Genomic DNA, 57,671 nt, shown 5'->3' with positions numbered 1-57,671 from the left:
GTGCACCTCGCCCTGCTCTACGGAGTCGCGATCACCGCGTACGCCTCGGCCTTCTGGATCATGGTGGCCAACTCCTGGTTGCAGAACCCGGTCGGCTACGAGGTACGCGACGGCGTCGCCCACCTGACCGACTTCTCGGCGCTGCTGACCAACCCGGCCCTGTGGACCGCGCTCGGGCACGTGGTGTCGGCCGCCCTGCTCACCGGTGGCCTGCTGATGGCGGCGATCAGTGCCTGGCACCTCAGCCGCCGTACCCCTGACTTCGCGCTGTTCCGCAGCTCGCTGCGGATCGGTGTGGTCACCGCCGCAGTGGCGATCAGCCTCGTGCAAGGGTTCGGCTTCGCCCAGTTCGGGCCGGTGGGCGGCGCGCAACCCACCAAGTTCGGCGGCACCAGTCCGCAGGCCGAGGCGTTGATCGCCGACTGGACCGCCCGCTTCGGTCCCGGCGACTACCTGCCGCCCACGCTGTCCAGCGTCGGCCTCGGCTTCATGATCCTCATCGGCTTCACCCTCGGCCTGCTCTGGCTGTTCGTCCCGCTGCTCTGGCGGGACTGGATCATCCGCCTCCGGTTTCCGCTCTGGCTGCTGATCCTCGCCCTGCCGCTGCCCTTCGTGGCGCTGATCCTCGGCTGGATCGCTCGCGAGGTCGGCCGCCAGCCCTGGGTCGCGTACGGGCTACTGCCGGTGGATCAGGCGGTTTCGCCGATCAGCCCCTGGTTGATGGGGACCTCGCTGGTCGGATTCACCCTGCTGCTCGGCGCGCTCGCCGTCACCAACTGGGTGCTGCTCGCCCGGCACGCCGCCCGAGGTGCCGCCGACCCCGCCCTCGGTCGGCCGCCGGCCCAACCGCCGGCCGACGACCCACGCCCCGAACCCGCTTTCGCCTGAGGAGCCGGAGATGGAACTCGCCTGGTACGCCCTGCTCGGCCTCTTCTTCGCCGGCTACCTGGTGCTCGGCGGTTACGACTACGGCGTCGGCCTGCTGCTCGCCCGGGGTGTCGACGCGTCGCGCCGACGCGCCGCCCTCAACGCGGTCGGGCCGTTCTTCCTCGGCAACGAGGTGTGGCTGGTGGCTGCCGTCGGCATCCTGTTCGGCGCGTTCCCGGTGCTGGAGGGGGAACTGCTCGCCGGCAGCTACCCGGCGGTGCTCGCCGCGCTTGTCGGGGTGATCCTGGTGACCGCCGGCGTGCAGCTACGCAGTCGCCCGGAGGGCGAACGGGCCCGTGGCGCATGGGACCGGGTGATCGTCATCGGCAGCCTGCTCGCCGCGCTCGGCTGGGGCGTGATGCTCGCCGGGCTGCTCCAGGGCGTACCGCTGCGAGCCGACGGACACGTCGCCGGGGTGACGCACCTGTTCACCCCGTTCGCCGCCGCCACCGGGCTGGCCGTGCTGGCACTCACCGTGGCACACGGTGCGACCTTTCTCACGCTCCGGATGCCCGTCGCCGAGAGTGACCAGCTCCGGCCCTTGGCTCGCCGCCTGCTCGTCACCGCGGCCGTCGCGGTCAGCGCAGCCGCCGTCGTCGGGCTGTCCGCCGACCGGGTACGCGCCACCGCACAGCGTCCTGCGGTCGGCGTGCTACTAGCGGTGTTGCTGGTGGCGGCCCTGCTGGCGGCACGGGTGGCGCTCGGGCGTCGACGACCAGGTGTCGCCTTCGTCGCCACCGCGACGGCACTCGCACTGCCGGTGCTGCTGGTCGGTGCGACCCTCTGGCCGTACGTGCTGGTGTCGACCCTGGAACCGAACGCGTCGCTGACGGTGACCGACGCGGCCGCGAGCGGGCCGACCCTGCGTCTGCTGGGCTGGCTGGCGGTGCCGCTACTGCCGGCCCTACTAGGCTTCCAGGCGATGTGTTGGTGGATTTTTCGGGGACGGACCGACGGCAGGGCACCGGTGTACTGGTGAACCGCCGCCCCTTCGACCCGCGGCTGGTGCGTCGGGTTCCTGCGGCCCGACGCGACCTCGTCCTGCTCACGCTGCTCGGGGTGCTCGCCGCCGGGCTGGTCGTGGCGCAGGCCACCGCCTTGGCCGGGCTGCTGGCCACGGCCTTCACCGGGCGGCTGGACCGGGCCGCGTTGACCGGCCTGCTGGTCGCCGTCGCGGCTCGCTCGCTGGTGGTCTGGGCACAGGGCGCGGTGTCCGCGCGGTTGGCCGCCACGGTCAAGGCGGCGCTGCGGGCCGACCTGCTGGGTGCGGTCGCCCGGCACGGGCCCGGCTGGGTCGCCGGCCAGCGGGCCGGGCAGTTGGCCACGCTCGCCGGTCGGGGTCTGGACGCGCTCGACGCGTACTTCACCGGATACCTGCCGCAGCTCGTGCTCAGCATCACCGTGCCGGTCGCGGTGCTGGGTCGGGTCCTCTTCGCCGACTGGAGTTCGGCGGTGATCATCGCGTTGACGCTGCCGCTCATCCCGATCTTCGGGGCGCTGCTCGGTTGGCAGGCCCAGGCCGCCACCGAACGCCAGTGGCGGCGCTTGTCCCTCCTCGGCGGGCATTTCCTGGACATGGTTGCCGGCCTGCCCACGCTGCGCGCGTTCGGTCGGGCCCGGGCGCAGACCGACGCGGTACGACGGATGGCCGACGGTCACCGGATCGCCACCATGAAGACGCTGCGGATCGCCTTCCTCTCCGCGCTGGTGCTGGAACTCGTCGCCACCCTGTCGGTCGCGCTGGTCGCCGTCCCGGTCGGCATCCGGCTGCTCGACGGCGGGCTGGCGTTGCAGACCGCGCTGCTGGTGCTGTTGCTGACGCCGGAGGCGTACCTGCCGTTGCGGGCGGCCGGCAGCCGGTTCCACGCCAGCATGGAAGGACTCACCGCGCTGGACGAGGCGCTCACCCTCTCCGGCTCGGCACCCCCGGCACCGACGGGTCATGCGGGCGCGCGACCGGACGGGCGCGCTGAGATCCGCTTCGAGTCGGTGACGGTTGAGTACGAGCGCACCACCGCGCTGCGGGACGTGTCGCTGACCATCCGACCCGGCGAACGCATCGCCATCATCGGGCCCAGTGGCGCCGGGAAGAGCACCCTGCTCAACCTGCTCCTCGGCCTCGTGAGCCCGACCGAGGGCCGGGTCACCGTCGGCGGTGTCGACCTGGCCGACGCCGACCTGGAATCCTGGCGACGTCAGGTGGCGTGGGTGCCACAGCGGGCCCACCTGTTCGCCGCGTCGCTGGCCGACAACATCCGGCTCGGCGCTCCCGACACCCCACCTCCCGCTCTCGCTGCCGCCGTCCACGCCGCCGCGCTGGACGAGGTGGTCGACGCCCTGCCCGACGGCCTGGACACTCTGCTCGGCGAGCGGGGGCACGGCCTGTCCAGCGGGCAACGGCAGCGAGTGGCGCTGGCCCGGGCGTTCCTGCGGGACGCGCCGGTGGTCCTGCTCGACGAGCCGACCGCGCGTCTCGACGCCGCCGCCGAGGCGGCGGTGCTGTCGGCCACCCGGCAACTGGTCGCCGACCGTACCGCGCTGCTGGTGGCGCACCGGCCCGCACTGCTGGCCGACGTCGACCGCATCCTGCGGGTCGAGGACGGGCGGGTCACCGAACTGGCTCCGGTACCCGTCGGGGAGCGCCGATGAGGGCACCCGAGTTGGTCGTGTTGCGGTTGGCTCGGCCGTACCTGACCCGCCTGATCGGTGCCGGTCTGCTCGCCTCGGCCACCGAGTTCGCCGGGCTGGCCCTGATGGCGACCGCGACCTGGCTGCTGATGACCGCCGCCGGTCAGCCCCCGCTGGACCGGCTCACCGTGGCGATCGTGGCGGTACGGGCGTTGGCGGTGGGCCGGGGCGTGCTGCGTTACACCGAACGCCTGGCCGGGCACGACGCCGTGCTGCGCCTGGTCACCGACGTTCGGGCCCGGGTCTTCGACACCCTGGCGGCTCGACGCGGCAACCCGCCACGCAGCGGGGACGCGCTGAGCCGACTGGTCTCCGATGTGGAGGCGGTACAGGATCTGCTGCTGCGGGTGGTCGTGCCGGCGGCAGCGGCCGGGCTGGTCAGCGTACTTGCCGTCGGGCTGACCGTGCTGGTCTCGCTGCCGGCCGCGCTCGCGCTCGCCGTCGGGCTGCTGGTGGCCGCCGTGGCCCTGCCGGCGCTGGCGATCGCGCTGACCCGACGGGCCGGCGCGGAGGTGGCACCACTGCGCGGTGCGTTCGCCGCCGACGCGATCGATCTCACTCATGGCGCGGCCGACCTGACCGCCTTCGGTGCCGCCTCGGACGCGCTGGCCGCCGCCGGTCGGCGGGCCCGCCGGCTGGCCCGGCTGGAGCGGCGACTCGCGGCACTCGGCTTCGCGGTGGACGCGGCCGGAGTGCTGGTGGCCGGCCTCACCGCCGGCACGGTGGTGTTCGTGGCCCTCCGCGCCGGGGTGGACGGGGTGCTGATCGGTGTCCTGGCCGTCGGCACACTGGCCGCCGTGGAGATCGCGCTCGCGCTGGTGGGGGCCGCCCGGCAATGGACCGGTCTGCGGTCCGGCCTGACGCGGGTCGCCCAGCTCCTGGCACCCGACGACGTCGGCTCCGAGACCGCCCGGGCCGCCGCCGACGCTGACACCGCCGGCCCGACCGGGACGGCACCGACGGTCCGGTTCGAGGGGGTGACCGTTCGGTACCGGATCGGTGTGCCCGCCGCGCTCGACGGGTTCGACCTTGAGCTGCCGCCCGGACGTCGGGTCGCCGTCGTCGGCCCGAGCGGCGCGGGCAAGAGCTCCTTGGCCGCCGTCCTGACCGGCGCGGTGGCGCCCACCGCCGGCCGGGTCACCCTGGACGGGCGGGACGTGTCGGCGTACCCGCCCCAGGAACTGCCCCGGCTGGTCGGCGGGCTGCTCGCCGAGGCGTACGTCTTCCACGCCACCGTCCGGGACAACATGCTGCTCGGCCGTCCGGGGGCGGACGAGGACGCGCTGTTCACCGCCGCCACCGCAGCCGGGTTGGCCGACTGGGTCCGGGCTCAGCCGGACGGCTGGGACACGGTCGTCGGCGAGGAGGGCGGACAGCTCTCCGGCGGTCAACGGCAGCGACTCGCTCTGGCCCGCGCCCTGCTGGCCGCGCCGGGCGTACTGGTGCTCGACGAGCCCACCGAGGGTCTCGACCCGGTCGCCGCCGACCAGGTACTGACCAGCGCGCTGGCCGCGACCCGGGCCGGGCACTCGGTGCTGCTGATCACCCACCGGCTCAACGGCCTTGCCGAAGTCGACGAGATCGTGGTGTTGGACGCCGGCCGGGTCGTGCAGCGGGGCGGGCACGCGGCGCTCGTGGCGACGCCCGGCTGGTACCGGGATCAGTGGATGGTGCAGCAGGCCGCCGAGCACGGCTACCTGGCGGTGTCGGGCTGAAGCCTCGGGGGCGTCTCCGGGATGCCCCGGAGGCCGGGAACCGAGCCGGCATGGCAGGGTTGGGGCCATGCCGGTCAGGGACGACGTGTTGGTCGAGGAGCACCTGCGGCAGCTCGCCGATCGACTCCGTGGGCCGCGCCGGCTGCGGGACGATCTGATGACCGAGGCGCGGCACGGGCTGCTCGACGCTGTCGAGGCGTACCGGGACAGTGGCCTGTCGTCGGGTGAGGCGTCGCGGCAGGCGGTCGCCGAATTCGGTACGCCGGATGAGCTGGCCCCGGCCTACCAGGCCGAACTCGCGGTGGCCGCGCTGCGCGGGCTGTCCCTGCGGGTGGTCGCCTTCGCCACGATCGCCGCGATCGCCGGTGACCTGACCTGGCACGGTTCGAGCTGGAGCACCGGCCCGCGACCGCCCTCCGGCTACCTGCTGCTGTCCCAGTCGGTGGAGTGGCTCTGGGTCGGGGCGTTCCTGCTCGGCCTGGCCGGCCTCGTGCTGGTCACGGCCACCGCCCGCTCGGCGTACCCCACCCTGACCACCCTGGCGCGTGGCGTTGGTGTCGCGCTGACCGGGACCGCCCTGCTGGGCGCGGTGGCCGGGGTCGGATTGTTCTCCTGGTCGATCCTGCTGTGGGACGCGGCCCTGACCTGGCCGCCGATGATCATCGGGATGGTCGTCGGCGCCACCGCCCATGTCTGGCTCGGCAGCGCCGCCCGCACCTGGCTGCTGGCCACCCGATGACGGTCAGCCCGCCGTGACGGTCGTGGTGCCCGGATCCAGGAAGCGGCCGACCGTCGACCTGAACTCACGCCACCCCGACCGCTGGTCGGCCAGCGCCCGCCGACCGGCGTCGGTGAGCTCGTAGGTCCGCCGCTCCCGCCCGTTGACGGTGCTCCACGCGCTGACCACGTGGCCGGCCCGCTCCAGTCGCCGCAGCGCCGGATAGACGGTTCCGGTGGGTAGGTCGAGGCGACCGTCGCTGCGTACCCGCAGGGCCTCGATGATGGCGTAGCCGTGCAGGGCCCCCCGCTCCAGCACCGCCAGGAGCAGGGCGTCGAGGTGTCCGTGCAGCGCCTGGGCGTTCATGCGTAGACACGCTACTGGTTATCCGCGTGGTGGGCCACCGGGGTGCGGCCAGCGGTTACCCAGCGCAGCCAACTAGGGTATGTGCCCAGAGTCACTCACCGGCATCAGCGCCGTGGGTGGTAGCCCGACGCACACGGAGGTCACCGTGGCCCGCCAGTCGCCCCAACGGCCGGACGCCGACGAGCCCGAGCTCGATGACACGACCGGCACCAGCGAGCCGGACGTCGCCGAGCCGGCCGACTCCGCGCCCGACGTCGCCGCGGTGGAGACCGCGAACCGCGAGCTCTGGGACAAGCTGCGGATCGACCCGGTGGAAATCGCGCTGCCGTCCGGCACCGGCTTCACCCTGCGGGCGTACCGGCCGGCCCGGGAACTGACCCCGACCGACGTGGCCGAGCGCGACGCGGACGACCCCTTCCTCGCCCGCCGGCAGGCCGACACGGTCGGGGACGGCGACGACGACGAGGACGACGTGGTCATCCTCGACGAGGACGTCGCCCGGGAGTTCGCCGAGAGCGAGGACGAGGAAAAGCGGGCTCAGCGCGGCGACGCCACCGGGGACGGGGACGCCACCGAGGACGGGAAGGACGAGGCCGAGGAGCCCGCCGTCGACGAGGCGGGCGACGAGGAGGTGCCGATCTTCCTGACCCACCGGGGGCGACTGCTGCTGTTCAAGACGCCGGAGTCCCTGGTCAGCTTCGTCCGTTCCGGGGCGCCCAACGACCTGTCTCAGCTGGACAGTTGGAATGCACTGTCCGAACGGGTGGAACCCGCCGACATCGCGCCGCTGGAGGATGACGTCTACGAGCTCGACCTCGTCGTGGAGAACCTCCGCGGCGGGCATGACACCTGGGACCCGACGCTGCTCATCGAGGCCGGCGAGGTGGCCCGCGACCTGGCGTACGCCCTGCGGTTGCCGGCGGTGCTGCACATGCTCTCCGCAGGCTCCAGTCTCGACGACCTTGACGAGGCGCTCCGTGCGTCGATCGGCGGCGGCATCGGCGCCTTCATGGGACGGCGTAGGCTGAAGAAAATTGGGGCACAAACCGCAAGTCTGGGTTGGCGGACCATTGTCGGGAAGATCTCTGCGGTCGTGGACTGGCGCGACTGACCCGCACCAGGGAGCATCAGTCTCTGGCAGAGAAAGCCCTGTGTCCCGGGAGGAGGACGACGCCGTGGCGCTCGTGCGCGTGTACTGCGGTCTGACCTCGGCGGACCCGGCCGACCGACCGGTCTCGGCCGGATCGGCGCTGACGTCCGCTGTGGTCGACGACGCAGGCCGTCTGCTGCATGTCTGCGAGATCGGCGACGATCCGACGGGCTACGCCCGGCTGGTCACGCTGCTCGTGGAACGCTCAGGCGGGCCGAGCGGTGCGGCGATAGCCGCCGACAGCGACGACCACACCATCACCTCCCTGCTCAGCGCCGCCGGTCGTCCGCTGGCGATCGCCGACGACGACTCGGTTGACGACTTCGCCGAACGGTTCGCTGACGACGACTCGCTGGAGGAGATGCAGTCACCGCCGGCTGTGCGGCGCGCGATCGGTCTGGCCCGGTCGCTGCAGGCCGGCGCCCTGTCGGCGGTGACCCTGCCCGCCCCCCGTGACCTCGCCGGTTACAAGCAGATTCTCGCCGCACACGCCGCGCTGGCCAGCGGCCGGCATTCCGCCGCGGTCGCGCTGCGCGAGGTGCTCCGGGAGCTCTACCCGGCCGCGTTGCGCGCCTATCCCGACCCCGCCGAGCCGATCCCGCTGGCCGTGCTGGACGCACTTCCCGAGCCGGGCATGCTGACCGACGCGGCCAGCCGTGCCCGCGACGCCGCAGTCACCGCCGACGCCGTGACCGCCCAACTCGCCGCCGAGGGGGCCGGTGACGCTGAGGCGATCGACGAGGCGGTCACCGCGCTGCGCGTGGCCATCTCCGAGACACCCCGGCGGGCCACGGTCAACCGGGCCCTCACCTCCGCCGCCGCGGAGACCATCCGGCAGGCGGTGGCCTCGGTGCGAGCCTGTGACGCCGGCTGCGACGCGCTCGTCGGCGCCCTGCGTGCCCGCACCGCCGGGCCGGTGCAGGCGACCGGTCGGCGAGCCGCCGCACGACGCGGCGAACAGGTCGGCGAACTGTCGGCGAGCACCCCCAACACCGCATCCGGCCTGCGGTCGGTGCGCCCCAACGGACCCGAGCCGGCCGGGGGTGGCCGCCGCAGCCGGCCGGAGCCGGTGCCGGGCACTGCCCAGCCGCCTTCGCCGCGCCCGCTCGGGCCACCACCGGTGGCGCCCGCGCCGGTCGCTCCGCCGCCGGTCGCGCCCGCGCCGGTGACTCCGGCCGCCGTTGCCGGCCCACCCGCCCTGCCGTCCCGGACCGGGTCACCCTCCCGTGGGGAGGGTCCGAGCAACCGACCGATCTCCTCGCCGCCACCGCCGCCGCCCGGGATCACCCCGATCGCACCGACGCAGCGCGGGAACATCCCGCCCGCCGAGGCCGGTGAGCCGTTCCGGCCGACCCTGACCACCGCGGCGATCAACAACGCGCGAGCGGAGCGCCAACGCACCGTCATCCCGCCCCGGCCGAAAACCAACGGTGGACCATCGGCGCCGACCGGCGGTTTCAGCGCCACCGACCTCAGCGTCCCGGTACCGGCCTCCCGCCCCGAGGATGAGAAGACCGCTCCCCCGGGCTCCCGCTCGAACTGGCCGTTGGTCAACAACCCGGAGAACCCGGCGGACAGCTCGGCCCGTAATCCCGTCGTCGGCTCGTACGACGACCGGGGTCGGCGCAGCGCACCCGAGACGCCCACCGACCACAGCGCCGAACGCCGGGTCACCCCGCCGTGGCTCGCTGACGATCTGCCGCCGGAGCCGCCCGTGCTGCGGCTGGTCGAGCCGCCACCGCTGGCCGACCGGGCGCTACGCCACGGGGCTGCGCCGCCACCGGAGACACCGCCGCTACGGCTCGTCGATCGGGACAGCCCGGAACGCGGTAACCGGGGATCCGAGCGCTTGGAGCTTTCGCCGGCCCGCCGTGCACCCGAGCCGCCGATCGAGCACCGGCCACCGCCGGTCTCCGACGAGGGCGACGGCGATCTGCTGATCTTCGCGCAGGCCCGCTCCGCCTGGTTCGTGGGACACGGCGAAGAGGCTGACCTGGACTGGTCCACCACGGCCGACAGCGGATGGCAGGCCGCCGAGCAGGCGGCCCGTCCCGCGGTGGGCGACGAAACCAACGCCGGGCTACCCAAGCGCGTACCGCAGGCCAACCTGGTGCCTGGTTCGCCGTTGCGCGAGGAGCGCCCGCTGCGGATCGTGCGAGACGCGGCCAGCCTGGCCGAGAACACCACCGGTTACTTCCGCGGCTGGCGTCGCGGGCAGGAGATCGGCGGTTTCGCGGTCGGCGGGCGGCCCGGACGGGAGTCCGCCGGAGGCTGGGACTTCACCCGCGACACCGGCGACCGCGACGACGATCGGGAGTACGAGTACCGCTCCGCCGGCTACCGCTCCTGACCTGAGAGGCACCGTCGGCAGAGCGACCTTGCCGACGGTCTCATCGGGCCTTTCACCTGCGTGTTTCTGCCCACACCCGGATAATTTGACGCCGGGTCGGCAGGGCCGGGAGCATACCCGCGGAACATCCGGCGGCAGGTCGCCGGGCGGGAAGGCGACTCATGGCGACACCGGTAACCGGCCCATCCGTGATCACTCGACGCGGCGTACTGGCCGCAGCGGCGGGCTCGCTTCTGCTGAGCGCCTGCGGGCGTGACCGCGAGCGGGAGAACGCCGTCGCCCGACCCACCCCCGGTCACGAGCTGGTCGTCGGTGCCACGCTGGAGCTGAGTGGCCCCGGCGCGGCACTGGGAGTGCTCCAGGAGCGGGCGCTGGCCATCAGCGTGGCCGCCCTCAACGAGAAGGGCGTGGCGGTCGGCAACCTGCGCCGCACGGTACGGGTGGAGGTGCTGGACAACCGCAGCGATCCCCGGCTGGCCGCCCGGCAGGCGACCGAACTGGGCCAGCGGGACGACGTGCACGCCCTGCTCGGGGCCACCCTGGCGGAAACCTCGATGTCGGTCATCGGGGTGGCGCAGAAGCTTCGGGTGCCGTTCGTGTCGCTGGCGTTCGGTGACCCCATCGCCGTGCCGCTGGCCCAGCGGGCCTTCATCTACAAGGTCACCCCGGACGCTGGAGACGTGGCCCGGCGGCTCGCCCAGCTGATCAGAGGCGAAGGGCTGCGCCGGGTGGTGCTGCTGGCCGAAGACGGGCTGCACGGCGACTCGGGCGTACGGGCCATGCGGGGCGCGTTGCGCACCGCGGACGTGGGTCTGGCCCGCACCCTACGGCTACCCGCCGACAAGGCTGGCGTCTCCCGCGCCGCTGAACAGGCCGTCGCGGCCCGCGCGGACGGTGTGGTGGTCTGGGCCACCGCACCCAACTCCGGTGCCGCTGCGCGGGCGCTACGCGCTGCCGGACATGACGGTGAGTTGTTCTTCGACGCCGGAGCGGTGGCCGACGAGACCCTCGACGGCCGCAACCTCCCCGCCGTCGAGGGTTCCTTCGCGGTCCACCCGTCCTCACTGGGCGGCTCCACGATCGCCAACAGCAGCGCCGCCGGCCGTGCCTACCGCGACCTCGTCTCGGCGTACATTCGCGCGCACGGCACCTACCGTGGCTTCGCCCCGTACGCCTCGGACGCGCTGCTGCTGATCAGCACGGCGGCCCGGTTGGCCGACAGTGTGGACCGCGGACGGCTTCGGGCGTACCTGCAGAACCAGGTCACCGATGGGCTGGCCGGGATGTACTCGTTCACGCCCATCCGGCACAGCGGGATGGACCGCCACTCCCTCGGGGTGTACCGGGTCGACGGCGGTGCCTGGAACCGGCTCAGCTGACGGCGGTGGACGCCCGGCACCGCCCACCAGGTCTGCTCAGGGCACCAACCAGCGCCCGGTGACGGCGGTGGCCGCCACCGGGCGCTGGTGCCGATCGTCAGGCGGGTGCGACGGCCCGGGAGCGACGCATCGTGAGCACGTACTCGACCAGCGAGATCAGCACGTGCTTCGTCGACTCCCGGTTCCGGGCGTCGCAGGCCACCACCGGCACGTCGCTGGAAATCGCGAGCGCCTCCCGAACGTCCTGCGGGTCGTGGTACTGCATCCCGTCGAAGCAGTTGATGGCAACCAGGTACGGCAGCCGCCGGTGCTCGAAGAAGTCGATCGCCGCGAAGCAGTCGGCCAGCCGGCGGGTATCCACCAGCACGACCGCGCCGATCGCGCCCCGCACCAGCTCATCCCACATGAACCAGAAACGGGTCTGACCCGGCGTACCGAACAGGTACAGGATCAGGTCGCGATCTATCGAGATACGGCCGAAGTCCATGGCCACCGTGGTCGTCGTCTTGCCCGGCACCTGCCGGGTGTCGTCGACGCCGACTCCGGCGGAGGTCATGATGGCCTCGGTGGTCAGCGGCGTGATCTCCGAGACCGAGCCGACCAGCGTCGTCTTGCCGACGCCGAATCCACCGGCGATAACGATCTTCGCCGACGTCACGCGCCCGCTCGGGGCCGGCGGCCGGTGCGACATGTCAGAGCCTGCGAAGTCCACTCAGCACCCTCTCCAGCAGTTCAGTGCCCACCGCGTCGTCCGAGTCGTCCAGGATGGTCGGCTCGTGGACCGCGACCAGGCCGTCCGTCGCCATGTCGGCGATGAGCACCCGGGCCACGCCGAGCGGAAGCTGCATCCGCGCCGCGATCTCCGCGAGCGACTGCACGCGTCCGTCACACAGCGCGGCGATGTACTGGTGCTCACGGCCTTGACCACCATTGCCAGTGGCAGCGGCCCGACCGCGCACCGTCGTCTCGACGAGCGCCTCAAGGGCGATGTCGAGGCGGGGACGGGTACGACCGCGGGTCACGGCGTATGGACGTACCAGCGCACCGGTCGGCTCGTCACGATCAACCATATTGCCGCTCACCTCCTTCGCACCCAACACCGGCTCGCACCGGCATTACCCGTCGTATGCAATGTTGCCGTCCCGCCTGCCCCCACCGGCTGGCGCGACGATCAGCCCATCATCCCCACAGCCGTGCGCGGCTGTGGGGTAAGGGCATCGCCCACCCGGTCAACGAGCAGGGCCATTTCGTAACCGACCTGTCCCACGTCGCAACTACGTGCGGCGAGTACCGCGAACGACGAGCCGTCGGAAATCGACATCAGGAACAGGAAGCCATTGTCCATCTCGACCACGGTTTGCAGCACGGCGCCTCCTTCGAAGCAACGGGCCGCGCCCTGGGTCAGGCTGACCAGGCCGGAGGCGATCGCCGCCAGCTGGTCCGCCCGGTCCCGCGGAAGGTCTCGTGACGACGCCAGGAGCAGGCCGTCCGCGGAGACGGCGACCGCGTGTGCGACACCGGGTACCCGATCGGCGAAGTTGGCCAGCAGCCAACCGAGATCCTGCGTACTAGTCATCCTTCTTGCTCCTTCTGCCCGCTCCCGGCCACCGGGCCAGAGCCAGACTGCGAGGATTGCTGCCCGCCCGGAGTTCCCTCCGAGCCGGTCGGGTTGCTGTCCGAGGGGTGACTACGTCCCCGCTGGACACCCCGGTGGTAGGCGGAGAGCAGACCGCGTACCGATTCCGGGTTTCGGCGCTGCACGGAGGTGGTGGGCTTCTCCACCGCCCCCGGCACGAGCTGTGCCATCGGCGTACGCTTCGGCAGCCCGGTCTCGGTGGTGCCCGCCGCCGGCGCCTGGCTGGCGGCGCTGGCCGCCCGCCAACCGTCGTCGGCCGCAGTCCGCCAGATGCTCTCCTGTGGTGTCGGGCGGTGCGTGGGCGCGCTGTCGGCAGCGCCGGGACGGGGCCCGCCGCTCGCTGCCGCGCCGTTCCCGCCGGACGCGCCCGCCCCCGTCGGAGTCTGTGCCATTGGTGCGTTACCTGTCGTCCCGGTCGGGGTCTGCTGGGCCTGCCGCTCACCGACGTCGACCGTGGAGAGCTGCTGGGTCGTCGCAGCGGCCGTAGCCGGCTGACGCGCACCGGCCGACTCCTCCGGGCCAGGACGACGGGTACGGAACCACGCCGACTCCAGCTCCCGGAAGATCGGCAGCTCCATCGTCTCATCGGCGTACCGCTGCCGGTTCTGGGCCTGCGGCGTCGTGGGTGCAGCCGGCTGTCGCTGCGCCGGTGCCGGCCTGGCGGCCGGGGTCTGGTGCTGCACCCGAGGCAGTTCGGTGGTCATGTCCAGGGCGGCGGCCAGCCGCTCGGGCACGGGCGGGGCTGCGGGCTCCCCGGCCACCGGCGGCCATGCCGGAGGTGCCGAGGCCGCGGCGGCACTGGGTGCCGCCGAGACGGGCCGCTGCGGCAGCGGTCCGCCGGGCGGCGTCGAGACGGGCGAGGCCGACACGGGGTGACCGGAGACCGGGGCCGCCGAGACCGGCGGAGCCGAGTACGGCGTACCGGAGACCGGGGGCGACGACACCGGAGGCACCGGCGGAGCCGACACTGCCGGCGGGGCGTACGGCCCGGCCTCGGGGCTGCTCGGCAGCTGACGCGGGATGGCCGGCGGCTGGCCGCCCGACTCGTCGGTGGAGCGGCGGTGCGGCAGCGGGTCGATCGGGTGACCGTTCGAGGTGAGCGGCGCGAAGCCGTTGCCATTGCCGTTACCACCGGTGGCGCCGCTGGCACCGGTCAGGTCCGACCAGGCGGGCAGGTTACCTCCGCTGCCCACGGTGGACGGCGTGCCGGCACCGTTGCGGCTGGCCGGGTCGAAGGGCCGACCGCCAAGGGTCACCTGGTTGCCCGAACCGCCCGGGGTGTGCGCGGCGGGATGGGCCGGCGGGTGTGCGCCGTTGCCGAGCGCGGCCAGCGCACCGAACGCCGGGGTCGGCCCGGACGGAGGGTTGGCTGCCGGCGGCAGTGCGGCGGGCTGCTGCCCGCGACCGGAGAGCGCCCGAGGCACCAGCACGGTGGGCGGCAACGTGACCTCGGCGACGGTGCCCCGATCGCTGCCGGGCCGCAGCTCGACCTTGACGGCGTGCCGGGAGGCCAGGCGGGCGACCACGACGAGACCCATCATCCGGGAGACGGCGACGTCCACCTGCGGTGGCGTGGCAAGCCGCTCGTTCAGCTCGGCCAGTTGCTCACCGCTGATGCCGATGCCGCGGTCCTCCACGTACAGCGAGGCACGATCGCCGACCCGGCGGGCTTCGACCAGCACCTGCGAGTCCGGCGGCGAGAAGGCGGTCGCGTTGTCGAACAGCTCGGCGACGAGGTGGACGAGGTCGTTGACCGCGTGCGCGGCGACCTCGATGTCCCGGTCGATCACCCCGAACTCGATCCGGGTGTAGTGCTCGACCTCGGACTGGGCGGCCCGCAGCACGTCGATGAGTGCGGCCGGCTCGCGCTGCACGCGGGTCGAGTCGGCACCGGCGAGAACCAGCAGGTTTTCGTCGTTGCGGCGCATCCGGGTGGCGAGGTGGTCCAGCTGGAACAGCTCCGCCAGCCGGTCCGGGTCCTCCTCGCCTCGCTCCAGCCGGTCCAGGTGGCCGATCAACCGGTCGACCAGGATCTGGGACCGGCGGGCCAGGTTGACGAACATCGTCGCGACCGACGACCGCAGCGCGGCCTGCTCGGCAGCGGTGCGGACCGCTTCCAGGTGGACCGCGTTGAACGCCTCGGTCACCTGACCGAACTCGTCCTTGCTGCGTACCGGCAGTGGCTCGGCGATCTGGTTGGCGAGTTGCACCGGCGAGAGCTGCCCGGTGACCTGCGGGTCACGCAGTCGAGCCACGGCCTGGGGCAGCCCGTACTGGGCGATGGAGAGCGCACCCTGACGCAGCTCACGCAGCGAGCGGGCCATCGAACGGGCCACCAGGAACGCCAGCAGGATGGCCAGCAGCAGCATGGTGAGCAGCAGGCCGGTCTCCAGGAACACCGTGCGCTGCACCTCGGAGCGGAGTTCGCCGGCCTGGTCCGCCACGTCGGAGTCGAACTTCGTCTCGACCGAGCGGATCAGCTTGCCGTTGGCGACCAGCGCGTCGTCCCACTGTTGCGGGGTGAACGAGATGCCGGCGAGGTTCTGGGAGTTGTCGGCGTTGACCTGACTGATGTAGATCGTCGCCTGCCGACGGTCACCGCCGCCGATGGTCTGGGCGTGGAACTCCGCCTCCGCCTCGGTCGCCACCGCGTCGAAGCTCTGCTGCGCCTGTTGCTGACCGGTCTCGCTGGAGATGTAGTCGGTCCGCAGAGTCGAGCTCATGCCGCCCGAGATCAACGCCCGGTGCACGACCACCCGGCGGACGGAGAGCCATTCCTTCTCCCGGGCCACTGCGGCGGCGGCCCGCATGCGGTCGCTCAGATCGTTGTCACCGGCCAGCTGGCTGGCCGAGTCCCGGATGGTGAGGAGCTGGTTGATCAGCTCGTCGTAGGACTGGAGCGCGTCGGTGATCCGGAACTTTCCGTTGAGCACCTGACTGCGGGCACCCGGCAGGTCGGCGAGGCGCTCGTCGATCTGGGCGAGCAGGCTCTGCAGGCTGACGGGCAGGTCGGTGAGGTCCGACCGTTGCCGCGAGTAAGGGGCCTTGGCCTGGTCGACGCCGGACGAGACCTCGTTGTAGCGGGTGGAGGCGGTTTCCTTCTGCTCGGCGCTGCTCCGCTGCGGATCCAGACCGAGCAGCAGCACGGCGGCGGTCCGCTCGTCCTGAAGCCCATCGACCAGCGCACCGGAGTGACCAATGAGTTCCGCGAGGTCGCCGGCCCGGTTGGCGTCGTTGAGCTCGTCCAGGTGGTCGACCAGACCGCTGGTACCCACGACGACCGTGGCGATGGTCGGCACGATCATGATGAGACCGAGCTTGGACCAGATCGGCATGTCGCGGAGCCGACCTGCCGGCCGGCGTAGACGCGACAGGAAGGAACCCGCCGTCTTCGGCCGTTTGCTCACGTCACCGCCCTCGTGATTGCAGGGTCTGCGTTGCCCCCGGACAACGCCCAGCAGCCGACCCGGCGGGTCGGACCATCCGAGATTCCATCACGCCGCCACGGAAAGAGAAAGCCCAGGTTGGCCCCAGCCGGAGGTGTGATGAGATGTTGATGCAATTTGATCGCGGTCCGTCTGTTCGGAGTTACTCGAAGTAATGATTCCCCCGCACCGAGTCGTCCTCTTGGCCGGCCCCTCCGGCTCCGGAAAGTCGTACATAGCGCGGCAAACCGGGCTGCCAGTGCTCTGTTTGGACGATTTCTATAAGGACGGCGATGACCCAACGTTACCGAGACGGAACGGTCAGATCGATTGGGAGTCGCCCGATTCGTGGGACGCCGAGGCAGCGGTGGAGGTGATTGACCAATTGGTCAGACACGGCCGGGCGGAGGTGCCGGTGTATGCCATCAACAAGGATCGACGGGTAGCCACTCGGCGCTTCGAGCTGGCCAGTTCGCCACTCTTCGTGGCCGAAGGGATCTTTGCCGCCGAGATCGTCGAGGAGTGCCGGCGTCGGGGGCTCCTCGCCGGGGCGTACGCCCTGCGTCGGCCGCGTAGTGCCACCTTCCTCCGCCGGCTGGTCCGGGACCTCGCCGAGCAACGCAAGGCTCCACGGGTGCTGCTGCGACGGAGCATGGCACTGCTGCGCGCCGAGCCGGCCGTGCTGCGTCGGCAGACCGGGCTCGGCGCGGAGGCCGCCCGTGGTCGGGACGTGCTGCGCCGGGTGGCCGGTCTGCTCGCCGCCGGCCATCCGCCGAGGACCGGTTGACCGCCGGCCGCGCGTCGCTCAGCCCAGCAGCTTCGCGTACGCCGGCTTGATGACCTCGTCGATGATCCTCAGCCGCTCGTCGAACGGGATGAAGGCGGACTTCATCGCGTTGATCGTGAACCACTGGAGTTCCCGCCAGCCGTAGCCGAAGGCGTCGACCAGCAGGGCCATCTCGCGGGACATCGAGGTGCCGCTCATCAACCGGTTGTCGGTGTTGACGGTCACCCGGAAGCGCAGGTCCCGCAGCAGCCCGATCGGATGCTCCGCGATGGACGGGGCGGCCCCGGTCTGCACGTTCGAGGACGGGCACAGCTCAAGCGGGATCCGCTTGTCCCGCACGTACGCGGCCAGCCGGCCGAGCTGCGGCTGCGGGCCGGGGGTGATGTCGTCGACGATGCGGACGCCGTGACCGAGACGGTCGGCCCCGCACCACTGAATCGCCTGCCAGATGGAGGGCAGCCCGAACGCCTCACCCGCGTGGATGGTGAAGTGGAAGTTCTCCCGCTGGAGGTACTCGAAGGCGTCCAGGTGGCGGGTGGGCGGGAAACCCGCCTCCGCACCGGCGATGTCGAAGCCCACCACGCCATGGTCGCGGTGGCGTACGGACAGCTCGGCGATCTCCTGCGAACGAGCCGCGTGCCGCATCGCGGTCAGCAGCGTGCCTACCCGGATCGGCGTACCGGCCTCGGCCGCGAGCGTGCTGCCCTCGACGAAGCCGGCCAGCACCGCCTCGACCACCTCGTCGAGAGTGAGGTTCTTCTCCAGGTGCTGTTCCGGGGCGAACCGCACCTCGGCGTAGACCACCCCGTCGGCGGCCAGGTCGAGGGCACATTCCCGGGCCACCCGGCGCAACGCGGAACCGGTCTGCATCACGGCCACGGTGTGCGCGAAGGTCTCCAGGTAGCGCTCCAGGGAACCCGAGTCGGCCGCCGCCACGAACCAGCGCCCCAACTCCGCCGGGTCAGTGGTGGGCAGTTCGTGACCGACCTCCGCCGCCAGGTCGACGATCGTCGCGGGGCGCAGGCCGCCGTCCAGGTGATCGTGCAACAACGCCTTCGGCGCCCTGACGATGTCCTCGTACCCGATATCAGTGCTCATCGCCGCTCGCCCCGCTCACAACCCATGCTCCCGACCCTAGTCCGCTCCTGCGTCCGGGCACCCACGCAGGGCGTGTGTCGAAGCCCTCCACCGGTCAGCCGGCTCCGACACACGCCCTAGACTCGACCCGTGAGGCGGCCGTGATGGATTCCTGCGTCGTGGCCCGGCTGCGCTGCCCCGTCTGCCACGCGCCGCTCGCCGAGGTCGTCTCCGGTGGTTCCCGGGCGTTGCGGTGCCCACGCCGGCACAGCTTCGACATCGCCCGGCAGGGCTACGTCAACCTGCTCAGCGGCCGTGCCCCGCACAGCGGGGACACCGCCGAGATGGTCGCCGCCCGGGCGGATTTCCTGTCCGCCGGTCACTACCACGTCATCTCCCGCGCCCTGGCCGCCGCCGCCGACGCCGCCCTCGGGGACAGCCCCGGCACGCCTGGCGCGTACCACCTGGTGGTGGACGCGGGGGCCGGCACCGGCCAGCACCTCGCCGCGGTGCTGGCGGAGGTGCCCGCGGCCGTCGGTCTCGCGCTGGACATCTCCAAACCCGCGCTCCGTCGGGCCGCTCGCGCCCACCCGCGGGTCACCGCCGCGCTGGCCGACACCTGGCAGCGACTACCGCTGGCGGACGCCTCGGCGACGCTGGTGCTGAACGTCTTCGCGCCCCGGAACGGCGTCGAGTTCCGCCGGGTTCTCGCCCCGACCGGGCGGCTGGTGGTGGTGACCCCGGCCCCGGAGCACCTCGCCGAACTGGTCGCCGCACTCGGCTTGCTCCGGGTCGACCCGGCCAAGCAGGACCGGGTGTCGGCCAGCCTGGCCGGCCACTTCACCGAGGATGCGACGACCGTGCACCGGCAGGAGCTGACGCTGTCCGGCGCGGAGGTAGCCACCCTGGTCGGCATGGGCCCGAGTGCCTGGCACACCGACCCGGCGGGATTGGCCGCCCGGATCGACGCCCTCGGCGAGCCGGTCCGGGTGACCGTGGCGGTGCGGCTCGGGATCTACCGACCCCAGGGCCCGCGTCCCTAGGTGGAGAGGTCGACCTCTTCCCAGCCAGGGGGTTCGTCATGGTACGGCCCGCGCAGGATCACCGCCCACTCCAACGCCCACCGCCGCTGACCGATCGCGTTGGCGTCCACCAGGCCCGGCAGGGTTCGGCCGGCGCGACTCACCGCCAGATACGACCAGTCCAGGCAGTAGTGCAGGTCGAGCAGGGCGGCCGCGTCCGCCGGGTGTTGCGGCGCGGCCAGGATCCGGGACCGCCACTGCCGGAAGGTCTCCCCCTCGGGGATGTGCGGCAGCCGCTCGACCAGCCGGTCGTCGGTCGGCATGGTGGGGTCCAGTTGCTTGGTCAGGCCGAGCACCCAGGCCAGCGAAAACAGCGCATCGTGGTGCAGCACGAAGGAGCGGTGGTCGCCCTTGGCTCCGGTGACGAACTGGAACTCCGGCGGGGTGACCATCTCCACCAGGTGCGAGGCGAGCAGCCAGCTCATCGCGGCCTGGGGCGGCATGCCGAAGCATCGGGCCAGGATCAGGTGCAGCACCGCGATCCGCGCCTCGATCTCCGCCGTCGGGCGCAGCTCGATGTCGTCGCCCGGCTCCCAGACCAGCGGAAACTGCGGCGGTGGCAACGGCAGCCGCAACCGGGCCAGCTCTTCCAGGCTCGCCTCACGCACCTCGCGGGGGTCAGGGGCAGGCACGATCACGGCAACATCCTGTCCGATCATGATGTCTCGGCGCCGACGGTCCCCCCTGGCCTGCGAGAATAGCGGCCCTCACGCTCCGACACCATGGCTGGACCCGGGTATTCGTCACTCGACGCGTTCGATCACCAGCGGTGCCACGGCCGGGGGTCGTGCGGCGATGGTCACCGCGCGAGCCGCCTCCGCCAACGCCGCCGGGATCAGCTCCGCACGCTCGGCCCGCAGCTCGTAGAGAGGCTCCCCGGCGCGCACCGGGTCACCGGGACGCTTGTGCAGCAGCACGCCGGCCGGCACGCTGACCGGATCCTCCTTGCGCGCCCGTCCCGCGCCGAGCCGCCACGCCGCCACGCCCATGGCGTACGCGTCGACCGCCGCGACGTGACCGTCCGCGTCGGCACGGACCACCTCGATTTCCGCTGCCTCGGGCATCGGCGCGTCCGGGTCGCCACCCTGCGCCCGGATCATCGACCGCCAGACGTCCATCGCGCGCCCGTCACGCAGCGCGGCGGCGGGATCGGCGTCGGGCAGCCCGGCCGCGTCGAGCATCTCCCGGGCCAGCGCCAGGGTCAGTTCCACCACGTCGGCCGGCCCGCCACCGGCGAGCACCTCCACCGACTCGGTCACCTCGATGCCGTTGCCGATGGCCCGGCCGAGCGGGGTGGACATGTCGGTGAGCAGGGCGACGGTCTTCACGCCGTGCGCGCCACCCAACTCCACCATGGTCCGGGCCAGTTCCCGGGCGTCGTCGACGGACTTCATGAACGCGCCGGAGCCCACCTTCACGTCCAGCACCAGCGCGCCGGTCCCCTCGGCGATCTTCTTGCTCATGATGGAGCTGGCGATCAGCGGGATGGCCTCGACGGTGCCGGTGACGTCACGCAGCGCGTACAGCTTGCGGTCGGCCGGGGCTAGCCCTGAGCCGGCGGCGCAGATGACCGCGCCGACGTCGCGCAGTTGGGCAGTGAACTCCTCGTTGCTCAGCGCCGCCCGCCAGCCCGGGATGGACTCCAGCTTGTCCAGCGTGCCGCCGGTGTGCCCGAGCCCGCGCCCGGACAGTTGCGGAACCGCGCCCCCGCAGGCCGCGACGAGCGGGGTGAGCGGCAGGGTGATCTTGTCACCGACCCCGCCGGTGGAGTGCTTGTCGACGGTCGGCCGGGTCACGGCAGACAGGTCGAGCCGCTCGCCGCTGGCGATCATCGCGGCCGTCCAGCGGGCGATCTCCGGCCCGGTCATGCCGTTCAGCAGGATCGCCATGGCCAGCGCCGACATCTGTTCGTCGGCCACCACCCCCCGGGTGTACGCATCCACCACCCAGTCGATCTGCCGGTCCGACAACACCCCCCCGTCCCGCTTGGTCCGGATGACATCAACCGCCGCAAACCCACTCATCAGTCAGATCTTCCCTCGTCGTTTGGCGATACCGGTTCGCGCACCGCGCCACACCGGGAGACAACGCGTGTCGTGACCATCGGGCGGCCGGCGACCACGACGGGCCGGGGGCCTGCCGTGCCCGGCGGAGGGATCAAGCCTGACCGCCCGGAGCCGGGTACGGCAGGCCCCCGGCCCCACCGCAACCCGGGATGGCCGGCCCATTCCCCAGCTCAACCCCAGCGAACCGGGATCTCCGCCGGCGGCTCCCCCTCACCGGCCCAGAAGATCGTGCCGGACTCGTCGACCACCACCACCCGGGGCGTACGGGCCAACCCCCAGGCGATCGCCTCCGCCGGGTCGCCCCAGCTCGGCCCCTCCTCCAGTACCCCGGTCTCGGCACCAGCGTCGTCACCGGCCGAGCGTTCCCAGTAGGCCGTCCAGACCTGCTGTCCCGCCGACAGGTCGGGATGCACGAAGACGGTGCCTCGCCCACGCCAGGCGGCGAGCCGACCGGGCACCACCGGTACCGGCTGCTCACCGGTGACCGCTTCGAGGTCGGCAACGTCGAAGGCGTGTGGCAGCAGTTCGGCCATCCGCAGCGGGCCGCCCTTGGCTTCGATGAGGCAGTCCGGCCCGCCCTGCTCCCAGAGCAACTGCCGGCAGCGCCCGCAGGGCATCAGCGGCTCACCCGTGGCGTCGACGCAGGAGAGCGCCACGATCCGGCCGCCGCCGGTGGCGTGCAACGAGGAGACCACCCCGCACTCGGCGCAGAGCACCACACCGTACGCGGCGTTCTCGACGTTGCAGCCGACCACGACCCGGCCGTCGTCGACCAGCGCCGCCGCACCCACCGGGAACTTCGAGTACGGCACGTACGCGTGCCGCATCACTTCGGTGGCGGCGGCTCGCAGCCGCTCCCAGTCAATCTCGCTCACTCCGACATTCTGCCGTAGCCTGCTCACCAGCTCAGACGCGGCGTCACAACTACAACCCGGATCCTCGGCACAGCTATCAGGGGCGCCGCATCACACCGCTCGCTCAGCTGTGCCGCCGGCCACCCGCGTGGCGCGGCCCGCCACCGTCGAGAGTTCGCCGACCATCGGTCGAGGCGCGACGATTGCGCCGACGGGTGGACCGCCGAGCCGGTGCAGGCTCCCCGGCGAGGTGAGCAGCTCGGCGACGAACCTCAGTTGTTCAAGCGCGGAGAGCAGCAAGTTCAGCGCCTCGGCGGCTACGATCAGCTCGCCCGAATGCGAGCCGACGCCCTCATGGGAGTCGAGCAATCCACGATGCACCTTCTTCACGAACGCACCCGTCTCAATGCCCAGCTCCGTGCGAAGCCGCGACTGGAGGCCCTGCAATACATCCAGGGCCTCCGCAGTGCGACCCATGTGATGCATCGCGAGGGCGAGCTGGCCGTGCAGAATTTCATGGTACGGATGTCGCGTGACCCATCCGGAAAGCTCCACCACCACGCCTGCATTATTGCCACGAGCGAGCTCGATTTGGCTGTATTCCTCGACCAGCCCAATCCGCAGTTCCTCAAGGCGTGTCACCGCAGGCGCAAGGGCGTCCGATCCGACGTCCTCCAGTGCCTCCCCGGACCACAGATCAAGCGCTCGCCTCGCCGTCTGCGATGCCTCTTTCAGATCCCCTCGTCGGGCGCACGCTCGGACGTCCGTGCACAGCTGCCTGAACCGCACCGCGTCGATCTGTTCGACGGACAGCTCCAGGAAGTAGCTTGAGGAAATCCGGGTCAGCTCCGCTTCGACCGCCGTCTCTGACAAATATCTACGGAGCGCTCCTACGCAGTTCTGCACCTGCTGAACAGCAGTTAATGGCGGTTCTTCCCCCCAGAGCACTTCCACGAGTTGCGAGGTGGAAACAGGACGGTTGGGATCGACCAGCATGGCCGCCAGTATTTTTCGCTGGCGATGTGCGGAGATCGAACGGAATCTGCCGTTGGAGCGCACAGACACTGGTCCCAAGATTTTGAAATCCATACACTCCCCCGTGAGCGAGACCTCGTCACCATCCTGCGCGAGCGCCGATGTCGCGTCAAGACCGCAGTCCGCACCAGCAGGTTCCGGAAGGCCAGCGACCACGAGCGGTAGCTGGGAGAGCAATCACAGAGAGCCATTCGCGGCAACGAATGCAGTACTTGTCCGGCTCGCGTCACAGCGTTCCGCCACGGTCCGACGGCCCGAAGGGCAGGACAACCTCTACGGATTGCTGAGTTCGGCGAGGCGACGCGGAGTCACAGCTGTGAGTGTCGTCGCCGCCGTCGCCAACTCCCCGGACCGCACGTCGGGTCCGGGACTGATAGTCACGAGCGCTCCGTCGCGTCGTACCACGTGAACCTCCCGCCCCGACTCGGTACGGATCCAATGGTCACCATCTACTCGCCGACAACCGGACGCAGTGGATGCTGGTCCACCCGGGCCACTCGGCAGGATGTCGCTCACGACCGGACCACACTGGCGAGGCGGGGCGAAGTCGTCCGGAACGTCGGTGACGTACACCGATATCCAGCCACGTTCCCGCACCAGCGTCATGAGCAGCACTCGATCAGCCGGGTACGCAAGCGCCGGCCCGAGTTCGTACCCCGGAACCCGCGGCACCAGCAGCGGTAACCCGAGCCCGGCAAAGGCCTCCCGATCATCCACACGCCGGGCCTGCTGCCGCAGGGTCGGAAACGCGGCCAACGGGGCCAACAGTACGAGTACCAGCGCCACGCGGACAACGGGTGGCAGGGTGGCAGTCACGACAAATACGCCGACCGCAAAACCGATCATTGCCAGCACCACCACCAGCCACACCGGCGGCAGCGTCCATCGGGGATGGCGCGCCTGCTCGAGCAGGATCAAACCACCACTTGCCAGGGCACCGACCAACGTAGCCCAACGGGCCGGCTCGACACCGAAGGTCCGCAGCGTCAGCCACACCGCCACCATCACGACCAACGGGCCGACCAACAGTGTCGGGAAGCCAAGATCGAGGCAGCCGCCGATCGTGTCCGACTCGCAGTCGGCCACCGAACGCGCCTGCTGCTGCCATAGGGCGGCGAGAGCACCAGATCCCACGGCGCCGGGCACCGCCGCTGCAGTCATGCGGGCCAGCACATTCATCGACGGCTCCCAGGGGCCGGGGGCTTGGCCGGCAGTCCGACCAAGCCCCCGAATCGTACTCACCAGTGATAGTTGTACAGGGCCATGTAGTCGTTGAGGATGCTCGCGTAGGCCAGATTGCCGGGTCTGTTCGGGTGGAAGGACTCCATGCTCAGCAACTGCTTCGGGTCACCGTCGTCGTCGGCAAACAGGTCACCGGCTACGACGCCGTTCAGGTAGAAGTCCCTGCCGCAGATCGCGTGGCCCGCGAACGTGCTACGGGCATCCATGCCGTGGATCCGGTTCGCCGCGTCGGATGGTAACGCCTGAGTGACCAGCCAGTCCGACATCTGATTGAGGAAGATCGTCTCATCCCACGAGAAGCCGACGGTGATTCCCGGCAGGACGGCTCCATACTCGCAGTTTGTCTCAAACAGGTGCGGATACCCCATCACGAAGATCCGCGCGTTCGGCGCGCGTACCCGGATCTGCCGCACCACCTCCTGAATTCCCTGTTTGACTTCGCCCTGAATGAGTTCCTCCTGAGCCTGCCTCAAAGGCTTGCTGTCCCCTTCCATGCGGTAGTCAGGCGCGCTGCAGTCGATGCCGGTCGCGCAGGAGGTGGCCACCTTGGTGAACCGGGCATCGTTGCCGCCGATGGAGAGCATCACAGCGGTGGTGTTCGGGGTCAGCGAACCCTGGTCGATCTGGCTGATCTCTCCGTACTGTCCTTCCGCCGTCCGGCCTTTCCACTGCCCGTTGCTCACCATACTCGGACTCATGACATTGTGCGTACGGGCGCCGCTGCAGGCCACGAACTGCGCGTCGATATCCGGGTGGTGCTGCTCGGAAAGCGTGGCGATGTTGCTCGATGCGCCGGGAATGACAGCTCGCTGCGACCACGCGTGCGAACTTCGCCGGCAGGAGTTCCTGGTAGTGGCACCCTCGTCGCCGTACTGGTCGCTGACCCGGGTGTAGTCGCCGGTGCCTTCGCCGGAGGAGAACGAGTCGCCGAGCGCCACTACAAAGTGCCGCGGCTTGCGGGGCAGCGGCTGGAACGCGAGGGCGTCCCACGCGATGTCCTGCACGCCGGTGCCATCCAGGGTGAAGTTGCTTAATTCCACCTTCGGTGTGCCCGTGCCGGTGAAATCGAAGACGCCAAGGTTCACCCAGCGGTTCGACTCCCACTGGGTTGGGATGATTCGCTCCTCGGTGGCGCCATTTGGCCGGCGAATGATGTACTTCGCCTGCCGGGTATGGGCGCCGTGATCAGGTAGGTGTACCCACACCCGGGTCCACGCGTTGGTAGGATTGATGTTCCAGGTGCCGGTGATCCGATAGGACTGTCGCTGCTCCTGCTTATAGGTGTGACCGAACCAGAAGTGCCCGCCGAACCCTGCGCCGATTTGATGTAGATCCACCTTGCCCGGTGTCACGACATCACCGCCCGGCTGGGTGACAGTGGCAAAGTTCAGCGCGAACCTGCCTCCCTTGCTGAACATCGGCGTGCAACCCTCCGCGCCCAGCGCCACCGCAGTGGAGATGTCATCGATGATCTGTGCGCCGGCGGGCAGCCCGGACACCTTGCAAGACCCGTCGGAGTTGACGGGGGTTGGGTGGATATTGTCACCGGGCTGCGTGTAGGGCCTGGGCTCGACGGTCGTGTACCGCCGCGCTTCGAGTCCACAATGAATGGAGCAGTCGGTCCAGGTGACAGGCCCGTTCCACCAGCACTTCAGGTCGTCGCGTTGGCACGCGCCGGCCTTTGTCGCGGGGTAGTCGGCGGGAATTTTGGGCGGCAGCGTCTGGTCGCACTGATTGACGTTCGGCGCGCAGAAGGTGTACCGCCCGGCCTGCGCGATGTCCGGCTGACGTGCCTGCGCCGTCGCGTACGTCGGCGTCCATGCCTGGGCCTTGTAGTTGTAGCGGATCAGCGAGGTGTAGGCGAAGCCCGTCACCCGCTCCGGGTACGACCAGTGGTTCGGGTGCTTGGCATTGTCGTAGCCGATCTGGTCGTCTATCGGCGGGTTGGCGTCCGGCACATCAAGCGGTGCGGTCAGGAACCGCTTCCGGTCGGCCGGGTAGTCGGTGTTCGCCGGGTTGTTGGCCCAGCCGACTCCCCACGGCGCAGATGGGTTCTGCGCGTTGCGCGGATAGAAGCCAGTGTTGTACGCCCAGATGGCGAACCACCAGTTCTCGATGTACTGCGGGTCGCCGTTATTCGCGATCAGGCCGGCATTGCGGGTGATGTTCCACTTATCCTGAAGGATCCGCAGCCCGGCGGCGACGTTCGTCGCGTAGTCCAGTGCCACCGCCTTCTGTTTGGTGTAGTCCCAGGTTACGCCGGCAATTACCTGGTTGGTGTCGGAGCGCTTCATTCCGGAGGTGACCTGCCCCGCGCCGTATCCGCAGTCGGTGTGCGCCCAGTTGATCTTGTCAAAGTTGGGATTTCCCAGATCCAGGCCGTAGTAGCCGAGGCTGGTCAACGGGTTACCTACCGAAGCATCGACGGCGTGATAGCTCGCCTGCCACAGATTCGACTCTTGGGCGAGAATGCCGAGGTAGACCTGGGCGGGTACGTAGCCACCACCGGAAAGAGCCATCGATGGGAACATCCCTTGCGGGGAGTACGCCGACATGCCGTTGTTGTTCCAGTTGGCAGCGCGTTGGAAGGTGAGCTGGCCCCGCACGGCTAGATCCGCCGCCCACTCCATCTGCGCCACCGTCGGTTGATAGACCTGGATGGTCGGATCGTTGCGCGACACCGCGCAGCTGCGGTCCGGGTCGTCGGACACGCTCGGATCCCCGGTCGAGGCGGCGGTGCGGGCGCCGGCTGACTCGCCAGCCGCGCCGGTCGTACCAGCCAGCGTCGGCGAGATGGCCCGGCCGGCCCCCTTGACCTGCGGCTCGACCGAGAAGTCGAAGCGACTCTCGTCCGCCGTCCGGCTGGCCACGATCTCCACCCGTTCCGGCCGACCGTTGTTCGGCCGGTCCGTGAGCCGCCCGGCCGCCTCCCGGCCGGTGGTCGCCCGGAGCACGACCAGCGCCCCGGTGGTGGAGACATCGCTGTCGGGAAGCCCGTCAATCGCCCGCCAGGTACGCGGTAGACGGCTGCCGACCCGGGCTTCGGCCTTTCCGCCGACGGCGAAGACCCGGCCGCTTGCGCCCGGCCGCAGCTTCACCTCGCCGACCGGGACCGAACCGTGCGCCGTGACCTTGCCGTCGGCGAAACGCTTGAACTCGGTTCGGCCGCCCCGCACGACCTGAAAGGCCACGCCGTCACTGCCGTCAGCCAGCAGCCGGAACGGCGTGCCACTGGCGGACGCCAGCGGGGCAACTCCGCCCCTGGCCTCAACCTGCACCAGGCTGCGCCCCTTCACACCGATCAGCCGCCTACCGACTGGCAGCAGCGAGCTAACCTGACCGGGCGCACGCACGACGCGGACGGCACCCGGGCGGCGGGTGTCCACCGTGCCCACCCAGGTACGCGCCACGTCCCCGGCGCGAACCGGCATCTCCAACCGGGAGAGCACCGCCTCCTCTCCCGCCCCACAGCCTGGGTTGTGATAAGCGAGCGAGACGCGCTCCGCCAGCTTCGTCACCGAACCGGTCCTCAGGTCAACGACAGCCGCGAAACCGCCCCGCTGCATCAGAACGTCGCGGTTGGAGAAGGCCCGTGGGGCGTACACCACCACGGCGCGGCGACCGGACCCGGTGACGCAGGCCTGCCCGATCCATTGGTCGGTCTCGAACCCGGGTTCCGCCAGCGTCGCAACCGTCCGCCAGGCGTATGCCTGTGCCTCGTCGGCGACGAGCAGGTGCAAACCCGTGGCATCGCCAGAGGTCGTCACCGCGCGATCGGACGACTGACGCCAGGCTCGGCCCAGGCGGGAGTCGGGATTCAGCACCCGGTCCGGCTTTGCCGCCGGGCGGGACTTGGCCGTCTCGGACGGTTGCTGGTCGGCGTGCTCTGCCGTGGTGCCGGGACCGGGAGGTCTCGCGTGCGCCGCCGGCGCTGAGATGAGTGTGGCGGCGCACAGCAGCACCGCCACGGGGGCCAGGGTCCGTTTCATTGATACACCTCACGCGGAAGCGGTCGATTGCGTGAAGCGTCGAGGTCATTATCACTGTCGAGCCATCGGCGGCCCATCGCTCCCGGCGGGCCGGAGACGCGACGTCACCGGCCCGCGGTGGGCGCGACAGACGACATCGGACGGTTTACCGACCGACGGTGCGCCGGTCAGCCCTTGATGTACGGCTTGCCGTCGGCGGCCGGTGCCCGCACCCGACCGACCAGCCCGGCCACCGCCAGGATCGTCGCCAGGTACGGCAGCATGGCCAGGAACTGGCCGGGGATCACACTGTTGATCGCGCCCAGGTAGGTGGCCAGCTGGTCGGCGAAGCCGAAGAAGAGCGCGGCGAGCAGCGCGCCGGTCGGGCTCCACCGGCCGAAGATCAGTGCGGCCAGGGCGATGAAGCCCTTGCCACCGATCATGTTCTTGGTGAAGGAGAAGAGCGCCAGCGTGTAGGAGGCGCCACCGATGCCAGCCACGGCACCGGCCATGATCACGTTGCGGTAGCGCAGGCCGAGCACCTTCACACCCAGGGTGTCCGCCGCCGTCGGGTGCTCACCGACCGACCGGGTCCGCAGCCCCCACCGGGTACGGAACAGCGCGATGTGGATCACGAGCACCAGCAGCAGGGCGAGGTAGAGAAAGATGTTGCCCCGGAACAGCGCCGGCCCGAGCACCGGGATCTCCGACAGCAGCGGGATCTCCCAGTTGCTGAAGCGCGGGGCGCTGTTGTAGCGGGCGGCGTCGGTCTGCATCAACCGCTCGTAGAGGAAGCCGGTGATGCCGACCGCCAGCAGGTTCAGCACGATGCCCATGACCACCTGGTCGACCAGGTAGCGGATGCTGAACACGGCCAGCAGCAGCGAGATGAACGACCCGCCGATGGCGGCGGCGATCAGTCCGACCCAGACGCTGCCGGAGATGCTGCCGAACAACGCGCCGCTGAACGCGCCCATCAGCAGCTGTCCCTCGATGGCGACGTTCACCACGCCCGACCGCTCACAGAGCACGCCGGCGAGCGAGCCGAAGATCAGCGGCAGGGCGAGCAGGAAGGTGCCCCGCACGATGTTGACCAACGGCATGAAGTTCTGCCCGGTCGGCGCGGCGGAGACCTGCCAGCACAGGAAGGAGAACACGAAGGCGACCAGGCCGACGGCGAGCACCGGAATGAACCAACGTTTCGGCAGGCCGGCGAGCATCGCCGCACCGGCGGCGAGCGTGATCAGGCCGAAGACGATCGCTCCGACAGTGCCGTTGACCTCCAACGCGGCGCCGGCGGCGTCCTCACTGAGCGTGAAGCGCGCCTGCTCGCCGGTGGCCAACGCGCCGAACAGCACGGTGGCCAGCAACCCGAGCGCCACCAGCACCAGGCCAACCTTGCGGGTACGGGTCCAGAAGCCCTCGTTGACCGCCGCGACCGCGACGTCGGGAACAGCCGTGGTGGACATGCCTCACCAGCCCTTCGCGAGGCTCGTCTGCAACCGGGCGGCCCGCGCGGCCCGGAGCTGGAAGATCGCCTTCACCAGTGCCGGCGCGGCGATGAAGATGACGATCAGGGCCTGGAGCACGGTGACCAGCTCCAGCGAGATCCCCGAGTACGACTGCATCCGGTTGCCGCCGGCCTGCAGGGCACCGAACAGCAGTGCGGCCAGCGCCACGCCCCACGGTTTTACCCGGCCGAGCAGGGCGACCAGGATGCCGTCGAAGCCGATCTGGGCCACCACCAAGGGGGTCAGCGCGGCGGCGGTGGTGCCGAGCACCATCTGCGAGCCACCGAGACCGGCCAGCGCCCCGGCGATAACCATGATCAACACGTACGTGCGGGTGACGCTCATGCCGGCGGTGCGGGCGGCGTCCGGGTTGGCGCCCACCGCCCGCAGCTCGAAGCCGACCGTGGAGCGGTTGAGCAGCCAGGCGACCGCCCAGGTGGCCAGGACGGCCAGGACGATGCCGGTGTGCGCCCGCAGCGGCTCACCGAAGACCCGAGGAAATTGAGCGGAGCTGTCCACGGCCCGGCTGATCGCGTCGGTGCGGTTCGGGTCCTGCACCCCGTTCTGCACGATCAGCCAGGTGAGGAAGTAGACCGCGATGTAGTTGAGCATGATCGTGTTGATCACCTCGTGGGCGCCGGTGCGCGCCTTGAGGATGCCCGGGATGAAGCCCCAGATGGCCCCGCCGAGCGCACCGGCCAGGACGGCGACCAGCAGGTGCAGTCCGGGCGGCAGCGGCAACAGGAAGCCGGCCAGCGCGGCCAGGATGACGCCCATCGTCGCCTGCCCCTGCGCGCCGATGTTGAACAGGCCGCCACGGAAGGCCAGCGCCACCGACAGGCCGGTGAAGACCAGCGGCGCGGTGTAGGTGAGGGTCTCCGAGATCGGGCTGAGTGCCGCGTCGGCGTTGGTCGCGGCCGGGTCGAAGATCGAGCCCTTGAACAGGTTCGCGTACGCCTCGCTGACCAGCGTCCAACTCGCGTTGAGCGCATCCGACGGGCGGGCGGTGATGTAGCTGTAGGTGGCCAGCACCTCCCGGTCGGAGATGATCATCAGGATGGCACCGACGATCATCGCGAGCACCAGCGAGAGCAGGGTCACCGTGAAGGTGTTGGCGGCCCACAGGTTCTCCAGGAAGAGCCGTCCCAACGTGGGGCGCGGCCCAGACTCGCCTGGTGTGGTGGCTGCCTCGGCCCGTTCGGTGTTGCCGAGCGCGGTCCGGGCGGCCTGGTCCTCACTCGCCGGTTCCTTGTCCGGGGAACCCGGCTGGGCGTTGAGGTCACTCATGCCGGCAACTCCGCTCCGCTCCGTGCCGCCGCAGGGCCGCCGTGCCTGATGGTTCGCTCGCTCATCGATCCTTCTCGTCTTCGCTGCCCGGCCTGTCGGCCGACACCACGCCGTCGGTGGTGGCCGTGACGTTCCGGGCGGTGGTCGCCGGGGTGCCGGCGTCGGACGCGACGTCCGCGTCGGTGGTGGCCGCCACGTCCGGGTCGGTGGTCGCCGTCGGTGCGGTCCCGTCGTCCGGCGAGCCGCCCGGGGCGTCCGGGATGATGCCCGCCATCAGCAGGCCGATCTCCTCGCGGGGCGTGTCCGGGCCGACCACGCCGATGATCCGCCCGCGATACATCACCGCGATCCGGTCGGCCAGCCCGATCACCTCGTCGAGTTCACTGGAGACCACCAGCACGGCGGTGCCGATGTCGCGCTCGTGGATGACCCGGCTGTGGATGAACTCGATCGAGCCGACATCCACCCCCCGGGTCGGTTGGGCGGCGATGAAGAGCTTCAGTGGCCGGGACAGCTCCCGAGCCACGATCACCTTCTGCTGGTTGCCGCCGGAGAGGGTGCCGACCGGCGCATCGGCCGACGAGGTCCGGACGTCGAACTGCTCGATCCGCTCCGCCGCCGACCTGTCGATCTCGTCCGGCCGCAATGACAGGCCCCGGCCGAACGGCGGCCGGTCGTAAATGTCCAGCACCAGGTTCTCCGCGACGGTGAACTCCTTGACCAGGCCGTCGACGCTGCGGTCCTCCGGCACGTAGCCGACGCCCGCCCGGAGCACCTTCTTGGTCGACCAGCCGTCGATCCGCTGCCCGTCGAGGGCGACCGTGCCGGCGAGCACCGGACGAAGCCCCATGATCGATTCGATCAGCTCGGTCTGCCCGTTACCCTGCACGCCGGCGACGCCGAGCACCTCACCCGCGCGTACGGTCAGGTCGACGCCGTCCACCGCGCGGACCTGACGGTCGTCGTCGACGACCAGGCCGGACACCTCCAGGACGGGCTGGCCCGGGGTGGCCGGGGTCTTGTCCACGGTGAGCCGGACGGTGCGACCGACCATCAGCGCGGCCAACTCGTCGCGGCTCGCCTCCGGTGAGGCGGTGCCGACGGTCTTCCCGCGCCGGATGACGGTGATCCGGTCGGCGATGGCCTTGACCTCGCCGAGCTTGTGGGTGATGAAGACGATCGACTTGCCGGCGGCCTTGAGCGACCGCATCACGGCGAGCAGTTCCTCGGTCTCCTGCGGGGTGAGCACCGCGGTGGGCTCGTCCAGGATGAGCAGGTCGACGTCGCGGGTGAGCGCCTTGACGATCTCCACCCGCTGCTGGACACCGACCGGCAGGTCCTCGATCACCGCGTCCGGGTCGACCTGCAGGTTGTACCGCTCGGAGACCTCGGCGACCTCGCGCCGGGCGCGACGCCGGTCCAGGAACCCGGCGATGCCGCCGCGCACCTGCTCGGCGCCGAGCATGATGTTCTCGGTGACAGTGAAGACGGGCACCAGCATGAAGTGCTGATGCACCATGCCGATGCCGGCCGCGATCGCGTCGGAGGGGCCGCGCAGCTTCAGCGGCTTGCCGTCGATCAGAATCTCGCCCTCGTCGGGCTGGTAGAGCCCGTAGAGCACGTTCATCAGGGTCGACTTGCCGGCGCCGTTCTCGCCGAGCAGGGCATGGATCTCTCCAGGCTCCACCGTGAGGTCGATGTGGTCGTTGGCGACCAGATCACCGAACCGCTTGGTGATGCCGCGCAGTTCGAGTCTCAGCGCAACCTCCTGGAGTGCGAAGCGATGGTGCAGCGTAGCTGCTGGCGAGCGGGCACGGCGTCGGCCGGACCGGTGGCGCGGATCGGCCGCTGCGGCATGGCGGGCTCACCCCGCGCCCCAGCGGCCGGATCAGGTGTGGCTCTTGCTCGCCGGCCGCCCCCGGTGATCGTCTCACCGGGGACGGCCGGCGACGGGTCACTTCGGCTGGGCGGCCGAGGTGACCGTGACGGTGCCGGCGGCGATGTCCGCCTTCAGCTTGTCGACCTCGGCCTTCAGCTCGGCCGGGACCTTGCTGTCGAACTCGTGGTACGGGGCGAGCGAGACGCCGTCGTTGGCCAGGGTGCCGACGAAGCCCTCCTCGGCGTTGAGCTTCTCGCCACCGGCAGCCTTGAGCACGGCATCCTTGACCGCACCCGGAATGTTCTTCACCACGGTGGTGATGATCGCCGAGCAGTCCGGCGTGCTCTCGCAGCCGTCGACGTCCACCCAGATGGTGTTGTACTTGCCACCGGAGGCCTTGGCCGCACCCGTGGTGCCGAGGCCGGCGCCACCGGCCACCGGCATGATGATGTCCGCACCCTGGGCGACCAGCGCGTCGCTGACCTTCTTGCCCTCGTCCTGCTTGATGAAGTCGTTGGTGAAGGAGCCGTTCTGGGTCTCCTTGTTCCAACCGAGGGCCTGGACGTTGGCGCTCTTGGCCTGGTTGTAGTGGGCCACACCGTCGACGAAGCCGTCCATGAAGATGGTCACCGGCGGGATCTTCATGCCGCCGTAGGTGCCCACCTTGCCGCTCTCGCTCATCCCGGCGGCGACGTACCCGGCCAGGAAGCCGGCCTGGGCGGTGTCGAACTCCATCGGGTAGACGTTGGCCACGCCCGGGTTGGCGTCGACGATGCCGAACTGCTGGTCCGGGTTCGCCTCGGCGATCTTCTTGGTGGCGTCGCTCATCAGGCCGCCGACGGCCAGGATGAAGTCGCAGTCCTGGTTGACGTACTGGGTGAGGTTCGGCTCGTAGTCCGCCTCAGCCTTGGACGCGACGTACTTGATGTTGACGTTGTCGTTCTGCGCCTTCGCCTCTTCCAGGCCCTTCCAGGCGGAGGCGTTGAACGACTTGTCGTCGATGCCGCCGACGTCGGTGACCATACAGGCGGTGTACTGCTCGCCGCCCGAACCGGCGTTGTTGTCCTCATCCGGGGCCTCGCCACAGGCGGCGGCGCTCAGTACGAGCCCACCTGCCGCGATGATCGAGGCGATCCGCATCCCACGCACCGAGCGCAAGACGACTCCTTCCCATTGCACACCGCGGGGTACGCGGTGGCAGCCCTTGAACCGGCCTGCGCCTTGCCGCCGGCGTCCCACGTTACGGGAGCAGAGCGTACGCCCGCGCCCACCTGCCGACCGACAATCGTGCAGGACTGTTGGAGGCCTGTTACCCGTACGTAATGCTCGGGTGGGCCACATCACTCAGGGTGCCGGCAGGCGGGCGCGCGCGTGTCAGGAAAGCCGTTTTCTCCGTTGGCCGGGCGTCCGGCGGGCTACCGCCAGAAGACCGCCACGGCCGCGTTGACCAGGGTCAATCCCACGATGGCAAGGAAGTGCCCCCGGTTGACGTCGGCGCGCTTGCGGGAGAAGAAAACCATGACGAAGATCAGCAGAGCGATCACCAGCTTCGTCACAAGCTTCGCCGGAGCTGGCTCATCGCCGTCGCGCAGCGGCGCGCTCAGGCCGATGCCGGTCAACAGTTGGATCACGGCACCCCAGAGCATGGCGGCGTTGATCCGGAACGTGCCGGTGAGGTATTGGGCGATCGCACCACCGAGCAGCAGCGCGAACCCGATCAGATGGACGTAGAGGAGGATGAGTCGAAGTGCTTCCACCCGACCCATCCTGCCCTACCAACGACGGTTTGTAGTAGAGGCATCCCCGGCCGAGCCGGCACGCCCACCAGCACCAGCACGACGTAGCCGGCCGGTCAGCCCTTCGTGCCGCCGGCGGTCAACCCGGAGACCAGGTGCCGCTGCGCGATCATGAACACCACGCCGGCCGGCACGGTCACCAGGACCGCCGCCGCCGTCAGGTACTCCCACTGCGGGTTGAACTGCGGCACGAACTGCTGGAGCCCGTACGCCAGGGTGAACTTGTTGTCGGTCTGGATGAACGCCGACGCGTACATCACCTCACCCCAGGCGGTGAGGAAGGTGTAGAAGGCGGTGACCGCGATGGCCGGCCGGGCCAGCGGCAGCACCACCCGCCAGAAGATCGCGAACGGGCCGCAGCCGTCCAGCGCCGCCGCCTCGTCCAGCGAGGTGGGGATGGAGTCGAAGTAACCCTTGAGCATCCAGGCGCAGAACGGCACCGCGATGGTCAGGTACGCGATGATCAGTGCCGGCAGCGTGTTGATCAGGCCGAACCGCGCCATGATCGTGTAGATCGGCACGATCAGGATGGCCGCCGGGAACATCTGGGTGATCAGGAAGGTCATCATCAACGGGCGACGCCCCGGGAAGTTGAACCGGGACACCGCGTACCCGGTGGTCGCCGAGAAGAAGATGCCGATCAGCATCGTGAACGCCGCGACGATCACCGAGTTCAGCAGCCACTTCGGGAAGTTCGTGTCGAACAGCACGTAGCTGTAGTTGGCCAGGGTCGGATCCTTGACCAGCGACATGTCGCTGCTCTGCACCGCGTACCCGGGCTTGAACGAGGACAGCAGCACCCAGACGATCGGGCCGAGCGCGATCAGCGAGGCGAGGATCAGCGTGCCGTGCAGCAGCAGGGACTTCGCCGGGCTCCGCCGGCTGCGGCCGGGCCGCTTGACGGTCCTCGCCGAGGCGACCGGAACAGCCGCCGCCGGCGTTGCCGCCGCCGGAGTGGTCAGTTGGCTCATGTCACCACACCTCGCCTTGCTTGCGCAGCGCCCGCCGGTAGAACATCGAGAACACCAGCAGGATCGACAGGATCAACACGCCGTACGTGGACGCGAGCGAGTAGTTGCGGATGCCCTCGAACGCCGCCCGGAAGGCACCGGTCACCAGAATCTCGGTCTCCCCCGCCGGCTGGCCCTCGGTCACCAGGAAGATGATCGGGAACATGTTGAACGTCCAGATCGTGCCGAGCAGGATCACCGTCATGCTGACCGGGCGCAGTCCCGGCAGGGTGATGTTGCGGAACCGCTGCCACGCGGAGGCACCGTCGATCTCCGCGGCCTCGTACAACTCGCCGGGGATGGTCTGCATCCCGCCCAACAGGGCCACCATCATGAACGGGACTCCGAGCCAGATGTTGGTGACGATCGCGGTGAACAGCGACGTCCACTGGTTGGCGAACCAGTCGACCGGGTCGATGCCGAGCGAGGTGAGCAGCGAGTTCGCCAGGCCGAAGCGCTCGTTGAAGATGAACTTCCAGGCGAAGGCGCTGACGAAGGCGGGCACCGCCCAGGGCAGGACCAGCAGCACCCGGTAGAGGCCACGGCCCCACATCGGGCGGTTGAGCATCACGGCCAGGCCGAGGCCCAGGCCGTAGTGGAACACGACGCAGCCGAGGGTCCAGATCAGCGTGATCGCGGTCCACTGCCAGAAGTCCCCGACGTTGCCGCTGAGCACGTTCACGTAGTTGTCGAGACCGATGAACTCCCACTTGTTGGGGTTCTCGGCACAGACCTCGCCACCGGTGATCGACCTGGTGCAGATCTCTGCGGCCTGGTTGGCCTCGGTGAGGTTGGTGAGGGAGATCCAGATCCCCCGTACCAGCGGGTAGAAGATCAGAACTGCCAGGACGATGACGACGGGCAGCACCATCGCCCAGGCGTACCAGTGTTTCTCCCAGCTGCGGCGCAGCCGGGAGGGACGAGCGGATCGGCCGGACGGCGGCGTGGGGGGCGCCGGATCGGCTGTCACGGTGGTCATCAGCTGCGCTCCATGCGGGGAGGTCCGGCAGGGCCCGCGGCCGACGACGGCCACGTGACCCTGCCGGGTGCCGAGAGGTCACCGGCGAGAGAGCCGGCGGTGAGGTCAGTTCTCGTAGGAGGGGACGACCTCGGCCTTGTACTTCTTCGCGACGGTGTCCAGCGCGGCCTTCGGGTCCTTGTTCTGGATCAGGACCTCGGTGGCCATCTGGTCGAGCGGGCCGAAGAACTGACCGGCCTCCGGGATCCACGGGCGACCGACGCCGGCCTCGACCACCGGCTGGAACGCGGCGACGGTGGCGTTGTTCTTCACCGCGTCAAGGTCGTACGCCGAGGTGCGGGTCGGCAGCAGGCCGAGCTTCTCGGACAGGAACGCCTGCGACTCGGCGGAGCTCATGAACTTGACGAACGCGACGGCGGCGTCGACCTTCTCCTGCGGCATCCCGGACCAGATCACGTAGTTGTGGCCACCGACCGGGCCACCGGCCTTGACCGAGCCACCCGGCACCGGTGCGATGCCCAGGTTCTCCAGGCCGCCGAAGTCCGGCGCCTGCTTGACGTTGTTGACCTCCCACGGCCCATTGATGATCATGGCGACCTTCTTCTCCTTGAAGAGGGTCATCATGGTGCCGTAGGCGTCGTTGGCGGACGGCTTGGCGGCAGCTCCGCTGTCGATCAGGTCCTTGGCGATCGCCAGTCCGGCCGCGTTCTGCTCCGAGTTGATGACGATCTTCTTGTTCGCGGCGTCGACCAGGTCGCCACCCTCGCCGTACATGAAGGGCAGCAGGAAGTAGCCGGCCGGGTTGAGGTACACACCCTCGGCGTCGGTCTTCTCCTTGATGGTCTGCGCCGCCGTCTTCAGCTCGGCCCAGGTCTTCGGCGGCGCGCTGATGCCGGCCTGGCTCAGCAGCTCCTTGTTGTACATCAGCGCGAGGCTGTCGGTGACCTGGGGAACGCCGTAGGTCTTGCCGTCGTACTTGTTGGAGGCGAGCGGGGTCTCCAGGAAGTCGGACTCGTCGGCCAGCAACTCGGAGCCGTCCAGCGCGTACAGGTGGCCCAGCGAGGCGAACTCGGGCACCCAGGCGACCTCGGCCCGCAGGATGTCCGGGGCGCCGGTCTTGGCCTGCGCGGCGGTCTTGAACTTGTTCTGCGCCTCGCCGAACGGGACCGACTGATGGTTAATCTTGACGTTCGGGTAGGTCTGGTTGAACTTGGCGATCAGCTCCTGGAACGCCGGACCCTCGTTCTTCGGATCCGAGGTGTCCCACCAGGTCAGTTCTGCGGTGAGGGAGGCGGGGTCGACCGCCGGCTGCTCCTCGGCCGCCTTCTCCTCCCCGCCGCACGCGGCGACGGAAAGGGCGAGAGTGGCAGAGGCGAGTACGGCGATTCCCCTGGCTGTGCGGCGCATGTTCGCTCCTAAGTTGCCTGCCGGGTAACGGCCGGGACATTAGCAAGAAGTTTCGAAACTAGAAACCCCTTGCGGCCTGCCTGCAAACACCGTGCCCCATCCGCAACGTAAGTGACCGACAAGTGCCGCTGTCTGGGCATTTCGTCCCCGGACGCAACCGCCGGACCATCAACACCTGCCACTCTCCGTGCACCCTGTAATCACTTAAAGCATCCGGACGGCATCGCTGCCACGTCCTTCGTGGGCACGATCCCGACACACGCTGCTCGATCCTGCAAGTTTTTGCTGGCCACTGCGCAAGAACTGGATGGTGAGCTACAGTGCCGCCATGCGCGCTCGTCTGTCCGACATCGCCCAGCAGGCCGACGTCAGTGAGGCCACGGTGTCGCGGGTGCTCAACGACCGCCCCGGCGTGGCACCCGAGACTCGGCAGGCCGTCCTGACCGCCCTCGACGTGCTCGGTTACGAGCGCCCCGCCCGGCTGCGCAAGCGCAGCGCCGGGCTGGTGGGTCTGGTGGTCCCGGAGTTGGACAACCCGATCTTCCCGGCGTTCGCGCAGATCATCGAGTCGGCCCTGGCCCCCACCGGCTACACCCCGGTGCTCTGCACCCAGACCCCCGGTGGGGTACGCGAGGACGAGTACGTCGAGATGCTGCTGGACCGACAGGTGTCCGGGATCGTCTTCGTCTCCGGCCTGCACGCCGACACCGCCGCCGACCATGACCGCTACCGCACCCTGCTCGCCCGCCCGCTGCCGATCGTGATGATCAATGGCTACGCGCCGGGCATTCCCGCGCCCTTCGTCTCCTGCGACGACCGGGAGGCCGCCGAGCTGGCCGTGGCCCACCTGGTGGCCCTGGGCCACCGGCAGATCGGCCTGATCACCGGCCCCGACCGCTTCGTGCCGGTACAGCGCAAGGTCAGCGGATACAAGTCGGCGATGGAGCGGCTCGCCGGCGTCGACGAGCACGAGCTGGCCGAGCTGACCGAGCTGTCGCTGTTCGGCGTCGAAGGCGGGGAGGCCGCCGCCGCCCGGTTGATCGAGCGCGGCGCCACCGGCATCGTCTGCGGCTCCGACCTGATGGCGCTCGGTGCCATCCGGGCCGCCCGACAGCGGGGCATGTCCGTGCCGGAGGACCTCTCGGTGGTCGGCTACGACGACTCGCCACTGATGGCCTTCACCGACCCGCCGCTGACCACCATGCGTCAGCCGGTGGCCGCCATGGCGGTCGCCGCGGTGCGGGCGCTGGTCGACGAGATCAACGGACACGGCGCACCGCACTCGGAGTACCTGTTCCGACCGGAGCTGGTGGTCCGTGGGTCGACGGCCGTGGCACGACAGGACGCCGGCGGTCCGAACGGCCCGGGCCGGCAACGGCCGGCGTCGCCAGCGCTCGTGGTCCCGGCGTGACCTAGCCCGCACCAGGAGCATCAGCAACCCCTCTTGCGCAAGAAATGCTTGACTCTTGCAGAGCCGGCGCGGCATCCTTCTCAGACACCCGTGCGTCCCCACCTTGCCAACGCCGGGTTGCCGCTGTCCCGCGCCACAGAACGGGGAACACCCGATGACCGTCAGCATCCCCTCGCCGCTGACCTCCGACGCCGACTGGTGGCGATCCGCCGTCGTCTACCAGGTCTACGTCCGTAGCTTCGCCGACTCCGACGGCGACGGCATCGGCGACCTCCAGGGCATCCGGCAACGTCTGCCCTACCTGCGTGACCTGGGTGTCGACGCGCTCTGGCTGACCCCGTTCTACACCTCACCCATGGTCGACGGTGGCTACGACGTCGCCGACTACCGCGACGTGGACCCGATGTTCGGCAACCTCGCCGACTTCGAGGCGATGATCACCGACGCTCACGCGCTCGGCCTGCGGATCATCGTCGACATCGTGCCGAACCACACCTCCGACAAGCACCCCTGGTTCACCGCGGCGCTGGCTGCCGCTCCCGGCTCCCCGGAACGTGCGCGCTACCTCTTCGCCGACGGCAAGGGCGACGACGGCGAGCAGCCCCCAAACGACTGGGAGAGCATCTTCGGTGGCCCCGCCTGGACCCGGGTTCCCGACGGTCAGTGGTACCTGCACCTGTTCGACCCCGCCCAGCCCGACCTGAACTGGCGGCACCCCGAGGTACGCGCCGAGTTCGAGGACATCCTCCGCTTCTGGTTGGACCGTGGCGTCGACGGATTCCGGATCGACGTGGCCCACGGCATGATCAAGGCCGAAGGGCTGCCGGACGTCGGCTTCAGCTCGATGAGCACCGGCCGGCGCCAGTCCGAGCTGCTCGGCAAGGGTCGGCTGCCCTACTTCGACCAGGACGAGGTACACGAGATCTACCGCGCCTGGCGGCCCATCCTGGACAGCTACCCGGGCGGTCGGATGGCCGTCGCCGAGGCCTGGGCCGAGACCCCTCAGCGGCTCGCCCGCTACATCGGCCCGGACGAACTGCACCAGGCTTTCAGTTTCGACTTCCTCGACGCCACCTGGTCGGCGGACTCGTTCCGAAAGGTGATCGACGCGGCGCTCGCCGAGTCGACAATCGTCGGCGCACCGACCACCTGGGTGCTGTCGAACCACGACCGGCAACGGCACGTCACCCGCTACGGCGATGGCGAGATCGGGCTGCGTCGGGCCCGGGCCGCCGCGCTGCTGATGCTCGCGCTGCCCGGCTGCGCCTACCTCTACCAGGGCGAGGAACTGGGCCTGCCCGAGGTGCTCGACCTCCCCGACGAGCTACGTCAGGATCCGGCCTTCCTGCGCACCGGCGAGAGCCGGGACGGCTGCCGGGTGCCGATCCCGTGGAACGGCGAGCTGGCACCGTACGGCTTCGGGCCCGCCGGCAGCGAGCTGAGCTGGCTGCCGGCCCCGACGACCTGGCGTGAGCTGTCGGTGGCCGCACAGACCGGTGCGCCCGACTCCACGCTGGAGCTGTACCGCTCGGCTTTGCGGATCCGTCACCGCCACCCGGCGTTGGCCGGCCTCGGCGGCATCACCTGGCTGGAGACCGGCCCGGGAGTGCTCGCCTTCGAGCGACGTGCCCGCGAGACCGTGCTGACCTGCGTGGTGAACCTCAGCGGCGCACCGGTGACGATCGACGGGTACGGCACCCCGCTCGTCGCCAGCGCGACGCTCACCGAACGCGACGGTGGACACCTGCTGCCGGTGGACGCGGCGGTGTGGTTCGAGCGGTGCTGAACGGGTAAGCCCGCCATCGACTCGGCCGTTCGGCGTGCTGCGCGCCGCCGGGCGGCCGGGCACGACCCCTTGTGGTGGGGGGTGCGACGGAGGCCGGTGCCCGGGGCGATCCCCCGGGCACCGGCCGCCGTGTGTCGTCCGGCGTACGGTCACGGCGACGACCGATGGTCAGCCCGGTTCGTGCTGGGCGAGCCGCCCACCCACTGCCCGGGTACGCAACGTGTCGAGATGGGTCCCTCACCCGGTCGCGCCCGGCAGGCGGGCGGCGACTCGGCGGAAGCCGGCGCGTAGCTCTGCCTCGCTCGGCGCGGGTAGCGGCTCCGCCGGGTGGTCGGGTTCGGTCAGCTCCTCGGCGACGAGGTCTTCGAAGTCGCCGTACAGGTCGGCCTGGTCGGTCCGGGCCGCGTCGTCGGCGGCAGCCACCTGAGCGGCGGCGATCTCGCTGCGGATCTGCTCCACCGAGACCGCCGGCACCAGCGGCTCCACCACCGCCATGAGCTGCTCCTGCGCCACCACCGCCTCGGCCAGCGCCAGCGCGTGCGGTCGCTCGTACGGGCCGCAGACCACCGCCTCCCACTCGTCGACGTCGCCGAGCGGCCCGAACGTGATGATCCACGGCAGGTCCAGCATCGGCGAATCGTCCGGCAGGTCCAGCGTCACGAGTGCCCCCACCCGCTCATCATGGTGGTCGTTCAGGCAGGTCGGACGCGAGTTCGACGCATCCCACCGGTCGAGGTGACATTGACGGTGACGACCGGTGGGCGTGGTCGGGCAGGTGACGGCGAGACTCAGCCCGCGCCATGCCGCCTCAGCCGGGCCGGGCGACGTCCAGAGCCGCCCGGACCAGGGACAACGCCCGATCCGATGGAACTCCCAGCCGGGCTGCCTCGGCGGCGTACCCGGCGGCCAGCCGCTGCAACCGGTCCACCGCGTCGTCGCGTCCGGGTGCGACGAAGGTGCCGTGCCGACCACGGGTCTCCAGCAGGCCCGCCGCCTCCAACTCGCGGTACGCCCGGGCCACCGTGTTCGCCGCCAGCCCAAGATCGGCGGCGAGCCGCCGGACGGTGGGCAGCTTCGCCCCGACCGGCAGCCGGCCCTCCCCCACCAACTGCGCGAGCTGCAAGCGCACCTGCTCGTACGGTGGCACCGGCGAACCCGGGTCGATCGCGATCTGCACCTCTGCTCCTTCCACCGGTTCAGCCGGCCCCGCCCGGAGCACCCGGATCGGTGTCCACGTCGATGTCGGTCGGTCGGGGGCGGACCGCCAGATCGACCACCCGCCCGCGGCGGCTGGTCGCGACCAGCGCGGCCCCGAAGAGCACCAGCTGGTTGAGCAGGTAGAGATAGACCAGCAGGCCGACAGCGGTGGCCACCACCGTGTACGCAGGATTGTGTTCGACCCGACCCACCCAGAAGCGGCCGACGGTGTTGAGCAGGGTGATGCCGACCGCGACGATCAGCACCACCGGTCGCAGCCGGGAACGACTCATTCGTAACCGGGGCACCGCTACCAGCAGCAACGTGGCGAGAACCGCGTTGACCAGCACGCTGAGCAGCGCGCTGACTGTGGTGAGCGCGAACGAACCGGTGCTGCGGAGCAGGAAACGCAGCAACGACTCCAACGCGTCCACGGCCGCCACCGAGAGGCCGAGCAGCACGAAGACGATCACCAACACGCCCAGGTCGACCAGGCGGCGCACGACCAGGTTGCCCGGATGCTGGTTGAGCCCGTGGATCAGCCGCTGCGAGGAACGGATCGCCTCCACCCACCCGATCCCGGTCAGCACCAGGATCAACAGACCGACCAGCCCGGCGGTGCCGCTGCTGTCGGCGATCTGGGTCGGATCGAGGAACGGCAGGTTCTCGCCGAGGAACTCCTCCGCCGCCGCGCTCACCTCGTCGTTGTCCTCCAGGATCGCACCGAAGATCGCGTACGCGACCAGAGCCAGCGCGAAGACCGCGAAGAAGCCGTAGTAGGCGATGGCAGCGGCCAGCCGACCGCCCTGCAGATCGGTGTAGAGCACCCCGGCACGCCACAGGTGACCGAAGGCCGGGGAGCGGCGACGCGCGGCTGTCAGCCGACGGTCGACGGCCGCCTCGACCCGACCCAGAACGTTCACGTCGTCATCCTCGCCGATCCATCGTCGCCGCGTCAGAGGTACCCGACGTGCCGGCTGGGACGGTCAGCCGCCCAGTCGGAAGTCCCGGCGTGGCTGCCACCGCGTCTCTCCGCTGTGCGAGAAGAGCGTGAAGTGGTCCACCTCGAACATGGCGGAGAAGTCCGCCAGGTCCTCGTACACCCGGTCCAGTGCCTCCGGCGCGACGTCCTGGGCCACCGTCACGTGCGGATGGTAAGGGAACCGAAGCTCCCGACGTAGCTGAGGGGCGGCGTTGATGGCAGCGGCGAGCAGTTCACATTCGCTGATGCCGGCGGCGACCGCGACGAAGACCACCTGGGTCACCGGCCGGAAGGTGCCGGTGCCCCGCAGGTGCAGCGTGAACGGAAGGTGCGCGGCGGCGACCCGGGCGAGGTGCCGTTCCACCCCCGGCAACGCCGTCACCGGAATCTCGGTCGGCCCGAGCAGGGTGACGTGGGCCGGCACGGTGTTGTGGTCACCGGCCTCCAACCGGCGTCGGGTCAGCAGACTGCCCCACGGTTCCGGGATGTCGACCGCGATGCCGATCTGGACACTGTCGCCGGTCACCGGCGCTCCGGGCCCCTGATCCACGCTCCGCGCCACCCCTTCGGCCATCGACCCCTACCCGCACCGCCGCCCTCGACCGGGCCGTCACTCACCGCGTACCGGCGGGAAGAAGCCCACCCGCTCGTACGCGGTACGCAGCGTCGGCGCCGCCACCGCGCGGGCCTTCTCCGCGCCAGCGGCGAGGAGCTTGTCCAACTGGGCCGGATCGTCGAGGTAGGAACGGGTCCGCTGCTGGATGGGGGTGACGAACTCCCGGACCACCTCGGCGAGGTCCTTCTTCAGATCGCCGTAACCCTTACCGACGTACGCCGAGACCAGGTCGTCGATGCCCCGCCCGCTCAGCGCCGAGTAGATGGTGAGGAGGTTGGAGATCCCGGGCTTGGTCGTCTCGTCGAAGACGATCTCCCGGCCGGTGTCGGTCACCGCCGACCTGATCTTCTTCGCCGAACGCGCCGGGTCGTCGAGCAGATCGACGATGCCGCCCGGCGACGAGGACGACTTCGACATCTTCGCGGTCGGATCCTGCAGATCGGTGATCTTCGCGGTGGCCTTGACGATGTGTGGCGCCGGAACGGTGAAGGTCCGGCCGAACAGCGAGTTGAACCGCTGCGCCAGGTCGCGGGAGAGCTCCAAATGCTGACGCTGGTCCTCACCGACCGGCACCGCATTGGCCTGGTAGAGCAGGATGTCAGCCGCCTGCAGGACCGGGTAGGTGAACAGGCCGACGCTGGACCGCTCGTTGCCCTGCTTCTGCGACTTGTCCTTGAACTGGGTCATCCGGCTGGCCTCGCCGAACCCGGTCAGGCACCCCAGCACCCACGCCAGTTGGGTGTGCTCCGGCACCTGGGACTGCACGAACAGGGTGCAGTGCTCCGGGTCCAGCCCGACCGCGAGCAGTTGCGCGGCGGCCACCCGGGAACGCTGCAACAGCACCTTCGGATCGTGCCCGGCAGTGATGGCGTGCAGGTCGACCACGCAGTAGAAGGCGTCGTGCGACTCCTGCAACGCCACCCAGTGCCGCACCGCGCCGAGATAGTTGCCGAGATGGAACGAGTCGGCCGTCGGCTGGATACCGGAGAAGACGCGCGGGCGGACGGGAACGTCGGACATGCCGACAATTCTGTCAGCTACGCCCGGCGTACGTCATGACGGGCCGGTGGGTCGGATCCGGTCGGCGCCGAAACCACCTCACGTCGCTGTTCGGGCAGCCGCGCGACGGTGACCGCGAGACGGGCCACCCGCCGGCCCTCCAGGGTCAGCACCCGCAGCAGCCAGCCACCGACCGGTACCCCCGCCGGTTCGGCGCAGACCGGTATCTCGTCGCCCGGCGCCGGCAGCCGCCCCAGCGCGGCCATCACGAACCCACCCACCGTCTCGTACGGTCCGGTCGGCAGGGGCACGCCGGTGCGTTCGGTGAAGTCGGCGAGGTTGAGCCGACCGTCCACCACCGCCGGAAGCCCGGTGTACGCAGGTTCGGGGGCGCCCGCGTACTCGTCATGGATCTCGCCGACCAGTTCCTCGATGAGGTCCTCACAGGTGACGATGCCGGCGGTGCCGCCGTACTCGTCGACCACCACCGCCAGGTGATGCCCCTCCCGTCGCATCTCGGTCAACGCGGCCAGCACCCGTTTGCTGGCCGGCAGCCGCTTGACCTCCCGGGCCAACTGCCCGACCGTGGTGCCGGGCTCCCGGTCCGGACCGAGCAGCAGGTCACGCAGGTGCACGACACCGACCACGTCGTCGTGGGTGCCGTCGACCACCGGATAGCGGGTGTGTGGACCGGCCCGCACCAGCGGTTCCGCCTCGACGATGGTCAGCGCCGCGGAGAGGAAGACCACCTCGGTGCGGGGCATCATCACCTCGCGCACCAGACTCTCCCCGGCCACCAGCACGTCGTCGATGATGCGCTGCCCCACCGGGTCGAGGACGGTGTTGGCAGCGACCAGATCCCGCAGTTCCACCTCGCTGATCCGTTCCCGGCCGGCGGCCGGGCCGGCGCCGAGCAGGTCGGTGACGAGCCGCAGGGCGCCGTCGGCGGCCCGGACCACGACCCGGGCGACCGCTCGGGCCAACGGCCCCGGCTGGCGGCGGTGCAGGTCGTGGCCACGCCGTCGGGTCATGCGCCGACGCGAGGCCCGCATGCAGTGATGGTAGCGAGCGACGCACCGTAGGGTGACCATCACGAGGCCGCGATTGCGGCCAGGCGGGAGGAAGCGACGTGAAACTGCTCGTCACCGGCGGGGCCGGGTTCATCGGCAGCGTGGTGACCCGGATGCTGCTGGACGCCGGGCACGAGGTGGTCGTGCTGGACGATCTGCGCACCGGCCACCGGGCCGCACTGGCCCCCGACGCCACCCACGTCGAAGCCGGCATCCAGGACGCGGCCGAGGTGCTCACCCCGCAGGCGGGCTTCGACGGCGTGCTGCATTTCGCCGCTCTGATCGCCGCCGGCGAGTCGATGGTCGCCCCCGAGCGGTACTGGCACAACAACACCGTCGGCACACTGGCGCTGATCGACGCGGTTCGGGCCGCCGGCGTACCGCGACTGATCTTCTCCTCCACCGCCGCCGTCTACGGCAACCCCACCGAGCTGCCCATCCCGGAGACCGCCGTCAAGGCACCCACCAACACGTACGGGGCGACGAAGCTCGCCGTCGACATGGCGCTCACCTCGGAGTCGATCGGGCACGGTCTGGCCGCCGTCTCACTGCGCTACTTCAACGTCGCCGGTGCCCACCTCGACGGTGACATCGCCCTCGGCGAGCGACACGACCCGGAAACCCACCTCATCCCGATCGCGCTGGAGGTGGCCGCCGGTCGGCGGGACAAGCTGCAACTCTTCGGCGACGACTACCCCACCGTCGACGGCACCTGTGTCCGGGACTACATCCACGTCTCCGACCTGGCTCGGGCGCACCTGCTGGCCCTCGACGCGGCCACCGGCGGACAGCACCGCATCTACAACCTCGGCAACGGCAACGGTTTCACCAACCGGCAGGTGGTCGAGGTCGTCCGCGAGGTCACCGGGCAGCCGGTGCCGGTCGAGGTGGCGCCACGCCGCGAGGGTGATCCGGCCGAGTTGGTCGCCTCCGCCGCCCTGGCCCGCGCCGAGCTGGGCTGGGAGCCCCGCAAGTCCACCCTGCACGACATGGTCACCGACGCCTGGGCCTTCTACCGCGCTCAGGTCCTGGACCGCCGGTGACCGCCCGCCCCGACACCGTGGCCGACCGCGCCACCATCTGTTTCCGACACGCGTACGGCCAGCCACCCGTCGGCCGCTGGGCGGCTCCCGGCCGGGTCAACCTGATCGGCGAGCACACCGACTACAACGACGGATTCGTGCTGCCGTTCGCGCTGCCGTTGCGTACCGTCGTCGCGGCCACGCCCCAGCAGACCGGAAGCTGGACGGTCTGCTCCGAGCTGACCGGCGAAACGGTCGGCTTCGGTGTCGACGAGGTGACCCGGCCCGGCCGGGTCACCGGGTGGGCGGCCTACGTCGCCGGGGTGGTGTGGGCGTTGCGGGAGGCGGGTCACCCGGTGCCCGGTGCCCGGCTGGCCATCGCCAGCGACGTGCCGCTCGGTGCCGGTCTCTCCTCCTCCGCCGCGCTGGAGGCCGCGGTTCTCGCCGCCCTGGTCGACCTGGGCGGGCTGGCGCTGACCGCCGAACAACAACCCCGACTGGCTCAGCGCGCCGAGAACCACTACGTCGGCGCACCCACCGGCATCATGGACCAGTCCGCGGCGATCCGCTGCCGCACCGGACACGCCCTCTTCCTCGACTGCCGCACCGAACAGGTCGAACACATCCCCTTCGATCTCGACGGTGCCGGTCTCGCGATCCTGGTGATCGACAGTCGAGCCCCGCACCGGCACGCCGACGGCGAGTACGCGGCCCGCCGCGCCAGCTGCGAGAAGGCCGCCGCCCTGCTTGACGTGCCCGCCCTGCGGGACGTGCCGGCGGCCGGACTCGACGACGCGTTGGCCCGGCTGCCCGATGACGAGATCCGCCGCCGGGTCCGCCACGTGGTCACCGAGGACCAGCGGGTACTCGACACCGTCGCGCTGCTTCGGGACGGACAGGTCCGGCAGATCGGGCCGCTGCTCACCGCCTCGCACGCCTCCATGCGGGACGACTTCGCCATCACCGTCCCCGAGGTGGACACCGCTGTCGAGGCCGCGCTGGCCGCTGGGGCGCTGGGTGCCCGGATGACCGGCGGCGGCTTCGGCGGCTGCGTGCTGGCTCTGGTCGAGGCGGACCAGTCCGACCGGGTGGGCGCGGCCGTGACCGCCGCGTACGCCGCCCGGGGCTTCACCACCCCCACCCTCTGCACCGCCACCCCCGCCGCAGGCGCCACCCGGCTGGACTGACCCGGCTCCGTCGGTCCGCAGCCGCTGGTCGGGAACAGCGCGATCCCGACCAGCAGCTGCTGGTCAGCCCTGGATTCCGGGACGGGTCAGGGGGTTTCGACGATCATGCCGGCACCGACGGTGCGGTTGGTGGCCTCGTCGATGACGATGAAGCCACCGGTGGTGCGGTTACGGCGGTACTCGTCGGCCAGCAGCGGAACCGTGGTCCGCAGCCGGACCCGACCGATCTCGTTGAGCCGCAGCTCGTTCGCCGACTCGTCACGGTGCAGCGAGTTGATGTCGAGACGGTAGTGCAAGCCCCGGACGATCGCCCGCGCCGCACGGGTCGTGTGCTTGATCGCGTACTTGCCGCCGACCTGCAACGGACGGGTCTCGTCCATCCAGCAGACCATCGCCTCGATGTCCTGTGCCACCGCCGGTGCGTTGTTCGGCCGGCAGATCATGTCGCCACGGGAGATGTCGATCTCGTTCTCCAGGCGTACCGTCACCGACATCGGCGGGAACGCCTCCGCGACCGGCCCGTCAGCGGTCTCCACCGCGGCGATCCGGCTGGTGAACCCCGAGGGCAACACCATCACCTCGTCGCCCGGCTTGAGGACCCCCGAGGCCACCTGACCGGCGTACCCCCGGTAGTCGGTGACCCTGGTCGACTGAGGTCGGATCACGTACTGCACCGGGAAACGGACGTCGACCAGGTTGCGGTCGCTGGCGATGTGTACCCGCTCCAGATGGTGCAGCAACGCCGGGCCTTCATACCAGGGCATGTTCTCCGAACGGCTGACGATGTTGTCGCCCCGCAACGCGGAGATCGGCACGACCGTCAGGTCCGGCACGTCCAGCTTCGCGGCGAACGCGGTGAACTCGTCGGCGATCCGTTCGAAGACCTCCTGCGAGAAGTCGACCAGGTCCATCTTGTTCACGCAGAGCACCAGGTGCGGCACCCGCAACAGCGAGCAGAGGAAGGCGTGCCGGCGGGACTGCTCGACCAGGCCCTTGCGGGCGTCCACCAGGATCAGCGCCAGGTCTGCGGTGGAGGCACCGGTGACCATGTTGCGGGTGTACTGGATGTGCCCGGGAGTGTCGGCGATGATGAACTTGCGCCGGGGCGTGGCGAAGTAGCGGTAGGCCACGTCGATCGTGATGCCCTGCTCCCGCTCCGCCCGCAATCCGTCGGTGAGCAGCGAAAGGTCCGTGTACTCGTCACCGCGAGCCGCGCTGACCGCCTCCACCGCCGCCAACTGGTCGGTGAACAGCGACTTCGTGTCGTAGAGCAGCCGACCGATCAGGGTCGACTTGCCGTCGTCCACGCTCCCCGCGGTGGCGAAGCGCAACAGGTCCATCGGTCGGCCCGGCGACTCGGCGTGGGCCGCCCCGAGGGTCTCGGTGGTCATCAGAAGTAGCCCTCCCGCTTGCGGTCCTCCATCGCGGCCTCGCTGACCCGGTCGTCCCCCCGGGTCGCACCACGCTCGGTGATCCGGGTCGCGGCGACCTCCTCGATGACCTTCTCGACCGTGTCCGCATCCGAGCGGACCGCCGCCGTGCAGGAGGCGTCGCCCACCGTGCGGTACCGCACCCGAGCCTTGAAGCGCTCCTCGCCGACCCGCGCCGACAGGAACTCGTTCACCGCGTAGAGCATCCCGTCACGCTCGACCACCTCGCGCTCGTGCGCGTAGTAGATCGACGGCAGCTCGATCCGCTCCCGGGCGATGTAGTGCCACACGTCCAACTCGGTCCAGTTGGACAGCGGGAAGACCCGGATCGACTCGCCCGGATGATGCCGGCCGTTGTAGAGCGACCACAGCTCCGGACGCTGGTTCTTCGGATCCCACTGGCCGAACTCGTCACGGAAGCTGAACATCCGTTCCTTCGCCCGGGCCTTCTCCTCGTCCCGCCGGGCCCCGCCGAACAGCGCGTTGAAGCGGTGCTTCTCCACCGCCTCCAGCAGCACCGGCGTCTGGATCCGGTTGCGCGTCCCGTCGGCGGCCTCACGGACCAGGCCACTGGCCAGGGCCTCCGGCACGCTGGCCACGACCAGTTGCAGGCTCAGCTCGGCGACCCGCCGGTCCCGGTAATCCAGCACCTCGGGAAAGTTGTGCCCGGTGTCGACGTGCATCACCGGAAACGGAATGTGGCCCGGCGCGAACGCCTTCTGCGCCAACCGGAGCATGACGATCGAGTCCTTGCCACCGGAGAAGAGCATCACCGGCCGCTCCATCTCGGCGACCACCTCACGCATCACGAAGATGCTCTCCGCCTCCAGCGCGTCGAGATGGGTGACCTGGTACGCAGCGCTGGTCATGACACCGGCTCGATTCGCTCAGTCATCCGCTTTCCAGACCTTTCCGGTCGGGGATGTCAGGAACAAGCGACAGGCTACCCGCAATGCCGCTGCAGCGCCGCAAGTAACCGGCTGGCGAGATCCTTGCGGCACACCAACAGGTCCGGCAGGCGCGGGTCCGCCTCGTTGTATTTCAGCGCAGAACCATCGATACGGGAAGCGTGCAGTCCGGTGGCCGTCGCCACAGCAACCGGCGCCGCCGAGTCCCACTCGTACTGTCCGCCGGCATGGATGTACGCATCCACCTCACCGGTGACCACAGCAGCGATCTTCGCCCCGGCCGAACCCATCGGCACCAACTGCGCCCCGACCTCCGCCGCGAGATCGGTGAGGAAGACCGGCGGTCGGCTTCGACTCGCCGCCAACCGCACCCGCTGCGCGCCACCGGCCGTCTCCGGCCTCATCGACGGAGCGGCCGGCGGAAGATCCGTACCCAGCACCCGGTGCTGCGCCGGCAGCCCGACCGCACCGGCGATCAGACCATGCGACGTCGTCGCGTCACGGGCCCAGAGCGCCACGTGCACCGCCCAGTCCGCGCGCCCCTCCTCGCTGAACTCCCGCGTGCCGTCCAACGGGTCAATGATCCAGACCCGGTCAGCGGTCAACCGCGACACCGCATCGGCGCTCACCTCGGCCGCCCACGCCAGCCGGGAGCCCTCGTCCTCCTCGGAGAGCACCGCGTCAGCCGGACGCCACCTCGCCAGCTCGGTACGGATCAGGTCGTGCGAGACCTTGTCCCCCGCCGACTTCAACGCACCGGCATCGGCGAAACCCATCTCCGCCCGCAGACCCAGCAACGCCTGCCCGGCACGATCCGCCAACCACCGCGCGAAAGCCCCGTCGCTCATCGGTGGACCGCCCATGCTTCCGCTCCCGTCGCCACGAACCGCGTACGCCGAGCGGCCGGCCCGGCCGACCGCCGAACCCGCACACTACCGGGCCATCGACGAATCCGACCCCGACAGTCCGCTCCTTGGCACCGGGCCGACGTCCCTCGTCGAGCCGGCACAGGAAGCTCGGCAGCCGCGCTAGCCCCCGTGGTACAGGTTCTGAGTAGGCTCCACACCCCGGTTGACCACGGATTCCACCACGTCCGCAGCCCGGTCCACCAGGAAGTCCAACTCCTTGCGCTCCACCGTGCCGAAATCCGACAGCACGTAGTCCGCCGGATCCTGCCGCCCCGGCGGACGACCGATGCCGAACCGCACCCGCACGTAATCCTTCGTGCCCAACGACTTCGACATCGACCGGAGGCCGTTGTGCCCGCCCTCGCCACCGCCGCACTTGACCCGAACCTGGCCATAACCGATGTCGAGCTCGTCATGCACCGCGACGACTCGCCCCGGCGGCACCTTGTAGAACTGCGCCAGACTGGCCACCGGCCCACCGGACAGATTCATGTAGGTCAGCGGCTTGGCCAGCACCAGTTTCGGCCCACCCAACCCCAGCCGCCCCTCGGCGACCTCCGCCATCGCCCGCCGATGCCGGCCGAACTTTCCACCCAGCCGGTCAGCCAGCAGATCCGCCACCATGAACCCGACATTGTGCCGATTACCCGCGTACTCCCGGCCCGGGTTACCCAGGCCGACCACCAGCCACGGCCCAGTCTCGTCCGTCACCGCCCGCCCCTCCCGCTCACACCAGCGGTCAACCACCCGCCGCGCAGCCGAACACCCGATACGCCGGCAGGCGCCCCCGAGAACCGGGGACGCCTGCCGCAAACTGAACCCGCGAGACGATCAGGCCTCGGTACGACCCTCGGTGCCCGCCTCGCCCTCGGCGGCCGGCTCCTCGGCAGCGCCCTCGGTGACCTCGCCGACCTCGGCCTCGGCCTCCTCGGTGGCCTCCTCGACCTCGGGCAGCGTCGCCTCCAGCTGCTCGGCGGTCGGCGCGGCGGTGATCGTCGCGATCGCCAGCTCCGGGTCGGCCGCCAGCTCCACACCCGCCGGCAGCGTCACGTCGGCGGCGGTGACCTGGGAACCCGCCTCGGCACCCTCGACTGAGGCCTCCAGGTGATCCGGCACCTTGGTCGCGTCGGCGGTCACCGAGAGGGTGTCCGAATCGTGCACGATCAGGGTGTCGCGCGCGGCCTCACCGGTGAGCTGCACCGGCACATCCACGGTGACCTTCTCGCCGCGACGCACCAGCAGCAGGTCGACGTGCTCGAACGTGTCCCTGATCGGGTCACGCTGAATCGCCTTCGGCAGCGCCAGCGCCTGGGTGCCGTCGCTGACGTCGATGGCGAAGAGCTGGTTCGCGCCACCCTTACGAATCGCGGCCGCGAACTCGCGAGCCGGGAGCGCGATGTGCTTGGGCTTCTCGCCATGGCCGTACAGCACGGCGGGCACCTTGCCGGCCCGGCGGGTACGGCGGGCACCACCCTTGCCGAACTCGGTGCGGGGCTCGGCGCTGATCTTTACCTCGGACACGGGGAAACTCCTGATGCTTCGCTGCGGCAGCTTGTCGTCTGGCGGTGCTGGGCGGGGGGCTCGCAGGGGCTCATGCGTCAGAAGACTGCCCGGAGCACCGCGTCGATCACGGTGCCTCCGTGCGGCGCTTCTCAGCGGCCCGCAGGGCACCCTCGCCGTGGCAACCGCACTAGTCTACCCGAGCGGTTTCCAAGCTTTCCGGCAGTCCCCGTACCCGCCCCGCACATCCCCGCCCGGCACCGGCCAGACGGCTCAGCCGTGAGCCGCGCTCAGCTCAGCCCACCGAAAAGGGTGGTCACCGACCCATCATCGAAGACCTCGCGGATCGCCCGGGCCAGCAGCGGCGCGATCGACAACACGGTGAGCTTGTCGAGCTGCTTCTCCGGCGGCAACGGCAGCGTGTTGGTCACCACGACCTCGCTGACCGGGCTGTTCTTCAACCGCTCCGTCGCCGGGTCGGAGAGCAACGCGTGGGTGGAGGCCACGATCACGTCCGCCGCCCCCGACTCCCGCAGGATGTCCGCCGCCTTACAGATCGTGCCGCCCGTGTCGATCATGTCGTCGACGATCAGACAGACCCGGTCCTCGACCTCGCCGACCACCCGATTCGCCACCACCTGGTTCGGCTTCATCGGGTCCCGGGTCTTGTGGATGAACGCCAGCGGGCAACCACCCAGCCGGTCCGTCCACCGCTCGGCCACCCGCACCCGGCCCGAGTCCGGCGCGACCACCGTCATCGGTCGGCCCGCGTACCTGCGCTGCACGTACTCGGCCAGGATGTCCATCGCGAAGAGGTGGTCCACCGGACCGTCGAAGAAGCCCTGGATCTGCGCGGTGTGCAGGTCGACGGTGAGAATCCGGTTCGCCCCGGCCGTCTTCAGCAGATCAGCGATCAACCGTGCCGAGATCGGCTCCCGACCACGGTGCTTCTTGTCCTGCCGCGAGTACGGATAGAACGGCAGGACGACCGTGATCCGCTTGGCCGACCCACGCTTCAACGCGTCGACCATGATCAAAGTCTCCATGATCCAGGTGTTCACCCCGTGCGTGACCGACTGCACCACGAAGGCGTCCGAACCACGTACCGAGTCCTTGAACCGTACGAAGATCTCGCCGTTGGCGAATTCGTAGGCGTCGGCCGGCGTCGGCGCGACGCCGAGCACCTCACCGATCTCCTTGGCCAGCTCCGGAAAGCCACGTCCGGAAAAGAGCATCAGGCTCTTGCGGTTTTCGGCGACGATGCTGCCCATGGGCCCGTCTGCTCCCGTATTCGGTAGGCGGTACCCGGCCTGCGGTGGTGGTCGGCCGGGGACTATTCGGTTGCAGTATCTCCCGCCCCGGCCGCACCGCCCACTGACTCGGCGGTGCCGTGGATTGCCTCACCTTGACTTGCGGAGGACGGCCCGACCGGAGCACCCTGCGCACCCCGCAGGGCACGCTCGGCCGCCTCGGCGGAGGCCGAGCCCGGACGCTTGCGCGTCACCCACCCCTCCAGGCTGCGCTGTTCCGCCCGGCTGACCCCCAACGCGCCCGGAGGAACGTCCTTGCTGATCGCGCTCCCCGCCGCCACGTACGCCCCGGCACCCACCTCGACCGGCGCGATGAGGCTCGTGTCGCAGCCCACGAAAGCCGCCTCGCCGACCACGGTGCGATGCTTGTTCACGCCGTCGTAGTTCACGAAGATCGTCGCCGCGCCGATGTTCGCCCGCGCCCCGATCGTCGCATCGCCCACGTACGACAGATGGGGCACCTTGGCACCGGCACCCACCTCGGAATTCTTCACCTCGACGAACGTGCCGACCTTGGACCGCTCCGCCAGCCGCGCGTCCGGCCGCAGGTACGCGTACGGTCCCACGCTGGCGCCCGACCCCACCTCGGCGCCGACCGCGTGGCTGCGCAGCACCGTCGCGCCCGGCCCCACCACCGTGTCGATCAACGTCACGTCCGGCCCGACCACCGCGCCACTGCCGACCACCGAACCACCACGGAGCTGGGTGTTCTGATCCACCACCGCGTCGCGGTCCAGGGCCACCGTCACGTCGATCCAGGTGGTCTCGGGGTCGAGCAGACTGACACCGGCACGCATCCAACGCTCGTTGACCCGGTCGCGCAGCAGTCGACGCAGCGCCGCCAACTCCACCCGATCGTTGCAGCCGAGCGTCTCGGTGTGGTCGGCCGCCAGATGCACTCCCACCGGCTCGCCCGCGGAGACCAGCATCTTGAAGACGTCGGTGAGGTACTCCTCGCCCTGGTCGTTGTCGGTCGACAGCTTGCCGAGCACGTCCCGCAGCCGAGCCGCGTCGAACGCGTAGATGCCCGCGTTGATCTCCCGAACGGCCAGCTGGGTCGGGGTCGCGTCACGCTGCTCGACGATCTGTTCCAACCGACCCGCTGCGTCCCGCACGATGCGTCCGAGCCCGGTCGGGTCCGGCACCTCCGCGGCGAGCACGGTCGCTGCCGCCCCCTCGCCCTCGTGCGTCGCCACCAGCTCCACGACCGTCTCAGGTCGTAGCAACGGCACATCACCGTTGAGGACCACCACGGTGCCGGTGACCTCCGGGGCGGCCTCCAGCGCGATCCGCACCGCATGACCGGTACCGAGCTGTTCCGCTTGGTGGACCGCGATGGCCTCCGGTGCGATCTCGGCGAGATGGGCACGGACCTGGTCCGCACCGTGCCCGACCACCACCAGGGTGCGCGCCGCCTCCAGCGGATCGGCCGCGTTGAGCACATGACCCACCAGGGTCCGGCCGAGCAGCGGATGCAGCACCTTGGGCAGCGACGACTTCATCCGCTTGCCCTCACCGGCGGCAAGCACGACGACGGTACGGGGCTGGGGCTCGGACACGACGTGGCTCCCGTCGGAACGCGGACAGTCTCGCGGCCATGCTAACCAGACAATCCGGCCTGGTCGGCAGAGGCGCGATGATCGGCAGTGGCGAGCATCTGCTGGGGTGCCTGGATTCGAACCAGGAGCTCAAGGCTCCAAAGGCCTGCGGGTTGCCGTTACCCCACACCCCATTGACATGTCAAGCCGACGGACCGCATCCACCGACGAAAGTGTGTGCAGCCGACCGGAACAGCTCGGCGATCATACCCTCTATTCGCCAGTAGAGCTCGCGGCTACGCGGCACGTTGATCACAAGACAGCCTCGGTACCCGTCACCGGTATTCAAGCGGGCGGTTGTGGGGTTGTGCTTCTTCAGGCTCGCCCGGCGGAAACGCTCAAGTGGCACGCCCAACTCGGTCGACCACCACTCAGCCGCCGCGTCCGGGTCAGCAGTCTCGTGGATACTCACCCGGTAGGTCGGTACGGCGCGGTCGACGCCGCAGGCTTCGAGGAAGCGCAGGAAGAGCGAGAGCAACCCCGGATCGCTGTTGACGAACTGAACATGGTCATCACGACGCCATGGCTTCGATTTGGTGCCCTCACACCAGTAGATCGCCGCTCCGAGCAGGAGCAGATCACGCTCATCGAGCTGGCCGACCACCCGCGCGGCGAGCGCGTGCGTCTCCGCTTGGGCCCTGTCCCGTGCCGCACGGTGGGCCGCCCACCGAGCGTCGGTCATGACCTTCGAGTGTGCTCGCCGGCGCTCCAGCTCCTCCTCGCGGTTCCGGGTGAGCGGGAGGTGCCGGACCCAGAGGTACGCCGTCGACCGGCTCACCTCCAGCCGTCGGGCGATCTCCGGGACCGATTGCCCCGTCGACCGAAGCGCGACCGCCTCGGCGCGCAGGTCGTCCTTTGCCCTGGGACGCCTTGTCCGCGCCGGCGCGGGAACGCCCCGCAGCAGCTCGGGGATCCGGTTGCGGCCAAGGCCCGTGCGGGCGCGGATCTCACGGACCGACAGCTGCTCCTCGGTGCGCAGCCGGCGCACCTCGGCAGCATCGAAACCAGTCATGCGGTGCAGGTTAGGGCGGAGGTACGACACCTCGGGCATTCATTCGCATCGCTGCGTGATGTGATCTACCGCAGCCTTAAGTTACGGTGACGTAGGCGTAGATTAGCGATTCGACGTTTCTGTGAGGTGCCATGTCCAACGCCCTTCTCGACCCTCACTCGACCGGCCCCAAGCCCCTCACCCAAGGCACCCAGTCACGCGGCATCCTGATCGCGCTGTGGTCGTTCGTGGTGATCCCGTTCGCGGCGCTGATCGCCGCCGTACCGGTGGCCTGGGGTGGCTGGCTCAGCTGGGTCGACGTGGGCATCGCCGCCTTCTGGTACGTGGTGTCGGGTCTGGGTATCACGGTCGGCTACCACCGCTACTTCACCCACGGCTCCTTCAAGGCGAAGCGGTGGCTA

The 57,671-nt window shown here is 70.1% G+C and carries 48 protein-coding genes, 1 tRNA gene and 1 pseudogene (2 of these 50 running past the window's edge); 15 read left to right on the top strand and 35 right to left on the bottom strand.

Annotated features, from left to right (window positions below; genetic code table 11):
* From Vlu01_RS00800 to Vlu01_RS00780, 5 genes and pseudogenes are all read left to right on the top strand, one after another.
* On the top strand, positions 1 to 888 hold the 3' portion of the coding sequence (locus tag Vlu01_RS00800; protein WP_203991004.1) for a cytochrome ubiquinol oxidase subunit I. 369 nt of this gene lie to the left of the window's left edge; the window shows 888 of its 1,257 coding nt (coding positions 370-1,257); its start codon lies beyond the left edge, outside the window; it ends in the stop codon at positions 886 to 888.
* 10 nt (positions 889 to 898) lie between these two features.
* Positions 899 to 1,906: a cytochrome d ubiquinol oxidase subunit II gene (gene cydB, locus Vlu01_RS00795; protein ID WP_203991001.1), complete on the top strand. Its 1,008-nt coding sequence runs from the start codon at positions 899 to 901 to the stop codon at positions 1,904 to 1,906.
* Positions 1,903 to 3,576, top strand: a complete 1,674-nt coding sequence (gene cydD, locus Vlu01_RS00790; protein WP_203990998.1) for a thiol reductant ABC exporter subunit CydD — start codon at positions 1,903 to 1,905, stop codon at positions 3,574 to 3,576. Before cydB ends, cydD begins: the two co-directional genes overlap by 4 nt.
* Positions 3,577 to 3,584: 8 nt before the next feature.
* Positions 3,585 to 5,330: pseudogene (gene cydC, locus Vlu01_RS00785) on the top strand (thiol reductant ABC exporter subunit CydC); the annotation flags it as partial.
* Between the two features lie 67 nt (positions 5,331 to 5,397).
* Positions 5,398 to 6,069 (top strand): permease prefix domain 1-containing protein, encoded by a 672-nt coding sequence (locus Vlu01_RS00780; protein WP_203990965.1) that lies wholly within the window; start codon positions 5,398 to 5,400, stop codon positions 6,067 to 6,069.
* A 3-nt stretch (positions 6,070 to 6,072) separates the two neighbouring features.
* Here Vlu01_RS00780 and Vlu01_RS00775 read toward each other — a convergent pair whose 3' ends face one another.
* Positions 6,073 to 6,414, bottom strand: a complete 342-nt coding sequence (locus Vlu01_RS00775; protein WP_203990954.1) for a PadR family transcriptional regulator — start codon at positions 6,412 to 6,414, stop codon at positions 6,073 to 6,075.
* A 79-nt stretch (positions 6,415 to 6,493) separates the two neighbouring features.
* Between Vlu01_RS00775 and Vlu01_RS00770 the strand changes: the two genes are divergently transcribed.
* From Vlu01_RS00770 to Vlu01_RS00760, 3 genes are all read left to right on the top strand, one after another.
* Positions 6,494 to 7,525 carry a SatS C-terminal domain-containing protein gene (locus tag Vlu01_RS00770; protein ID WP_203990952.1) on the top strand — a complete coding sequence of 344 codons (1,032 nt, stop codon included), beginning with the start codon at positions 6,494 to 6,496 and terminating at the stop codon, positions 7,523 to 7,525.
* 40 nt (positions 7,526 to 7,565) lie between these two features.
* Positions 7,566 to 9,914, top strand: coding sequence for a transposase (locus tag Vlu01_RS00765; RefSeq protein WP_203990949.1), 2,349 nt, complete (start codon positions 7,566 to 7,568; stop codon positions 9,912 to 9,914).
* Positions 9,915 to 10,075: 161 nt separating this feature from the next.
* A complete protein-coding gene (locus tag Vlu01_RS00760) occupies positions 10,076 to 11,293 on the top strand; it encodes an ABC transporter substrate-binding protein (protein WP_203990946.1) in 1,218 nt (405 codons plus the stop codon).
* Between the two features lie 97 nt (positions 11,294 to 11,390).
* On the opposite strand, the gene Vlu01_RS00755 is transcribed toward Vlu01_RS00760, so the two are convergent.
* The 4 genes from Vlu01_RS00755 to Vlu01_RS00740 form a co-directional block, all read right to left on the bottom strand.
* The gene (locus Vlu01_RS00755; RefSeq protein WP_155215169.1) at positions 11,391 to 11,984 is read right to left on the bottom strand and encodes a GTP-binding protein; all 594 of its coding nucleotides are present in this window, start codon (positions 11,982 to 11,984) and stop codon (positions 11,391 to 11,393) included.
* 1 nt (position 11,985) lies between these two features.
* Entirely contained in the window at positions 11,986 to 12,363 is a 378-nt protein-coding gene (locus Vlu01_RS00750) for a DUF742 domain-containing protein (RefSeq protein WP_111216750.1), read from the bottom strand.
* 101 nt (positions 12,364 to 12,464) lie between these two features.
* Positions 12,465 to 12,869 carry a roadblock/LC7 domain-containing protein gene (locus Vlu01_RS00745; protein ID WP_013731521.1) on the bottom strand — a complete coding sequence of 135 codons (405 nt, stop codon included), beginning with the start codon at positions 12,867 to 12,869 and terminating at the stop codon, positions 12,465 to 12,467.
* Positions 12,866 to 16,336, bottom strand: coding sequence for a sensor histidine kinase (locus Vlu01_RS00740; RefSeq protein WP_203990942.1), 3,471 nt, complete (start codon positions 16,334 to 16,336; stop codon positions 12,866 to 12,868). The genes Vlu01_RS00745 and Vlu01_RS00740 overlap by 4 nt, the downstream gene beginning before the upstream one ends.
* Positions 16,337 to 16,769: 433 nt before the next feature.
* Between Vlu01_RS00740 and Vlu01_RS27390 the strand changes: the two genes are divergently transcribed.
* Positions 16,770 to 17,141, top strand: a complete 372-nt coding sequence (locus tag Vlu01_RS27390; protein WP_239095611.1) for a hypothetical protein — start codon at positions 16,770 to 16,772, stop codon at positions 17,139 to 17,141.
* Between the two features lie 18 nt (positions 17,142 to 17,159).
* Here Vlu01_RS27390 and Vlu01_RS00730 read toward each other — a convergent pair whose 3' ends face one another.
* Positions 17,160 to 18,239 (bottom strand): adenosine deaminase, encoded by a 1,080-nt coding sequence (locus Vlu01_RS00730; RefSeq protein WP_203990924.1) that lies wholly within the window; start codon positions 18,237 to 18,239, stop codon positions 17,160 to 17,162.
* Positions 18,240 to 18,382: 143 nt separating this feature from the next.
* Between Vlu01_RS00730 and Vlu01_RS00725 the strand changes: the two genes are divergently transcribed.
* The gene (locus Vlu01_RS00725; RefSeq protein ID WP_203990921.1) at positions 18,383 to 19,261 is read left to right on the top strand and encodes a putative RNA methyltransferase; all 879 of its coding nucleotides are present in this window, start codon (positions 18,383 to 18,385) and stop codon (positions 19,259 to 19,261) included.
* Here Vlu01_RS00725 and Vlu01_RS00720 read toward each other — a convergent pair.
* The 14 genes from Vlu01_RS00720 to Vlu01_RS00655 all read right to left on the bottom strand — a co-directional run bounded on the left by Vlu01_RS00720 (position 19,258) and on the right by Vlu01_RS00655 (position 38,334).
* Positions 19,258 to 19,959, bottom strand: coding sequence for a DUF4272 domain-containing protein (locus Vlu01_RS00720; RefSeq protein WP_203990918.1), 702 nt, complete (start codon positions 19,957 to 19,959; stop codon positions 19,258 to 19,260). The two genes, Vlu01_RS00725 and Vlu01_RS00720, sit on opposite strands and share 4 nt — an antisense overlap.
* 84 nt (positions 19,960 to 20,043) lie before the next feature.
* Positions 20,044 to 21,324: a thymidine phosphorylase gene (locus Vlu01_RS00715; RefSeq protein WP_203990914.1), complete on the bottom strand. Its 1,281-nt coding sequence runs from the start codon at positions 21,322 to 21,324 to the stop codon at positions 20,044 to 20,046.
* Positions 21,325 to 21,536: 212 nt separating this feature from the next.
* A complete protein-coding gene (locus tag Vlu01_RS00710; RefSeq protein WP_203990911.1) occupies positions 21,537 to 22,241 on the bottom strand; it encodes a cytidine deaminase in 705 nt (234 codons plus the stop codon).
* Positions 22,242 to 22,331: 90 nt separating this feature from the next.
* Complete coding sequence (locus tag Vlu01_RS00705) at positions 22,332 to 23,309, bottom strand: AfsR/SARP family transcriptional regulator (protein WP_203990908.1); 978 nt, start codon at positions 23,307 to 23,309, stop codon at positions 22,332 to 22,334.
* Positions 23,310 to 23,528: 219 nt separating this feature from the next.
* The gene (locus Vlu01_RS00700; RefSeq protein ID WP_203990905.1) at positions 23,529 to 24,434 is read right to left on the bottom strand and encodes a hypothetical protein; all 906 of its coding nucleotides are present in this window, start codon (positions 24,432 to 24,434) and stop codon (positions 23,529 to 23,531) included.
* Between the two features lie 59 nt (positions 24,435 to 24,493).
* Positions 24,494 to 28,486 carry an SGNH/GDSL hydrolase family protein gene (locus Vlu01_RS00695; RefSeq protein WP_239095610.1) on the bottom strand — a complete coding sequence of 1,331 codons (3,993 nt, stop codon included), beginning with the start codon at positions 28,484 to 28,486 and terminating at the stop codon, positions 24,494 to 24,496.
* 167 nt (positions 28,487 to 28,653) lie between these two features.
* A complete protein-coding gene (locus tag Vlu01_RS00690; RefSeq protein ID WP_203990902.1) occupies positions 28,654 to 29,934 on the bottom strand; it encodes an ABC transporter permease in 1,281 nt (426 codons plus the stop codon).
* 3 nt (positions 29,935 to 29,937) lie between these two features.
* Positions 29,938 to 31,263, bottom strand: coding sequence for an ABC transporter permease (locus Vlu01_RS00685; RefSeq protein WP_203990899.1), 1,326 nt, complete (start codon positions 31,261 to 31,263; stop codon positions 29,938 to 29,940).
* A 61-nt stretch (positions 31,264 to 31,324) separates the two neighbouring features.
* Positions 31,325 to 32,962, bottom strand: a complete 1,638-nt coding sequence (locus Vlu01_RS00680) for an ABC transporter ATP-binding protein (protein ID WP_308440917.1) — start codon at positions 32,960 to 32,962, stop codon at positions 31,325 to 31,327.
* Between the two features lie 255 nt (positions 32,963 to 33,217).
* Positions 33,218 to 34,282, bottom strand: coding sequence for a BMP family lipoprotein (locus Vlu01_RS00675; protein WP_203991611.1), 1,065 nt, complete (start codon positions 34,280 to 34,282; stop codon positions 33,218 to 33,220).
* Positions 34,283 to 34,557: 275 nt separating this feature from the next.
* On the bottom strand, positions 34,558 to 34,899 hold the full coding sequence (locus Vlu01_RS00670; RefSeq protein ID WP_203990896.1) for a hypothetical protein: 342 nt from the start codon (positions 34,897 to 34,899) through the stop codon (positions 34,558 to 34,560).
* A 95-nt stretch (positions 34,900 to 34,994) separates the two neighbouring features.
* A complete protein-coding gene (locus tag Vlu01_RS00665; RefSeq protein WP_203990893.1) occupies positions 34,995 to 35,909 on the bottom strand; it encodes a sugar ABC transporter permease in 915 nt (304 codons plus the stop codon).
* Between the two features lies 1 nt (position 35,910).
* Positions 35,911 to 36,927: a carbohydrate ABC transporter permease gene (locus Vlu01_RS00660; protein ID WP_203990890.1), complete on the bottom strand. Its 1,017-nt coding sequence runs from the start codon at positions 36,925 to 36,927 to the stop codon at positions 35,911 to 35,913.
* Between the two features lie 105 nt (positions 36,928 to 37,032).
* Positions 37,033 to 38,334, bottom strand: a complete 1,302-nt coding sequence (locus tag Vlu01_RS00655; protein ID WP_203990886.1) for an extracellular solute-binding protein — start codon at positions 38,332 to 38,334, stop codon at positions 37,033 to 37,035.
* Between the two features lie 328 nt (positions 38,335 to 38,662).
* Here Vlu01_RS00655 and Vlu01_RS00650 point away from each other — a divergent pair, with 328 nt between their 5' ends.
* Together Vlu01_RS00650 and Vlu01_RS00645 are read left to right on the top strand one after the other, a co-directional pair.
* A complete protein-coding gene (locus Vlu01_RS00650; protein WP_203990883.1) occupies positions 38,663 to 39,745 on the top strand; it encodes a LacI family DNA-binding transcriptional regulator in 1,083 nt (360 codons plus the stop codon).
* A 154-nt stretch (positions 39,746 to 39,899) separates the two neighbouring features.
* Entirely contained in the window at positions 39,900 to 41,531 is a 1,632-nt protein-coding gene (locus tag Vlu01_RS00645; RefSeq protein ID WP_203990880.1) for a glycoside hydrolase family 13 protein, read from the top strand.
* Positions 41,532 to 41,768: 237 nt separating this feature from the next.
* On the opposite strand, the gene Vlu01_RS00640 is transcribed toward Vlu01_RS00645, so the two are convergent.
* The 6 genes from Vlu01_RS00640 to Vlu01_RS00615 form a co-directional block, all read right to left on the bottom strand.
* Entirely contained in the window at positions 41,769 to 42,203 is a 435-nt protein-coding gene (locus Vlu01_RS00640; RefSeq protein WP_203990877.1) for a hypothetical protein, read from the bottom strand.
* 136 nt (positions 42,204 to 42,339) lie between these two features.
* On the bottom strand, positions 42,340 to 42,708 hold the full coding sequence (locus Vlu01_RS00635; protein ID WP_203990874.1) for a GntR family transcriptional regulator: 369 nt from the start codon (positions 42,706 to 42,708) through the stop codon (positions 42,340 to 42,342).
* A 19-nt stretch (positions 42,709 to 42,727) separates the two neighbouring features.
* Positions 42,728 to 43,651: a YihY/virulence factor BrkB family protein gene (locus tag Vlu01_RS00630; protein ID WP_203990870.1), complete on the bottom strand. Its 924-nt coding sequence runs from the start codon at positions 43,649 to 43,651 to the stop codon at positions 42,728 to 42,730.
* Positions 43,652 to 43,714: 63 nt separating this feature from the next.
* Positions 43,715 to 44,284, bottom strand: a complete 570-nt coding sequence (locus tag Vlu01_RS00625) for a 2'-5' RNA ligase family protein (RefSeq protein WP_203990867.1) — start codon at positions 44,282 to 44,284, stop codon at positions 43,715 to 43,717.
* A gap of 36 nt (positions 44,285 to 44,320) precedes the next feature.
* Positions 44,321 to 45,346: a tryptophan--tRNA ligase gene (gene trpS / locus Vlu01_RS00620; protein WP_203990864.1), complete on the bottom strand. Its 1,026-nt coding sequence runs from the start codon at positions 45,344 to 45,346 to the stop codon at positions 44,321 to 44,323.
* Positions 45,347 to 45,363: 17 nt separating this feature from the next.
* Entirely contained in the window at positions 45,364 to 46,377 is a 1,014-nt protein-coding gene (locus tag Vlu01_RS00615) for a hemolysin family protein (protein ID WP_203990861.1), read from the bottom strand.
* Positions 46,378 to 46,454: 77 nt separating this feature from the next.
* On the opposite strand from Vlu01_RS00615, the gene galE reads away from it, so the two are divergent.
* The gene (galE, locus tag Vlu01_RS00610; RefSeq protein WP_203990858.1) at positions 46,455 to 47,438 is read left to right on the top strand and encodes a UDP-glucose 4-epimerase GalE; all 984 of its coding nucleotides are present in this window, start codon (positions 46,455 to 46,457) and stop codon (positions 47,436 to 47,438) included.
* Positions 47,435 to 48,604 (top strand): galactokinase, encoded by a 1,170-nt coding sequence (gene galK, locus Vlu01_RS00605; protein ID WP_239095609.1) that lies wholly within the window; start codon positions 47,435 to 47,437, stop codon positions 48,602 to 48,604. The genes galE and galK overlap by 4 nt, the downstream gene beginning before the upstream one ends.
* Positions 48,605 to 48,690: 86 nt before the next feature.
* Here galK and cysN read toward each other — a convergent pair whose 3' ends face one another.
* From cysN to Vlu01_RS00560, 9 genes are all read right to left on the bottom strand, one after another.
* On the bottom strand, positions 48,691 to 49,995 hold the full coding sequence (cysN, locus tag Vlu01_RS00600; RefSeq protein WP_203990855.1) for a sulfate adenylyltransferase subunit CysN: 1,305 nt from the start codon (positions 49,993 to 49,995) through the stop codon (positions 48,691 to 48,693).
* Positions 49,995 to 50,903, bottom strand: coding sequence for a sulfate adenylyltransferase subunit CysD (gene cysD / locus Vlu01_RS00595; RefSeq protein ID WP_203990851.1), 909 nt, complete (start codon positions 50,901 to 50,903; stop codon positions 49,995 to 49,997). Before cysD ends, cysN begins: the two co-directional genes overlap by 1 nt.
* A 74-nt stretch (positions 50,904 to 50,977) precedes the next feature.
* Positions 50,978 to 51,805, bottom strand: coding sequence for an inositol monophosphatase family protein (locus Vlu01_RS00590; protein WP_203990848.1), 828 nt, complete (start codon positions 51,803 to 51,805; stop codon positions 50,978 to 50,980).
* A gap of 165 nt (positions 51,806 to 51,970) precedes the next feature.
* Positions 51,971 to 52,561: an aminoacyl-tRNA hydrolase gene (gene pth / locus Vlu01_RS00585; protein ID WP_203990845.1), complete on the bottom strand. Its 591-nt coding sequence runs from the start codon at positions 52,559 to 52,561 to the stop codon at positions 51,971 to 51,973.
* A 120-nt stretch (positions 52,562 to 52,681) separates the two neighbouring features.
* Positions 52,682 to 53,371 carry a 50S ribosomal protein L25/general stress protein Ctc gene (locus Vlu01_RS00580; RefSeq protein WP_203990842.1) on the bottom strand — a complete coding sequence of 230 codons (690 nt, stop codon included), beginning with the start codon at positions 53,369 to 53,371 and terminating at the stop codon, positions 52,682 to 52,684.
* Between the two features lie 269 nt (positions 53,372 to 53,640).
* Positions 53,641 to 54,621 (bottom strand): ribose-phosphate diphosphokinase, encoded by a 981-nt coding sequence (locus Vlu01_RS00575; RefSeq protein ID WP_203990839.1) that lies wholly within the window; start codon positions 54,619 to 54,621, stop codon positions 53,641 to 53,643.
* Positions 54,622 to 54,683: 62 nt separating this feature from the next.
* Positions 54,684 to 56,219 carry a bifunctional UDP-N-acetylglucosamine diphosphorylase/glucosamine-1-phosphate N-acetyltransferase GlmU gene (gene glmU, locus Vlu01_RS00570; RefSeq protein WP_203990836.1) on the bottom strand — a complete coding sequence of 512 codons (1,536 nt, stop codon included), beginning with the start codon at positions 56,217 to 56,219 and terminating at the stop codon, positions 54,684 to 54,686.
* Positions 56,220 to 56,320: 101 nt separating this feature from the next.
* Positions 56,321 to 56,392, bottom strand: a tRNA-Gln gene (locus tag Vlu01_RS00565).
* 8 nt (positions 56,393 to 56,400) lie between these two features.
* Positions 56,401 to 57,270 (bottom strand): helix-turn-helix domain-containing protein, encoded by an 870-nt coding sequence (locus Vlu01_RS00560; protein WP_203990833.1) that lies wholly within the window; start codon positions 57,268 to 57,270, stop codon positions 56,401 to 56,403.
* Positions 57,271 to 57,401: 131 nt separating this feature from the next.
* On the opposite strand from Vlu01_RS00560, the gene Vlu01_RS00555 reads away from it, so the two are divergent.
* Positions 57,402 to 57,671 carry the beginning of an acyl-CoA desaturase gene (locus tag Vlu01_RS00555; RefSeq protein ID WP_203990830.1) on the top strand. The gene runs 684 nt beyond the window's last position, so only the first 270 of its 954 coding nucleotides appear in the window; it begins with the start codon at positions 57,402 to 57,404; the stop codon falls past the right edge of the window.

This window comes from Micromonospora lutea (genome assembly GCF_016863535.1).
Lineage (GTDB): Bacteria > Actinomycetota > Actinomycetes > Mycobacteriales > Micromonosporaceae > Micromonospora > Micromonospora lutea.
The sequence above is the reverse complement of the archived record's forward strand: the minus strand, read 5'-3'. Positions and strand labels throughout refer to the sequence as shown.

Bases quoted from the DNA above. Each gene is read 5' to 3' on its own strand.
- cydB (WP_203991001.1), top strand. From the start codon at position 899: ATGGAACTCGCCTGGTACGCCCTGCTCGGCCTCTTCTTCGCCGGCTAC.
- Vlu01_RS00780 (WP_203990965.1), top strand. From the start codon at position 5,398: ATGCCGGTCAGGGACGACGTGTTGGTCGAGGAGCACCTGCGGCAGCTC.
- Vlu01_RS00775 (WP_203990954.1), bottom strand. From the start codon at position 6,414: ATGAACGCCCAGGCGCTGCACGGACACCTCGACGCCCTGCTCCTGGCG.
- Vlu01_RS00770 (WP_203990952.1), top strand. From the start codon at position 6,494: ATGTGCCCAGAGTCACTCACCGGCATCAGCGCCGTGGGTGGTAGCCCG.
- Vlu01_RS00760 (WP_203990946.1), top strand. From the start codon at position 10,076: ATGGCGACACCGGTAACCGGCCCATCCGTGATCACTCGACGCGGCGTA.
- Vlu01_RS00755 (WP_155215169.1), bottom strand. From the start codon at position 11,984: ATGTCGCACCGGCCGCCGGCCCCGAGCGGGCGCGTGACGTCGGCGAAG.
- Vlu01_RS00750 (WP_111216750.1), bottom strand. From the start codon at position 12,363: ATGGTTGATCGTGACGAGCCGACCGGTGCGCTGGTACGTCCATACGCC.
- Vlu01_RS00745 (WP_013731521.1), bottom strand. From the start codon at position 12,869: ATGACTAGTACGCAGGATCTCGGTTGGCTGCTGGCCAACTTCGCCGAT.
- Vlu01_RS00730 (WP_203990924.1), bottom strand. From the start codon at position 18,239: ATGAGCACTGATATCGGGTACGAGGACATCGTCAGGGCGCCGAAGGCG.
- Vlu01_RS00725 (WP_203990921.1), top strand. From the start codon at position 18,383: ATGGATTCCTGCGTCGTGGCCCGGCTGCGCTGCCCCGTCTGCCACGCG.
- Vlu01_RS00720 (WP_203990918.1), bottom strand. From the start codon at position 19,959: ATGATCGGACAGGATGTTGCCGTGATCGTGCCTGCCCCTGACCCCCGC.
- Vlu01_RS00715 (WP_203990914.1), bottom strand. From the start codon at position 21,324: ATGAGTGGGTTTGCGGCGGTTGATGTCATCCGGACCAAGCGGGACGGG.
- Vlu01_RS00705 (WP_203990908.1), bottom strand. From the start codon at position 23,309: ATGGATTTCAAAATCTTGGGACCAGTGTCTGTGCGCTCCAACGGCAGA.
- Vlu01_RS00700 (WP_203990905.1), bottom strand. From the start codon at position 24,434: ATGAATGTGCTGGCCCGCATGACTGCAGCGGCGGTGCCCGGCGCCGTG.
- Vlu01_RS00695 (WP_239095610.1), bottom strand. From the start codon at position 28,486: ATGAAACGGACCCTGGCCCCCGTGGCGGTGCTGCTGTGCGCCGCCACA.
- Vlu01_RS00690 (WP_203990902.1), bottom strand. From the start codon at position 29,934: ATGTCCACCACGGCTGTTCCCGACGTCGCGGTCGCGGCGGTCAACGAG.
- Vlu01_RS00685 (WP_203990899.1), bottom strand. From the start codon at position 31,263: ATGAGTGACCTCAACGCCCAGCCGGGTTCCCCGGACAAGGAACCGGCG.
- Vlu01_RS00675 (WP_203991611.1), bottom strand. From the start codon at position 34,282: ATGCGGATCGCCTCGATCATCGCGGCAGGTGGGCTCGTACTGAGCGCC.
- Vlu01_RS00665 (WP_203990893.1), bottom strand. From the start codon at position 35,909: ATGAGCCAACTGACCACTCCGGCGGCGGCAACGCCGGCGGCGGCTGTT.
- Vlu01_RS00660 (WP_203990890.1), bottom strand. From the start codon at position 36,927: ATGACCACCGTGACAGCCGATCCGGCGCCCCCCACGCCGCCGTCCGGC.
- Vlu01_RS00655 (WP_203990886.1), bottom strand. From the start codon at position 38,334: ATGCGCCGCACAGCCAGGGGAATCGCCGTACTCGCCTCTGCCACTCTC.
- Vlu01_RS00650 (WP_203990883.1), top strand. From the start codon at position 38,663: ATGCGCGCTCGTCTGTCCGACATCGCCCAGCAGGCCGACGTCAGTGAG.
- Vlu01_RS00645 (WP_203990880.1), top strand. From the start codon at position 39,900: ATGACCGTCAGCATCCCCTCGCCGCTGACCTCCGACGCCGACTGGTGG.
- Vlu01_RS00625 (WP_203990867.1), bottom strand. From the start codon at position 44,284: ATGGCCGAAGGGGTGGCGCGGAGCGTGGATCAGGGGCCCGGAGCGCCG.
- trpS (WP_203990864.1), bottom strand. From the start codon at position 45,346: ATGTCCGACGTTCCCGTCCGCCCGCGCGTCTTCTCCGGTATCCAGCCG.
- Vlu01_RS00615 (WP_203990861.1), bottom strand. From the start codon at position 46,377: ATGCGGGCCTCGCGTCGGCGCATGACCCGACGGCGTGGCCACGACCTG.
- cysN (WP_203990855.1), bottom strand. From the start codon at position 49,995: ATGACCACCGAGACCCTCGGGGCGGCCCACGCCGAGTCGCCGGGCCGA.
- cysD (WP_203990851.1), bottom strand. From the start codon at position 50,903: ATGACCAGCGCTGCGTACCAGGTCACCCATCTCGACGCGCTGGAGGCG.
- Vlu01_RS00590 (WP_203990848.1), bottom strand. From the start codon at position 51,805: ATGGGCGGTCCACCGATGAGCGACGGGGCTTTCGCGCGGTGGTTGGCG.
- Vlu01_RS00575 (WP_203990839.1), bottom strand. From the start codon at position 54,621: ATGGGCAGCATCGTCGCCGAAAACCGCAAGAGCCTGATGCTCTTTTCC.
- Vlu01_RS00560 (WP_203990833.1), bottom strand. From the start codon at position 57,270: ATGACTGGTTTCGATGCTGCCGAGGTGCGCCGGCTGCGCACCGAGGAG.